Source organism: Parabacteroides sp. B2-S-102 (genome assembly GCF_023656665.1).
GTDB classification, from domain to species: Bacteria; Bacteroidota; Bacteroidia; order Bacteroidales; family Tannerellaceae; genus Parabacteroides; species Parabacteroides distasonis.
Genome location: NZ_JAMOKM010000028.1, coordinates 1 through 53,613, shown reverse-complemented (window position 1 = coordinate 53,613; position 53,613 = coordinate 1). Strand labels below are relative to the sequence as shown.

36 protein-coding genes are annotated in these 53,613 nt (G+C 46.9%); 14 read left to right on the top strand and 22 right to left on the bottom strand.

Annotated elements, in window-relative coordinates; all coding sequences use genetic code 11:
• Positions 1-242: 242 nt before the first annotated feature.
• From NBH07_RS21105 to NBH07_RS21095, 3 genes are read right to left on the bottom strand one after another with little or no spacing between them, the layout of a single operon-like run.
• Positions 243-1,847 (bottom strand): NAD(P)/FAD-dependent oxidoreductase, encoded by a 1,605-nt coding sequence (locus NBH07_RS21105; RefSeq protein WP_005858245.1) that lies wholly within the window; start codon positions 1,845-1,847, stop codon positions 243-245.
• Between the two features lie 13 nt (positions 1,848-1,860).
• Positions 1,861-3,231 (bottom strand): DNA repair protein RadA, encoded by a 1,371-nt coding sequence (gene radA, locus NBH07_RS21100; protein WP_156682771.1) that lies wholly within the window; start codon positions 3,229-3,231, stop codon positions 1,861-1,863.
• Positions 3,232-3,264: 33 nt separating this feature from the next.
• Positions 3,265-4,263, bottom strand: a complete 999-nt coding sequence (locus tag NBH07_RS21095) for an isoaspartyl peptidase/L-asparaginase family protein (RefSeq protein WP_156682770.1) — start codon at positions 4,261-4,263, stop codon at positions 3,265-3,267.
• A gap of 133 nt (positions 4,264-4,396) precedes the next feature.
• Between NBH07_RS21095 and NBH07_RS22525 the strand changes: the two genes are divergently transcribed.
• Positions 4,397-4,531: a hypothetical protein gene (locus NBH07_RS22525; RefSeq protein WP_005858250.1), complete on the top strand. Its 135-nt coding sequence runs from the start codon at positions 4,397-4,399 to the stop codon at positions 4,529-4,531.
• Between the two features lie 60 nt (positions 4,532-4,591).
• On the opposite strand, the gene NBH07_RS21090 is transcribed toward NBH07_RS22525, so the two are convergent.
• Positions 4,592-6,898 carry a GH92 family glycosyl hydrolase gene (locus NBH07_RS21090; RefSeq protein ID WP_156682769.1) on the bottom strand — a complete coding sequence of 769 codons (2,307 nt, stop codon included), beginning with the start codon at positions 6,896-6,898 and terminating at the stop codon, positions 4,592-4,594.
• Positions 6,899-7,016: 118 nt separating this feature from the next.
• Between NBH07_RS21090 and NBH07_RS21085 the strand changes: the two genes are divergently transcribed.
• Positions 7,017-7,889 carry an arginase family protein gene (locus tag NBH07_RS21085; protein ID WP_005858254.1) on the top strand — a complete coding sequence of 291 codons (873 nt, stop codon included), beginning with the start codon at positions 7,017-7,019 and terminating at the stop codon, positions 7,887-7,889.
• A 68-nt stretch (positions 7,890-7,957) separates the two neighbouring features.
• Here NBH07_RS21085 and tatC read toward each other — a convergent pair whose 3' ends face one another.
• Both tatC and NBH07_RS21075 read right to left on the bottom strand, forming a co-directional pair.
• Complete coding sequence (gene tatC, locus NBH07_RS21080) at positions 7,958-8,785, bottom strand: twin-arginine translocase subunit TatC (RefSeq protein ID WP_005858256.1); 828 nt, start codon at positions 8,783-8,785, stop codon at positions 7,958-7,960.
• Positions 8,786-8,791: 6 nt separating this feature from the next.
• Positions 8,792-8,986 (bottom strand): Sec-independent protein translocase subunit TatA/TatB, encoded by a 195-nt coding sequence (locus NBH07_RS21075; protein WP_005858259.1) that lies wholly within the window; start codon positions 8,984-8,986, stop codon positions 8,792-8,794.
• Between the two features lie 139 nt (positions 8,987-9,125).
• Between NBH07_RS21075 and fabD the strand changes: the two genes are divergently transcribed.
• Both fabD and NBH07_RS21065 read left to right on the top strand, forming a co-directional pair.
• Entirely contained in the window at positions 9,126-10,007 is an 882-nt protein-coding gene (fabD, locus tag NBH07_RS21070) for an ACP S-malonyltransferase (protein WP_005858261.1), read from the top strand.
• Between the two features lie 168 nt (positions 10,008-10,175).
• Complete coding sequence (locus NBH07_RS21065) at positions 10,176-10,982, top strand: alpha/beta hydrolase (RefSeq protein WP_005858263.1); 807 nt, start codon at positions 10,176-10,178, stop codon at positions 10,980-10,982.
• Between the two features lie 76 nt (positions 10,983-11,058).
• Here NBH07_RS21065 and NBH07_RS21060 read toward each other — a convergent pair whose 3' ends face one another.
• The 8 genes from NBH07_RS21060 to NBH07_RS21025 all read right to left on the bottom strand — a co-directional run bounded on the left by NBH07_RS21060 (position 11,059) and on the right by NBH07_RS21025 (position 25,180).
• Entirely contained in the window at positions 11,059-12,978 is a 1,920-nt protein-coding gene (locus NBH07_RS21060; RefSeq protein WP_044545814.1) for a SusD/RagB family nutrient-binding outer membrane lipoprotein, read from the bottom strand.
• Positions 12,979-13,019: 41 nt separating this feature from the next.
• Positions 13,020-16,187, bottom strand: coding sequence for a SusC/RagA family TonB-linked outer membrane protein (locus NBH07_RS21055; RefSeq protein WP_005866149.1), 3,168 nt, complete (start codon positions 16,185-16,187; stop codon positions 13,020-13,022).
• A 404-nt stretch (positions 16,188-16,591) separates the two neighbouring features.
• Entirely contained in the window at positions 16,592-18,523 is a 1,932-nt protein-coding gene (locus NBH07_RS21050) for a SusD/RagB family nutrient-binding outer membrane lipoprotein (protein ID WP_156682768.1), read from the bottom strand.
• A 20-nt stretch (positions 18,524-18,543) separates the two neighbouring features.
• A complete protein-coding gene (locus NBH07_RS21045) occupies positions 18,544-21,714 on the bottom strand; it encodes a SusC/RagA family TonB-linked outer membrane protein (RefSeq protein ID WP_005866145.1) in 3,171 nt (1,056 codons plus the stop codon).
• 526 nt (positions 21,715-22,240) lie between these two features.
• The gene (locus tag NBH07_RS21040) at positions 22,241-23,245 is read right to left on the bottom strand and encodes a M28 family metallopeptidase (protein WP_039848584.1); all 1,005 of its coding nucleotides are present in this window, start codon (positions 23,243-23,245) and stop codon (positions 22,241-22,243) included.
• Positions 23,246-23,478: 233 nt separating this feature from the next.
• Complete coding sequence (locus NBH07_RS21035) at positions 23,479-23,640, bottom strand: hypothetical protein (RefSeq protein WP_005858277.1); 162 nt, start codon at positions 23,638-23,640, stop codon at positions 23,479-23,481.
• Between the two features lie 186 nt (positions 23,641-23,826).
• Entirely contained in the window at positions 23,827-24,369 is a 543-nt protein-coding gene (locus tag NBH07_RS21030; protein WP_005858279.1) for a beta-class carbonic anhydrase, read from the bottom strand.
• 34 nt (positions 24,370-24,403) lie between these two features.
• A complete protein-coding gene (locus NBH07_RS21025) occupies positions 24,404-25,180 on the bottom strand; it encodes a Cof-type HAD-IIB family hydrolase (protein WP_009017102.1) in 777 nt (258 codons plus the stop codon).
• 96 nt (positions 25,181-25,276) lie between these two features.
• Here NBH07_RS21025 and NBH07_RS21020 point away from each other — a divergent pair, with 96 nt between their 5' ends.
• Entirely contained in the window at positions 25,277-26,311 is a 1,035-nt protein-coding gene (locus tag NBH07_RS21020) for an aldo/keto reductase (protein WP_005858283.1), read from the top strand.
• A 147-nt stretch (positions 26,312-26,458) separates the two neighbouring features.
• A complete protein-coding gene (locus NBH07_RS21015; RefSeq protein WP_009017101.1) occupies positions 26,459-27,628 on the top strand; it encodes a porin in 1,170 nt (389 codons plus the stop codon).
• Positions 27,629-27,865: 237 nt separating this feature from the next.
• On the opposite strand, the gene NBH07_RS21010 is transcribed toward NBH07_RS21015, so the two are convergent.
• The 4 genes from NBH07_RS21010 to NBH07_RS20995 form a co-directional block, all read right to left on the bottom strand.
• A complete protein-coding gene (locus tag NBH07_RS21010) occupies positions 27,866-28,906 on the bottom strand; it encodes a hypothetical protein (RefSeq protein ID WP_009017100.1) in 1,041 nt (346 codons plus the stop codon).
• A 70-nt stretch (positions 28,907-28,976) separates the two neighbouring features.
• Positions 28,977-32,525, bottom strand: a complete 3,549-nt coding sequence (gene nifJ / locus NBH07_RS21005) for a pyruvate:ferredoxin (flavodoxin) oxidoreductase (RefSeq protein ID WP_009017099.1) — start codon at positions 32,523-32,525, stop codon at positions 28,977-28,979.
• A gap of 38 nt (positions 32,526-32,563) precedes the next feature.
• A complete protein-coding gene (locus tag NBH07_RS21000) occupies positions 32,564-33,742 on the bottom strand; it encodes an ATP-binding protein (RefSeq protein WP_009017098.1) in 1,179 nt (392 codons plus the stop codon).
• Positions 33,743-33,922: 180 nt separating this feature from the next.
• Positions 33,923-34,942 carry a branched-chain amino acid aminotransferase gene (locus NBH07_RS20995; RefSeq protein ID WP_005858291.1) on the bottom strand — a complete coding sequence of 340 codons (1,020 nt, stop codon included), beginning with the start codon at positions 34,940-34,942 and terminating at the stop codon, positions 33,923-33,925.
• Between the two features lie 540 nt (positions 34,943-35,482).
• Between NBH07_RS20995 and metF the strand changes: the two genes are divergently transcribed.
• Together metF and NBH07_RS20985 are read left to right on the top strand one after the other, a co-directional pair.
• Positions 35,483-36,436 carry a methylenetetrahydrofolate reductase [NAD(P)H] gene (metF, locus tag NBH07_RS20990; RefSeq protein WP_009017096.1) on the top strand — a complete coding sequence of 318 codons (954 nt, stop codon included), beginning with the start codon at positions 35,483-35,485 and terminating at the stop codon, positions 36,434-36,436.
• A gap of 254 nt (positions 36,437-36,690) precedes the next feature.
• On the top strand, positions 36,691-37,815 hold the full coding sequence (locus NBH07_RS20985) for a DNA polymerase III subunit (protein WP_009017095.1): 1,125 nt from the start codon (positions 36,691-36,693) through the stop codon (positions 37,813-37,815).
• A gap of 4 nt (positions 37,816-37,819) precedes the next feature.
• Here the strand turns inward: NBH07_RS20985 and NBH07_RS20980 are convergent, their stop codons facing one another.
• Positions 37,820-39,142: an MATE family efflux transporter gene (locus NBH07_RS20980; protein ID WP_044544719.1), complete on the bottom strand. Its 1,323-nt coding sequence runs from the start codon at positions 39,140-39,142 to the stop codon at positions 37,820-37,822.
• 108 nt (positions 39,143-39,250) lie between these two features.
• Between NBH07_RS20980 and NBH07_RS20975 the strand changes: the two genes are divergently transcribed.
• Both NBH07_RS20975 and NBH07_RS20970 read left to right on the top strand, forming a co-directional pair.
• Positions 39,251-40,249: a gliding motility protein GldB-related protein gene (locus NBH07_RS20975; protein WP_156682767.1), complete on the top strand. Its 999-nt coding sequence runs from the start codon at positions 39,251-39,253 to the stop codon at positions 40,247-40,249.
• Positions 40,250-40,430: 181 nt separating this feature from the next.
• Positions 40,431-42,002, top strand: a complete 1,572-nt coding sequence (locus NBH07_RS20970; protein WP_005866120.1) for a ClC family H(+)/Cl(-) exchange transporter — start codon at positions 40,431-40,433, stop codon at positions 42,000-42,002.
• Positions 42,003-42,083: 81 nt separating this feature from the next.
• Here NBH07_RS20970 and NBH07_RS20965 read toward each other — a convergent pair whose 3' ends face one another.
• Positions 42,084-43,367, bottom strand: coding sequence for a DcaP family trimeric outer membrane transporter (locus tag NBH07_RS20965; protein WP_005866118.1), 1,284 nt, complete (start codon positions 43,365-43,367; stop codon positions 42,084-42,086).
• A gap of 143 nt (positions 43,368-43,510) precedes the next feature.
• On the opposite strand from NBH07_RS20965, the gene NBH07_RS20960 reads away from it, so the two are divergent.
• The 4 genes from NBH07_RS20960 to NBH07_RS20945 all read left to right on the top strand — a co-directional run bounded on the left by NBH07_RS20960 (position 43,511) and on the right by NBH07_RS20945 (position 50,997).
• Positions 43,511-43,897 carry an HYC_CC_PP family protein gene (locus NBH07_RS20960; RefSeq protein WP_005858311.1) on the top strand — a complete coding sequence of 129 codons (387 nt, stop codon included), beginning with the start codon at positions 43,511-43,513 and terminating at the stop codon, positions 43,895-43,897.
• 237 nt (positions 43,898-44,134) lie between these two features.
• Positions 44,135-47,881: an efflux RND transporter permease subunit gene (locus NBH07_RS20955; RefSeq protein WP_156682766.1), complete on the top strand. Its 3,747-nt coding sequence runs from the start codon at positions 44,135-44,137 to the stop codon at positions 47,879-47,881.
• A 19-nt stretch (positions 47,882-47,900) separates the two neighbouring features.
• On the top strand, positions 47,901-49,367 hold the full coding sequence (locus NBH07_RS20950) for a TolC family protein (protein WP_250833589.1): 1,467 nt from the start codon (positions 47,901-47,903) through the stop codon (positions 49,365-49,367).
• A gap of 4 nt (positions 49,368-49,371) precedes the next feature.
• A complete protein-coding gene (locus tag NBH07_RS20945) occupies positions 49,372-50,997 on the top strand; it encodes an efflux RND transporter periplasmic adaptor subunit (RefSeq protein ID WP_009017090.1) in 1,626 nt (541 codons plus the stop codon).
• Between the two features lie 162 nt (positions 50,998-51,159).
• Here NBH07_RS20945 and NBH07_RS20940 read toward each other — a convergent pair whose 3' ends face one another.
• Positions 51,160-52,605 (bottom strand): endo-1,6-beta-glucanase, encoded by a 1,446-nt coding sequence (locus NBH07_RS20940; RefSeq protein WP_009017089.1) that lies wholly within the window; start codon positions 52,603-52,605, stop codon positions 51,160-51,162.
• Between the two features lie 26 nt (positions 52,606-52,631).
• Positions 52,632-53,450 carry an alpha/beta hydrolase gene (locus tag NBH07_RS20935; RefSeq protein WP_005858317.1) on the bottom strand — a complete coding sequence of 273 codons (819 nt, stop codon included), beginning with the start codon at positions 53,448-53,450 and terminating at the stop codon, positions 52,632-52,634.
• Positions 53,451-53,613: the final 163 nt, after the last annotated feature.

Below are 53,613 nucleotides of genomic sequence, written 5' to 3'. Positions count from 1 at the left end.
CTATAGAACCCGCACATCTTTGGGTTGAATTGATGTAACAATAAATCATAGAACGATAAAATGAATAAACGACATTATGAACATACGTTACCCAATATACGAGGGAGTTTATCGAATACTTACACTGTACGTTAATTCCGGCTCTTCCGCAGCAGACTTCTTTCCCGTACAACCCGCATTCAAACACATAAGAACTCCCAGACAAAGGGATATTCCTATTTTCATACCACTTTTCATTTTTCTTATTTATTGGATTCTAAATTATACACTCCTTCCGCACAACGTTCCCCGTCGATGGCAGCGGATACGATTCCTCCCGCATACCCCGCTCCCTCACCGCAAGGGAAAAGACCTTTTACCGTGACGTGTTGATAGGTATCCCGATCACGGACGATACGAACCGGAGCGGATGTACGGGTCTCTACGCCGATCATGGTTGCCTCGTTGGTCAAGAAGCCTCTAGAGACCTTACCGAAATAACGGAAACCTTCCCGCAGGCGACTGGTCACGAATTCCGGCATCCAAAAATGCAACGGAGAGGCCAGCAGACCCGGCGTATACGAGGAAACCGGTAAATCGAAAGAGTTCTTCTTCCGCATGAAATCATCCATGCGCTGGGCGGGAGCCGTTTGCTTCATGCCTCCATTCAACCAACAGACCTCTTCCAGACGTTCCTGAAAGGCCATCAACGCTAATGGGGAGTCCGCATCCACCTTCTCGCCATTCCGAAGATAAAGCTCCTCCTGCCCTACCAGTTCGGAATAATCTTCCGGACGGATCTCTACCACCATCCCTGAGTTAGACCAGCGGGAACCCCGGTTAGAAGGCGACATTCCATTTACCACGACCTGCTTAGGTCCGCTCGCCGCAGGAACTACGAAACCTCCCGGACACATACAGAAGGAATAGACGCCCCGGTTATTCGCTTGCGTCACAAAACTATACTCTGCCGCAGGAAGATATTTCCCACGACCTTCTTTCCGATGATACTGGATTTGGTCGATCAATTCCTGAGGATGTTCCAGACGAACACCGACTGCGATCCCTTTCGCCTCGATCTGGATCTGGCGTTCGTATAAATAGTTATAGACATCACGGGCGGAATGGCCGGTAGCTAAGATAACAGGCCCGTAAAAGCTCTTTCCCGTATTCGTCTCGATGCCGATCACCTCGTTCTCTTTCATGATAAAAGCATCCATACGGGTCTCGAAATGTACCTCACCTCCGCATCGCTTGATTTGCTCCCGGATATTCTCGATCACACGGGGGAGCTTATCGGTTCCGATATGCGGATGGGCATCCGCCAAGATAGAGGGACTTGCCCCAAACTGGCAAAAGATATTCAGTATCTTATCTACCGAGCCTCTTTTCTTGCTACGGGTATACAGCTTTCCATCAGAATAAGCGCCGGCACCGCCCTCACCAAAACTATAATTTGATTCTCCGTTCACCTTATGCTCACGACTGATCAAGGCGATATCTTTCTTGCGTTCCCGCACGTCCTTACCTCGCTCGACGATGATGGGGCGCAAACCTAACTCTATCAAGCGCAAGGCGGCGAACAGACCTCCCGGACCGGCTCCTACGACGATCACAGGTTTCCCTGCCGAGACATCTTTATACTCTATCAATTGATATTCCGGCTCGCTAGGCATCTCGTTCATGAAAACACGCAGTTTCACGTTGACAAATATCGTTCGCTGGCGTGCGTCTATCGAACGTTTCAATACACGTACGGCCCGGATATTTTTCGGAGCCTCACCCGTCTCACGGGCTACTACTTGCCTTAGCGATTGCTCATTAACAGCCTCTTCCGGCAATATCCTGAGTTGTAATTCTTTTATCATTGTTTATTATATATTAACCGAATAGTTGCCGAAAGGCTTCCTCCACTTTCTTTACCTGTACGATTTGAATCTTGCTCTTCGCCGTATCGAAACCTTTTAGATTATTATGCGGAATGATAATCCGGGAGAAACCCAGCTTCTCCGCCTCCAAGATACGTTGCTCAATACGGTTGACCGGACGGATCTCTCCGGACAAGCCCACCTCGCCAGCCATACAAACACCCGGCTCGATGCTGATATCCAAGCTAGAGGAAAGGATGGAGCTGATTACCGCCAAATCGATAGCCGGATCATTCACTTTCAAACCTCCGGCGATATTCAGGAAAACATCTTTCTGGATCAACTTAAAACCCGCCCTTTTCTCCAATACCGCCAATAACATATTCATTCGGCGTAAATCGAATCCGGTGGCGCTACGTTGCGGCGTACCGTAAACCGCCGAGCTGACCAAGGCTTGCGTCTCGATCAAGAAAGGACGTACCCCCTCGATAGCGGCGGCGATGGCGACACCGCTCAGTCCCTCATGATTCTGGGTTAATAATAACTCGGATGGATTGCTGACCTCACGAAGCCCGTTCTGGCGCATCTCGTAAATCCCTAGTTCCGCCGTACTGCCAAAACGGTTCTTGATGCTCCGCAGGATACGATACATATAATGCTGATCGCCCTCAAACTGCAACACCGTATCCACGATATGCTCCAATACCTTCGGACCGGCGATACTGCCTTCCTTATTGATATGGCCGATCAATAAGACCGGGACACCGCTTTCCTTGGCGTATTTCAAGATAGCGGCGCTACACTCGCGTACTTGGGAAACACTGCCGGGGGAAGATTCCACGATTTCCGTAAAGATGGTTTGTATGGAATCTATGATCATCAAGTCCGGCTGGATATTGGCCGCTTGCGTAAAAATCTGTTCCAGATGTGTCTCGCATAGGATGAAACAGTTCGGATTATCATGCGATAATCTGTCCGCCCGGAGTTTCAACTGGCGACTGCTCTCCTCGCCCGAGACATATAGGGTTTTCACGCCTGTCAAGCCCAACACTGTTTGCAAGACCAAGGTGGATTTTCCGATTCCCGGCTCTCCCCCGATCAAGACCAAAGAGCCTTTCACCAAGCCTCCGCCGAGAACCCTGTTTAATTCATCATCTTTTAAATCGATACGGGCCTCCTCTTCCGTCGTTATATCACGCAATAACACCGGACGGATCTTATTGCCCTCCATAATACCGGGAACCGGCCGCTTCACGGCAGGCTCCTTTGTTACAATCTCCTCTACATAGGTGTTCCACTCCCCACAATTCGGGCATTTACCCAGCCATTTCGGGGAATCAGCGCCACAGTTAGAGCAGACATATACCGTTTTTGTTTTCGCCATTCTATCCTGAATTTGGCGTAAAGATACAAAAAACTACTTTTCCCCTACCACAACGATCTTCTTTCCGATACCGCAGCCCTTCTTAATTTCCGGACGACCTTTCTCCTTATACAAGAATCCGCGGAACATACCGCCACTGTTATAAGGCATGGCGATATTTCCTAGTTTATCCACGGCGATCAAGCCGCCGTTGCCGGCGTTCGTATTCAATTCCATATGGATGATATAATCCGCCGCTTTCTCTACGCTTTCCTTAAGGTATTTATAGCGGGCACACACATCGAACGCTACCGCATGACGGATAAAATACTCGCCATGCCCCGTACAGGAGACGGCGCAACTGTTATTATCCGCATACGTTCCCGCCCCGATCACGGGCGAATCACCGATACGCCCCCAACGTTTCTTGAACATACCGCCGGTACTGGTCCCGGCCGTTAAGTTTCCTTGCTTATCCAGAACGACACAGCCTACCGTACCGTTCTTCTTACTTTCTTGCTTTAACTTCTCGATCCACTCCATCGTCTTGGGCGTAGCGAAATACATATTGTCTTCTACCATTTCCAAGCCTTGTTCCTTGGCGAACTCCTCAGCACCGGCTCCGCTCAGCATGACATGCGGAGATTTTGTCTTTACGGCATAGGCGGCATTGATCGGATGCTTCACGTGTTTTAAGCCAGCTACAGCGCCTGCGCTTAAATCCTTGCCTTCCATGATGGAAGCGTCCAACTCAAAAGTTCCCTCCGCCGTACAGGTAGCACCAATTCCGGCGTTAAACAACGGATTTCCCTCGAAGTAATTGATTACGGCCATCACCGCTTCCGGCCCCTCGCCTCCCGCAGAAAGGACCTTATCTCCAATCATTAAAGCGGAGTCCAATGCGGCGTAATATTGAGCCGACTTAACCGGATCTTCCTCCAATCCGGCCATCGCCCCCGCACCACCATGTACCACGATTACATACTCCCGGTCTTGCGCAAAAGCAATGGATGACACCATCAAAGCCGTCAAGGCTATCATTTGTTTTAACATGCTATTATATTTAATCATTTATACAATGCTCAAAAATAGAACAAATATCTGAATTATCTTAGAGACATAGACTTATTTCCCGATTTTTATCCGTACATTTACCTCGAACGGTAATCTCTTAAATAATAACATTATGGAAGAATACATCGATTCTATCATAAGAGTGGGAAAGATATTGATCGGAAGCATAATGGTCGTGTTCGTACTCTGGTACATCGTAAAGGATATTGTCAAGGCTTATGGGAAAGATTCGCATGAACCGGATTAAAAAAAGTGCCGTGGCGATATGACCACGGCACTTCTCTTCATTATATCATAGAGAGCTATTTCATTCGTTCGTATACCATACCGGTCCCGGCTGGCTGCCCATGACGAACTCCAATGTCGCCCCGCTCATGATTTGCTCGTGGGTGATATAACTCTTATCATAAGGTTGTCCGTTCAGCTTCACGGATTGGATATAAATATTCTCCGCAGAGACCTCGGGAGCCAAAACCGTAAAGATCTTGCCATTGCCTACATGCATCTTCACCTCCGGGAACAACGGGGAACCGATCTCATATTGGCCGCTGATCGGATCAACCGGATAGAATCCCATGGCGCTGAACACAAACCAAGCGGACATCTGCCCACAGTCCTCATTACCGCAAATACCGTCCGGAGCATTCAGATACAAGTCATGTAATACCTGAGCCACGTATTTCTGGGTCTTCCAAGGCTGGCCGACCTTATTATATAAGTAGATCACATGATGGCTCGGCTCATTTCCATGCGCATATTGACCAATCATACCTGTACTAAAGATAGGCAATTCCTCATCCGATTTGGGGACATAGGTAAACATACTATCCAATTTCTCGGCGAAACGTTCCTTACTTCCTACCAATCCGATCAAACCGTCCAGATCTTGCGGCACGGACCAGAAATATTGCCAACCATTGCTCTCGCAAATATCTTCCGTATAATCATCGGGGCTGAAATTAGCGGCAAAGTTTCCTTTCTCATCACGAGGCTGCATAAAGGAAGTTGCCGGATTGTACACATTATGATAATTCTGTGAACGTTTAAAGAATTCGTCGGCGATCTCTTTCTTACCCATCTTCTCAGCCATCTTAGCGATGCAATAATCATCGTAGGCATACTCCAAGGTCTTCGATAAAGACCAGTTCTCCCATTTTTTCGGATCGCTATAAGCCGGTACGTAGCCCAACTTCTTATAATCGCCGATACCCCGATAGTCATCCCGGTTGGCTGTCGCTATACAAGCCTCCAGCGCTTTCTCGGCATTGAAATCACCGATACCTTTCAGATAAGCGTCTACGATAACGGGCACCGCATGATAACCGATCATCATATTCGTTTCCCAGCCATAAAGGTTCCATAAAGGCAAAGCCCCGTTCTGCTCATAGAACTTCAAGAAACCCTTGATCATATCATTCGCCCGTTCCGGCTCCGTATACGTAAACAACGGATGGGAGGCACGGTAGGTATCCCATAAAGAGAAAGTAGAGTAATTCGTCCATCCGTCCGCTTTATGGATTTGCTGATCCGGACCGTAATAAGAACCATCCACGTCGCTATAGATCGTCGGGGCGATCATGGAATGATACAAGGCCGTATAGAATTTCACCATATCGTCCGTATTCCGGCTCTTCACCTCAATCTTGGAAAGCTGTCGGTTCCAATTCGCGCTAGCCTGCGCTTGATAGTAATCGAAATCATCCTTCGGGGTTTCCGCACGCAAATTCTTTCCCGCTCCCTCCATGCTGACACCAGAGATTCCGGTCGTGACAAGGATTTCCTCATCCTTCTTCGTATTGAAATCGAAACGGGCCACATAGGCCGTACCGATCCAACCTTTTTCCTTGGTCACGATAGAAGTCGTATCCATATGACAAGCCACGAAAGGCTTAGAGAAACGGGTCTCGAAATAAACATGCTGCAAGGGAGACCAGCCTTGGGATAGGCGGTATCCACGGATCGTCGTAGAGTCTACCACCTCGATCTTGGAATCCAAGGTAAAGTCCCAATTCATCGCCTTCTTCAAGTTCAAGAATACCGAAGCCTCGGCCTCCGGGAAGGTATACCGCTGGATACCGCAACGCTCGGTAGCCGTAAGCTCCACGTTAATGTTATAATCCTTCAGCAATACCCGGTAATATCCTGCGGAAGCCGCCTCGTCATTATGCGAGAACGTGGAATAGATTCCTAACGGCGCCGGGGCCTCTTTATAAGGACGGGTCACGGGCATAAAAGAGATATCGTATAAATCGCCTGCCCCCGTACCGGAAAGGTGCGTATGGCTAAAGCCGGCGATCGTCGTATCCGGATAGAAATACCCCGAGATGCGATCCCAACCCGGCAAACCGTTATCCGGGCTCAATTGTACCATACCAAAAGGAACTTGGGCTCCCGGGTAGGTATTGCCGGTAAAATCCGTACCGATCATGGGGTTCACATACTGCGAGTAATCCGCCTCCTGTTTCTTTTCAGGCGTGCAGGCCACGAGTGCCAGCAAAGAGACCGCCAATATAGACATGTGCTTCATGTTATGCAATTCGTTTTGAGTTTGAGCAAACATACATAAATTATTTCGAAAGAGAAACAGTTTACGGGGAAAACTTTCTATTTTCATCAGGGTGAAAATCTTTTTTCATTATGATGAGAATCTATTTTCATCAAGGAGAAAATCTTTTTTCATCAAGACGAGAATTCGGTGGAATCCTTTAACTTTGTACAAAAACTACGATAACATGGAAGATAAAACATCGACACTTCGTTTGATCTATCCCCAATGGCAAGGTGGGATCGTGAATCATTGGATGCCCGACCTTCCTGCGGACGACGCTTCCAGAGGGTATTACCTAGGAGCTCAATTACTCAATATCCTCGCTCCCCCAAGTCCCCAGAAAACCGTGGAAGTACCCATCTCACTAGATATAAACGATAGAGAAACGGATCTAGGGATCAGCGCCCGCAAGGTTATTCTGAAACAAACAAAAGCAGCCCTCGAATTACTGCACGAAAACGCTCCAGAAAAGATTGTCACCTTAGGGGGCGAATGTTCGGTAAGTGTCGTACCCTTCACCTATCTGGCTGCTAAATATCCGGATGATATAGCCATTGTCTGGATAGACGCACATCCGGATATAAACTTGCCGTATGACGAGTATAAGGGATATCATGCGATGGCCCTTACGGCCTGTCTAGGGATGGGTGATGAAGAGATTCTTCAATTATTACCGGGAAAGTTCAAGGTCTCGAATACCTTAATCGTAGGTTTACGCTCGTGGGATGAGGGCATGAAAGAACGGCAGAAGAACTTAGGTATAAAAGGTTTATCACCAGAGGAGGTGGCGAAGGATAGTTCCTCCATCCTCAAGTGGTTAAAAGGGACGGGCGCATCCAAAGTTGTCGTTCACTTCGATATGGACGTAATCGATCCGGCGGATATGATAGCGGGAGTCGGCGTAGAGCCTAACGGGATGAAAATAGACGAGGTCGTACGTGTTATCAACAATATAGCATCCAAGTATGATCTGGTAGGTCTTACGGTAGCCGAGCCGATGCCTCGTATAGCCATCAAGCTAAGGAATATGCTGGACCGGTTACCTTTATTGAAATAATAAAAAAAGACGTAGCCCTTAAACAGAGTTACGTCTTTTTTATATTACATTATTATAACTTTCGGGATTTATTCCTCATTATTATCTTCCTCATTCTCCTCGTCTTCTTCCTTTGGGGCTTTTTTCACGAAGAACGCACTCAACTCATACAAACCGTAGAGCGGTAAGAATACGATACTTAACGTAAACGGATCACTACTTGGAGTGATGAACGCCGCACCAACTAACAAGCCGACAACAGCATGCCGTCTGTATTTATGAAAGAACGAGCGGTTTAGCAGCCCTATCTGAGATAATAGCCAAGATACCAATGGCATCTCAAATACGATTCCCATCACGAATATCAACATCAAGAAGTTATCCATGTAAGAATCAAGGGATACCTGTTCCGTAATGGCGGCACTCAACTCGTAAGTCGCCAAGAAACGTAGTGTCATCGGGAACACCAAGAAATAACCCACTGAGCATCCGATAAAGAACATTATCGTTCCGAACAAGAATACCCAACGTACATTTTTCTTCTCATTTTCGTAAAGAGCCGGACTTACGAACTTCCAGATCTCCCACATCAAATAGGGGAAAGTCAATAATAACGCCAACCAGAAAGAACTTGTCATATGCGTGAAGAACTGGGAAGCCAGCTTGATATTGACAATGTTCACATGGAAAGTATCATTACAAAAGTCCGGGAGAAAAGAAAAATGAGAACTAATCTTACACATTTCCCGATAGACGATGAAATCGGAGCTACACGGGGCCATCACGACATTATCGAACAGCCACGGCATTACCGAGAACCCGGCTATAGCAAAAACAAAGAGCGCTAAAATAGAACGAAATAAAGTCCAACGAAGTTCTTCTAGGTGATCCCAGAATGACATTTCTTCTTGTTGCATCTTCCTTTACTTCTTTTCCGTATCGTCTAATTTGATATCGTCTTCCAATCCTTTTACACCGTCCTTGAAATTCTTCACGCCCTTACCGATACCTTTCATCAGCTCAGGAATTTTCTTACCACCGAAAAGCAATAACACAACAATGGCGATGATCACGATCTCGCCTGTACCTAAGTTTCCTAAAAATAGTAATTCATTCATGATATTATAATATTAGTCATTAATATTCTCGTTTCTATGGGGGCAAAGATACAATTTGTAATGAATAGTAGCCTCATTATTCCAAATTTATTACCTTTGCACCGTCTTAAAAAACTGAAATTAGAAAAAAATTAGAAAGATGAAAGCGTACGTATTTCCCGGTCAGGGGGCACAGTTCGTAGGTATGGGCAAAGACCTCTACGATAATAATCCTCTTGCTAAAGAGATGTTTGAGAAGGCTAACGAGATCCTTGGTTTCCGTATCACGGATTTAATGTTTGCCGGAACAGACGAGGATCTGAGACAAACCAAAGTTACTCAACCAGCGATCTTCTTACACTCTGTCATTCTCGCGAAAACATTAGGTGATCAATTCCAACCGGATATGACCGCAGGTCACTCATTAGGAGAATTCTCTGCCTTGGTAGCTGCCGGAGCATTGTCTTTCGAGGACGGCTTGGTATTAGTTTCCAAACGTGCCATGGCTATGCAAAAGGCTTGCGAGGCAACTCCCTCTACAATGGCCGCCGTATTAGCCTTGCCGGATGCGACGGTTGAGGAAATTTGCGCGAGCATCAAGGACGAGGTAGTGGTTTGCGCTAACTATAATTGCCCGGGCCAATTGGTAATCTCCGGCTCTATCCCCGGTATCGATCAGGCTTGCGAGAAGTTATTGGCCGCAGGCGCTAAGCGTGCCTTGAAGTTGAAAGTAGGTGGAGCGTTCCATTCTCCATTGATGGAACCAGCTCGTACTGAGTTGGCTGCCGCTATCGAGGCTACGACGATCAATAAACCTTCTTGCCCGGTTTACCAGAACGTAAGCACGAAAGCCGAGACTTGCCCGGAAACAATTAAGACTAACTTGATCGCACAGTTAACCGCCCCGGTACGTTGGACCCAAAGCGTACAGAACATGATCGCCGACGGTGCCACTCATTTCATCGAGTTAGGCCCGGGTGCCGTTCTTCAGGGATTAGTTAAAAAGATCAATAAGGAAATGACTACGGAAGGTATGCAATAATTTATCTTTCAATGTAATAGGATAAAAGTCCGAAAAGGATGGAGGGTGATTTTCCTCGTCTTTTCCGGACTTTTTTATATACGATGATGATTCGAAAAGATCTTGAATGCTAAACTAATCAAAGGCCAACGTTGTTTTATACTATAAACACAATTCAGAATATAGAAAATGGAAACAATACAACAGAAAAATAGGATTATCCTACTTTGGCCGGATGGAGCGCCCACTAGTAATGGATTGGCCGGCGTAGAATTGGAAGATGCCCCGAATGCCATATCCAATATATCGAACCCTTCCCTATTGGTTTATCCGGCGACGAAGCCGAATGGCAAGGCGATCTTGATGTGTCCGGGTGGCGGACTTTCCAAGATTTCGATCGGACATGAGGGGCGTGATATGGCCGCATGGTTTAACGCGCAAGGTATTACTTATGCCGTATTGAAATACCGGATGCCGAACGGACATAGGGAAGTTCCTCTGGACGATGTTCGCCAAGGTCTCCGCATCCTCCATAATTACTCGGAAGAGTGGAAGATTACGAAGGTCGGTGTCATGGGTGCCTCCATTGGCGGTTATATCGCCGGGCATGCCGCAATATTCGGGGTAGACGACGCACGTCCAGATTTCCAAATACTCCTTTATCCGGTTATCAGTATGCTACCTCATTTAACGCACCTTAAATCGAGGGAACGGCTATTAGGAGCGAATCCCACGCATGAGGAAGAGGAAGCTTTCTCTCTGGAATTGCACGTAAACGCACTGACACCTCCCGCCTTTATAGCGTTGGCTTCGGATGACGAGGCGGTTAGCCCGGAGAATAGCGTGCTTTATTATCTCGCTTTGCTAAAAAACAAGGTGTCCGCCTCCTTACATATTTACCCAAAAGGCGGCCATAGTTTTGGGTTCCGGGACAACTTCGTATACAAACGTCAATGGACTGACGAACTGGAGAAATGGCTAAGCACGATTGAGTAAATCTCAAAAAAACGGTGCCACACAAATAAATGCGTGACACCGAAAAAGTATATATAAAACAGACCAAGCAGGTTCGCTATTTAGCGTTCCACCAAAGTGGAGTAGTCGTCAAGTCCGGGCCGCCCAAAAGCTGGAGAGCTTGCGCATAACCCACTTGATTATTCGTTTGGATATTCGCCGGATAACGATAACGTTTCGGGTAGAAATCCCAACGGCATTCCTTAGAGGTAGCGACCGTCAAAGGAACTTGATTCAATGGGTTGTAATCCTTCTCTACCGCTTGGTTCTCGAAGAAAGGAAGACCTAAACGACGATGATCGCTCCAAGCCTCTTCCGGCAACCAAGGAACTTGCGCTATATATTTCTGGGTGATAATCTTCGTCAGAGCATCATTATTATAAGCGCCATTCCGGTAGATCGAGTTATGGGGATATTCATACGTACGGCTTTTTACCTCCTTCGTATATGGGTCCGTATAACGGATCGTATACGATTTCGCCTCTGTCGTATGGTCGAAAGCGACGGAAGTACCTACACGGTTGTATTTCTGAGACGATAGGTAATCACCGACTTGGCTCAATAAGCCATGATACTCAAAACTAGCCGTAACACCAGACTCATAATTGGATTTAGCCGTTCCCGGAACTTTCCAGCCTTTCACCGCAGCCTCCGCCAATAAGAAGTAACTTTCCCACGGGCCGAAGAAAACACGCTTATTGGTGCTCATTCGATATTGTTTCGATATAGAGGGATAATTATAATTCTTACCTGTCAGCTCACTTACCAGACCGGCTTTCACGTCCCATTCTCCGGCGACCCAAGTGCCCCACGTATATTTCGGATCGATCGTCAACATATTCTGGGTATTATCCGCCGGATTCTTCAAGTGAACCGGCTTCACCTCGCTGGCCGCACCGATATAATCGGAATAAACCACACCATCATCCCAGCCCACTACACTAAACAACTTCGGGGCACGGGGATCTACATATTGAGGTATACCGTCGAAATAGAAACCGGCGCACGGATCATTCGTCGTCAGCGGGAAGTGCTGGTTCAAATATAAACCTTGATAATCGTATGGATTCTTCAAATGGCTTTTTAAGGAGTCCGGCAACGGAAATTCCTGTCCACCCAAACCAACTACCAAGTTCTTAAACGTCACGGACATCGCCTGCCCATTCCAAGGACGAGACATCACGCTCGTCAGCTCATCCCAACCCTCTTTCTCCTGCACGGAAGCGATATCGGTTGGCTCGGAAATAAATGTCTTAGAGGCGGCATCCTCAAATTCCGCTTTCGCTAAGGCAGGATCGACAGCTGAGATACGCATCGCCAAACGCATACGCAAGGAGTTGGCGTACTTCTTCCATTTCGCAACATTTCCCGCATAGAAAGCATCCTCGTTAGCCATAGCGGACATATCCAAGGAGGGGTCTAACGCAGACTCAGCTTCCCGTAATTCTTTCAATATAAATTGATAGATAGCCTCTACACTATCGTACTCAGCCGGTACACCGGAGAAAGCGGCTAACGCTGGGATCGGCCCGAAACCGTCAGCTACTTCCGAGTTCAAGTAAGCACGCCAGATGCGGGACATCTGGATCACGTTCTTATAATAAGGATAAGTATCCGCCTCGCCATTGGCAACCATCTGCTCTCCTAACTGGATCGCTTTGGTCACTTGGTTCAGCCAACCCACGGCGTAATCGTTACTCAAGTAGGTAGTACTATAATCATTGTTATCCGTACCGATCGTAAAACCACTTCCCCTATTGAAACGGGAAGCACGGTCCCAGTACAAGATAAAGATACGCTCGGCTATCTCTGGGTTCATCTGGTCTCCCATGATAGAGGCATTCAGGAACCATTGGGGTTTCACCTTATCCTCTCCCACAAGATTCGGGTCCTCATTGATCTCCTGAAAGTCATTACAGGAAGAAAGAAGAGCAGCCACCGATACCAGTCCGGTAAAAAGTATATTTCTTGTTTTCATCTTCATCATTTTTATCGTAATTCAAATTATCATGTATTCCATTAGAATCCCACGGTTACGTTAAACGTATAGGAACGACTGGTCGGCGCGGCTCCATTCTCGAATCCGGTAGCGTTGGTATTCGTGGCGGCAACGGACTCGGGGTCGATACCCGGCAAGTTATAATGGATCATCCAAACATTGTTACAAGTAGCGGATAGACGTACACGCTGGAAAGGCGTTTTCTTCAACATCTGTCGATTGAACTCGTAGCCAAAGGTGATATTACGCAAACGGACATTGGTGGCGCTATAGGTATAAACCTCTGGTAAACCATAATTTCCGGTAGACCCAATACGCTCCCAATAGTTCTGGGGAGTGACGGCGACCGTATTCTCCGCATAACCACTGCCCTGTTGAACCACGGTATTCGGTACCACGAATTCGGCACGATCACCATTCACCACTGTTCCGGCGGCGTTACCCCGGGTATACAGGTTGGAGGCTGTCGCCGAATAGATGCTACCACCGATACGGAAGTCTATCAAGAAGCTCAGGTTAAAACCTTTATAAGAGAAATTATTGGTCCAACCCATCATCCAATCCGGACTCTGGTTTCCTACTTTCGACTTCTCGGTAGAGATCAAAGGCAAACCATCATCACCTACGACGATCTTTCCATAGTGAGGACTATTCTCATCGGTCACACGCATAAAGGTCTGCCCGTAGATCTCACCATAATAACCACCTACCGGAGCTACGATCTGGATAGCGTCGAACGTCTTTATATCATATAGATTCACGCCCTCGTATAATTCTTTGATCTTATTCCGGTTCAAGGAGAACTGCGCCGTAGAGCTCCAGCTCAATCCGGCGGGATTGTCTAGAATCGTACCGTTCAAGGAGATCTCCAAACCCTCGTTCTGAATGTTACCCGCATTAATCTTACGGGAAGCATAGCCGGAGAACGGGTCCATCGGTAAATCCAGTAACTGGCGGGTAGCGTTGGACTTATACCAAGCGGCATCCAAGCCTAACCGGTTATTAAAGAAACGGATATCGAAACCGGCCTCCCATGATTTAATCAACTCACTACGTACGTCCGAGTCGTAAAGTACCTTACCCGGTTTCGCCGTCGTATTCCCGTTGGGGTCCTTGCCTACAGAGTAGAAGTTATATAATTGATACGGGTCCAAGTCGTTACCTACCTCAGCGAAGGAGGCACGTACCTTAGCGAAAGAGAACCAATCCGGCATGCTTCCGCCAATCTTCGGCAACATATCGGAGATCACCGCGGAGAAGCTGACAGACGGATAGAAATAAGAGCGGTTGGCTTTCGACATCGTAGACGACCAATCGTTACGTGCCGTAACATCCAAGAACAGATAACCATCCCAGTTCAACTGCAACGACCCGTACAAGGAATTCATACGACGGCGGATCAACTCGGAAGTGACTGTTGGCTTATTCACGCCATTATTCAGCGAGAACAAGTTCGGCACCAACAACTCTCCGGCAGAAGCGTTCATCTTATTACGCTGCTGGAGCATCAAGTTACCACCGAAAGTAACGAAGCCTCCCAGCCGATCGATCAAGTTATCCTTCCGGGCCGTAGCCAAGAAACTGAAGTTATTCTCATAGAAGGTCTCCGATCCCTCGGTATACAGACCTCTCGGACTGGTATTACCACCGGCATATACTTTCTCGCTCTTCGTCGTGGTATAATAATCCGTACCACCTCTCAACTCAATATCGAACCAATCGGTCGGGGCATATTTCAAGGAGATATTTCCTAACAAACGGTTACGGGTATCCTCGTTCTGGCGATAACGGGTCACCCAATAAGGGTTCTCCTGCGGATTCTTGGAGGCGTCATACCAAATCATATTGCCTTGCTCATCCACGTCATCCTCAAACTCACGGATATTCAAGGAACGAGGCAGGTTATAGATCGTATTGAAAGCGTTCGAGGGATTCACGCCCTGAATCGGGCGGTTATGTGCGTTTTGATTGATATAATTCACCTTGGCATCTACTTTCCACTTTTCCGCCTCATCCAAGAAAGTGGTGGCACGCAAGGTAATATTCGTCTTGTTTAGTTTTGAGCGTGGGGTGATGCTAGCATCGTCGGAACGGTTTACGGAGGCGAATACCGCCGTCCCCTTTATGTTCTGCTGGAAGCTGACACCCTCGTTAAAGGAGGTTCCGGTGCGGAAAAAAGCGTCGATATTATCATAAGTATGCAGGGGGATTTGATTGCCTCTCCAATCGGTTACCATTTGTCCCGTGGCTTTCGGTCCCCAGCTAAGGCGGGATTGGTTATCGTAAACGCCCACGGAGCCTTGTCCGAAGTCGTTCTGTAAATCAGGTTTCAGGAAAATCGTCTCGGCGGTGATACCGGCGTTGATCGTAATACCGAGTCCCTCGTTCTTACGTCCGGACTTGGTAGTGATCAAGATCACACCGTTACCGGCACGTGAGCCATAAAGGGCGGCGGCGGAAGCACCCTTCAATACCGTCATGGACTCGATATCTTCCGGGTTGATATCCGAAAGGCCGTTACCCATGTCCGCTCCGGAGTTACCCCATACATCATCCACGCCACCGGTGAAGTTATCCATCGGGGTACCGTCTACGACGATCAAGGGCTGGTTGCTACCCGTCAATGAGTTATTACCACGAAGTACGATCTTAGAGGACCCTCCTACGCCATTGCTTGAACGGACGATCTGCAAACCGGAAACCTTACCGGAAAGGGAGTTCGCCAAATTCGGCTCACGGGAGGCCAAGAGGTCGTCCCCTTTCAACTCCTGCATGGCATAGCCCAAGGCTTTCTTATCTCGTTTCATACCCAAGGCAGTCACCACCACCTCATCGAGTTTCTGGGTATCTTCCACGAGTTTAACCGTAATCTCGGACTGGCCGGTATATGGGATGTCTTGCGAGGTATAACCGATAAACGATATCTGTATGATATCCCCTTTCTTCACGTTATCCAAAGTAAAATGCCCGTCCAAGTCGGTCATAGTACCATTGGTAGTTCCTTTCACGATTACGGACGCCCCGGTAACGGGTCCTAAGGCATCCTCAACTATTCCCGACACCTTTGCGTTTTGCTGGGAAATGTCAACCTTCGGAATCCCGGGCATAGGCGTGGCGTATAAGTTTCCCGAGAACCCAAGCGCCCCTACCAACAGGATTAAGCTGACTGGTCTGAATCTTTTCAACATAACTACTGTTTTTTGTTTATTTTGATAGACAATGTTTTAGTTTTTGCGTCAACGAATGTCATTTATCCTGTATAAACATAAAAAGGGCAGATATGTTTTGAGTTTAACATATACAAGAGTAACCGGAGAGAGATGAGTATCACTCCGGTATCTCAGTAAACCAGGAAGGTCGTGAGTTTAGTGACAAGTGATTTTAGGAATGGACAATATATATACTGCGTTGCCCCAATAATATATACTGCGTTGGTCAAGTAAGATATACTACGTTTATTAGAATGCCCATCATAAGCACCTTTCGACCGCAGTCGGCAGGGGCTTACGATGGGCATTGTTAGATGCTTATAATAGCGGTCGGCACAAATACACAAAAACAGGGGCTTTTGACACACCCTCTTTCATATAAATCAATGTTTAGCCCACCATAGCGGAGTAGAAATTAAATCAGCTCCACCCAATAGCTCAACAGCTTTCATATAACTATCCTTACTATTGATTTCCATATTCGCTGGATAGCGCAGACGTTCTTGATAGAATTCCCACTTACATTCCTTACAGTTAGCACGAGTAAGAGGCAACTCGTTACTAGAAACGTTATAATCTATCTCAACAGCTTGATTCTCAAAGAAAGGCAAACCTAAACGACGATGATCAGACCATGCCTCTAAAGGTAACCAAGGAACCTGTGCCAAGTATTTTTGCGAGATTATCTTTGTCAGCTTATCATTATTGACCGTACCATTCTTATAAATAGAATTTTTCGGATAAGTATAAGTAGTAGTCTTTTTCTCACCAGTATAACCATCTACATATTCAGCCGTATAAGACTTTGCTTCCGCCGTATGATCAAAAGCGACAGAAGTACCTACACGGTTATATTCCGTAGAACTCAAATAATCATTTAAGAACTCAGATACACCGTGATATTCAAAGCTAGCTGCTATACCAGCCTCATAATGAGATTTCGCACTACCAGACACGTTCCAACCATACAACGCAGCTTCAGCCAATAAGAACTCCGTCTCCCACGGCCCAAACCATACACGCTTATTCGTACTTTCACGATATATCTTGGATAAAGAAGGATAAGTCTTACTTGCTCCTGTCAATTCGCTGGTTAGCGCTGAGTATTTATCCCATTTTCCAGCAACCCAAGTATTCCAAGTATATTTCACGTTCAACTCCAAATATGTCTTATTGTTATCCTCAACATTTCCAGTAGCAGGATCCGCTAAACGAGCCTTATCAGCCAAACCGATATTAGAGAAATAAACAGTACCATCATCATATCCCGGAATATGAAACAACTTAGTAGCACGAGGATCAATCTTTGAAGGAAGAGCATCAAAGAAATAGCCTGCAGCCGGATCATTCGTAGAAACCGGTAAGTGTTTTTCTAATCGAAGGCCTAGATAATTACGAGCATCTTTCAATACCACATCCTCTTTTATCGCCGCAGGAACTTGGAAATCGATTCCTCCTAGGCCAATCATCATATTATTAATGGTGACCGAAATGGGTTGGGCATTCCAAGGACGAGACATCACACCATCAAGATCAGTCCAACCGCCTTTTTCTTGCACCTGAGCAATTTCATCTTGCGTAGTAATAAAATTATTCGTCGAAGCGGCATCCTCAAAAGCAGCCTTTGCTTTAGCTTGATCTACAGCAGATAAACGCATAGCGTAGCGCAAGCGTAATGAGTTCGCATACTTTATCCATTTAGAGGCATCACCATCATAGAAAGCATCCGTTTTCTCTGATGTAATAGCGCTCATATCCGCATTTACATCTATCTTGCCAGCGGCATCTTTCAATTCAGAAATAATAAAATCATAAATATCTTCTATACTCTTATATTCTACGATACCATCAAAAGCGTTTGCCGGAGGCACAGGACCAAAGTTATCAGCCAATTCAGAGATGACATAAGCCCGCCAAATACGAGACATCTGTAGCAAATTGTTCTCATAAGGATACTCCGGATTGGCGGCACGTTCCGTACCAATTTTCACGGCCATATTAACATTGTTCAGCCATCCCACTCCATAATCAACGCCAAAGTAGTCCGTATTATAATCATTATAATTCGCACCTGTAGCTAAACCACTACGACGTTCAAAACGAGCCGCACTTTTCCATTGATACACGAACACACGCTCTGCGATATGCGGGTTCTGCTGTGCCCCCTTGATTGATTTATTCAGTAGATAAGATACTTTGATCGCACTTTCATCTACGGCATTCGGGTCTTTATTTATTTCCTCAAAGTCGTTACATGCAGTAAATAAAACGGCTAATGAAGCTAACCCTATTATTGTTCTTTTTAATGTTTTCATACTTAAAATCATCTTTCTTATTAGAAACCAACTGTTACATTAAATGTGAAAGAGCGAGAAGTCGGAGCTGCCCCATTCTCAAAACCAGTAGCATTGGAATTTGTAGCCGAAATAGATTCCGGATCAATACCTTCCAAATGATTTACAATCATCCAAACGTTATTCGCCACGAATGATACACGTACTTTCTGTAATGGGGTTTTCTCTAACCATTTTTTCTCAAAATCATAACCAACGGTAATATTACGTAGACGAATATTAGTAGCATCATATAAAAATGCCTCACCCACACCGATATTACCTCCGGCAGCACGTCCCCAGTACAATTCAGGAGTAACAGCATTAGAATTTGCCGTATAACCACCATTTCCATCAGAAGTCACTGAATTCGGAACTACAAATTCCTCACGGGTTCCATTTATAACGGTACCTGCGGCATTACCTGCCTTGTACAAATTAGCAGTGGTCGCTGAGTAAATATTTCCACCAATACGAGCATCAATCAAAAAGCTCAAAGAAATATTTTTATAAGAGAACGAGTTAGTCCATCCCAACATACAATCAGGCTGTTGATTCCCCAGATAATAATCATCTGAAGTAACTAATGGTAAACCTTGAGCATCTACAATAATTTTACCAGCATGTTCCCCACTTTCAACACGTTGGAATTTTTTACCATAAATATCGCCATAATAACTACCCGTACGGGCTACAATCTTTAAATCATCAAAAGTCTTGATGCCATATTCATTTACTCCTTCATACAAATCTATGATTTTATTTTTATTGAAGGAAGCATTCAATGTTGTTTCCCAATTTAAGCCTCTAGGATTCTGCAAAATAGTACCATAAAGCATTAATTCCACACCTGAATTTTGAATATTACCTGCATTGATCTTACGTTTGGAATAACCAGAAAATGGATCCATTGCCAAATCTAGCAATTGGCGGGTAGCATTAGATTTGTACCAAGCCGCATCAATACCTAATCGATTATTGAAAAACTTCAAATCAATACCGGCTTCCCAAGATTTAATCAACTCTGAACGTACAGAAGAATCATATAAAGTAGTTCCTAGAGCTGCAGTTGGGTTACCATTTGGATCTTTATCAACCTTGAATACAGTATACAATTGATATGGATCAAGGTCATTACCTACTTCCGCATAAGAAGCACGAACCTTAGCGAAACTCATCCATTCCGGCATTGTACCGCCAACCTTTTCCACCATATCTGAAATAACACCAGATAAGCTAACCGAAGGATAAAAATAAGATTGGTTTTCTTTACTCATAGTGGAAGACCAGTCATTACGAGCCGTAATATCCATAAACAGCCAGCCATCCCAGTTCATTTGCAAAGAACCGTAAATAGAATTCATCTTGCGCTGTACATCTTCAGATGTATGCGTCATATTATTCTTGTCAGCGGCATTAGACATCGCAAATAGATTCGGGATCAATAAATCACCCGTACCAGCCTCTAATTTCTTACGGCGTTGCATCATCAAGTTTCCACCCACGGTCACAAAACCACCAAACTTGCTAAAAAGGTTATCTTTCTTAAAGGTAGTCAAGAAACTATAGTTGTTCTCATAAAAAGTCTCCGACTTCTCAGAGTAACGCCCTTTCGGATTCACATTACCACCAGAATATACCTTATTTGTAGTCGTAGTCGTATAATAGTCCGTACCGCCTTTTAGCTCGAGGTTCCACCAGTCCGTTATCTTATAAGAAAGAGAAATTGTACCTAACAAACGATTACGAGAGTCTTGATTTGTTCTATAATCTTTAATCCAATACGGATTTTCTTGGGGAGTACTCTCGGTATCCCACCAAATCATATTTCCATTTTCGTCCAAACAGTTCTCCAGATCCCTAATATCCAGCGATCGTGGTAAATTATAGATCGTACTAAAGGCATTCGATTGGTTAATACCTTGGATTGGACGATTCTTTGCGTTATTATTTAAATAGTTGGCTTTTGCATCTAATTTCCATCTTTTATCCGGACCGAACTCGCTTGTTCCACGCAAAGTAAGAGACGTTTTATTTAATGATGCACCCGGAACGATGCCCTTATCATCAGAGCGATTAATTGAGGCGAATACCGCCGTCCCATCATAGCTCTGCTGAAAAGATACACCTTCATTGAATGAAGTTCCTTTCTGGAAATAAGCATCTATATTATCATAAGTATACATCTGGACTTTCTGCCCATCCCAGCGATCAATTGTTACGGAACCATCGGCAACAGGCCCCCAGCTTGAACGGTCTTTCACATTATATATGCCATTTGTACCCTGACCATACGTATTCTGTAATTCTGGTTTCAAAAACATGCTTTCCACTGTAACTCCGGCATTTACAGTAATACCTAATCCACTTTGCTTTTTACCCGATTTCGTCGTAATCAAAATTACGCCATTACCTGCACGAGAACCATATAACGCGGCGGCTGAAGCTCCTTTCAACACGTTCATGGATTCGATATCTTCCGGGTTGATATCTGACAAACCATTACCCATATCCACGCCGCTATTACCCCAAGCATCATCAACTCCTCCAGTAAAGTTATCCATTGGAATACCATCGACAACAATCAACGGCTGATTAGATCCAGTTAATGAATTATTACCACGCAATACAATTTTTGAAGAACCGCCAGGGCCACTACTAGAACGAACTACCTGCAAACCCGATACTTTACCAGATAACGCATTCGCAATATTACTTTCCCGTGCATTTACAAGTTCGTCTCCTTTCAATTCTTGCGTAGCATATCCCAACGCTTTCTTCTCACGCTTGATACCCAAGGCCGTAACCACGACCTCATCCAATTTCTGGGTGTCTTCCGCTAATTTGATAACGCCTACCGGCTTACCGGTATACGTAAGCTCCATGGTGGAGTAACCAATGAATGAGATTTGGATTACATCACCATTCTTGACGCCATCCAAGGTGAAATTACCGTCCATATCGGTAATCGTTCCATTAGACGTTCCTTTCACGACAACAGACGCTCCGGTCACTGGGCCGAAATCATCTTCCACTGTACCTGTTACTTTCCCGTTTTGCTGGGAGATAGAGGTACCTTGCTCAACAGGTGCGATGTTGGCATACATGCTTCCCGAGAAGCATAACGCACCCGCACATAGAATTAAGCTGACAGGTTTAAAGTTTTTCAACATAACTGATGGTTTTATTGATAAATAATTAGACAATGTCTTGGCGAAACATTTGTCTTTTAAAATTATTCACATACATACACTCACTCCTGAGTTCTAGCGTAATTAAGTTCAAATAAAAAATGGGCTAACTATCGGAGTCCTACATGAACTTTTCTTAAGTAGAAGTTGTTTTATTTAGTTGGCGCCAAAATACCTAGCACATTTTATATCGGAGGCAAAGATATGAAATATTCATTACATTGTGTTATTATAATTAAATAAATCCTCCCTTATTTTTTATGTTTTACAATATAAAATTAGAAATATAAACGATTTTAAGTTAAAATCGACTTGAGTTCATGTAGAACTAAGTATCTGCGGTAAGATATGAAATTACAGTAATTCAAGCGTTTTTTCAGAATATAAAAGCAAGCCAGCTTCATCGGCAAAGTAAGTTAATTAAAATGCCAAAGTAAGTTAACTTACTTCGCCGATGAAGTTAACTTACTTTTATTAGATATCTTCTATTGAAAAAGACGTATAATCTCTAAAAATCTTTCTCATTCGCCATATACCACATATTAAGGAACGAGGCCTTCGTGATATTCACCACCTTGTCCCAATTAATCCGGTCGGCATGGTCGCTCGGTTGATGGTAATCCGGATGCCCGTCGGTATGATACCAGATAATAGGGATACCTATCTTTGCGAAGGAACCGTTATCACTCCCTCCTACCGGGTTATCCCACGGACGATAATCCGGTGCCAGATTCAAGTTGTATTTCTTGATATCGTTCTTCAGCCAATCGCCGAAAGCAGGGTGCGCCTCTGTGTAGAAATAAACCACATGGGTAGGCTTCGCCTCGTTATTGTTACGGCCGATCATATCGAAATTCAAATATCCTTTCACGTTCTTTATCTCTGGAAAAGACTGAACGAAGGCTTTCGATCCGAGAAGCCCTTTCTCCTCACCGTCCCAGAAAGCGAATATAACGGTTCGCTCCGGTTGCTGGCCCGTGGCAAGGAAAGCCCTCGCTATCTGCAAAACGGCAGAGACTCCGGAGGCGTTATCGTCCGCCCCGTTATAGACCTGGTCGCCATCCAGCATCGGGTCGATACCCAGATGGTCATAGTGAGCGCCGACGATCACGATCTCACTCGGGTTCTTGCCCTCTATCTTACCCAAGATATTATTCAAGGAAAGTTTCTGGAAAACACCGGTTTGCTTGATAGCCGCTATGGAATCCGGCTGCACCTGCCAGCGGGCCCCTCTCTTCTGGCGTTCCATATGGTAAGCCTCAAACGGATGGTAATAAGAGTCTCCTACAGGGTCGATACCCAATGATTTCAGGTTCGCCACGATATAATCGCCCGCTATACGGCCTCCACGGAAACCGGCCTCACGGCCCTCCAGATCATCATCGGCCAAGAAACCGATATGCGCCTCGGCGGTCGATCTATTTATCACGTCCAAACCTTTCTTCTCCGGACTTTCCGCCCAAAGAGCCGTACTTAATGCCAGCGACATTAAGAGTAATCCTGCTTTTTTCATCGTTTTTGTGTTCAAATGATTATTGTTTTAGCTTTTTCATCCACAAATATAAGTAATTTCCCTGATACGCGAAGGAGGAGGAAAGGAAAGGGCACAAAAAAAAGGCTCACCCGGCCGTATCGCCAAAGGTAATCCTCATTTCCTATCTCTCACCATTCCGTTTTGAACGGAGGTAAGAGATGACATCTAATTTATTTCTTACTTTAATTCTTTACTTAAAAAGACGCGGTCTTTTAGTTCTTATCCGCATCTACACTCATTTCGCTCATAAGGCGACGGATCTCAGCGTTTAATCGCTGACTCATGGCACCATTGCCAGCTGACTGGTAACGATCTGCTTGATAACGCAACATCGCTAAAGCACGAAGGCTTTTCTCATTTTCTCTCATCATCATAATCTTTTTGTTTTACGCTTCCCACGCTTGGAAAGCCAGTTAATAAATAATCCTAAAACGATCTTTCTTTCTTAATTCGTTACAAAGATAACCATTTTATCCGAAACAATGTTGTAGAACATAATAAAATATTTCATTTTTTCGATTATTTATGACTTATGCAAATAAGTCTAAATACGCCGGGGATTACTCCACCGGCGTTAATTCGCCTGTAACAGAGTCTATTACAAACCCTCTTACCGTTATATCCGACGGAATCAGCGGATGATTCCGAATTTGCTCCACGGTCTCGTGCACGGAAGCCTCGGAGGTCTCGAATCCCCGCAACCACGACTCGAAGTTTATACCGCAATATCGGATCATATCTATTCGTTCCTGCGGGATTCCCCGCTCTTTCATCTTTTCGATCATCTCGGAGCTATTCATGTGCTTGGCTCCGCAATCGGTATGCCCGATTATCATTACCTCTACAACCCCAAGCTCGTAAATCGCCACCATCAAGCTCCGGATAACGCTTCCGAAGGGGTGGGATATGATCGCCCCTGCGTTCTTTATAATTTTCACGTCTCCATTCTTGATGCCCAAGGAGGCGGGTAGCAACTCGGTCAGCCGGGTATCCATGCAAGACACGATGGCGATCTTCTTATCGGGATATTTATTCGTGATATACTTCTCATACCCCTTGTTCTTTACGAACTCACGATTATAGCTTACCAATTCATCAATCATAGCGTTTGTGATTTAGCGTTATTAAACTGTTTATTCATATAACATCGAAATGTCTTAAAGCGTTCATGACACCATCGTCATCTACGGAGTCGGTCACGTAATCCGCCGCCTCTTTCACCTCGTCGCCGGCGTTACCCATGGCTACCCCGATCCCGGCGTGGCGAAGCATGGCCATATCGTTGCCTCCATCGCCAAAAGCCATCGTCTCGTGGAGCGAGATCCCGTAATGCTCGATGATCTTATCGATCCCTACCGCCTTACTGCTCCCCCGCGGCACGACATCCGCAAATAACGGGTTCCAGCGAGTAGCCTCGCAATGCGGCAAGACGGACATGATACGTTCTTCATGGCCGGGAGAGAAAAAGGCTATCAGCTGGTATACTTCCTTACCCCCGTTGCCACGCAAAGGACGCAAGGGAGGATGAGGGAAGTCTAGCATGTCGTAAAGCTGTCGCACAGAATCATCCACGTAGTTCTGGTAAATCCCATCTTCCTCCACCAAGGCGCACGGGAACGCCTCCTCATTCTCTTGATAGCGGATCAACGCCTCTATATCCCCCGCCGGGATATTATGTTTATAGATAACCTTATCTTTTCCGGCCAAGCAATATCCTCCGTTCAAGGTAACATAGCCATCGAACTCTTGCGTCCCGAGGTTATTGATAGATTGCAACTGGCGGCCGGTAGCGATGAAAACCTTGATTCCCTTTTCTCGCAACAGGTCCAAGGCCCGGACCGTGGAGTCCGGTAGTTTATGCGTCTTGAAACTTACCAACGTACCGTCAATGTCAAAAAATACTGCCTTAATCATACTTATACCTATTATCTTCTTTTAATGACAAAGATACACTTTATTTGTTACATTTGTATTTTCATTTCCTTCATCAAATAATAGATATAGTTTTTTATGGAATACAGACAACTAGGAGGTTCCGGATTATACGTTCCGGCACTTTGTTTAGGTACGGCTACTTTTGGTGGCACGAATGGTTTTGAAGGTTGGGGACATACCAAGGTGGAAGAGGCTACCCGTATGGTCAATCTTTGCTTGGACGCCGGGGTGAATCTATTCGATACGGCGGATGTCTACTCCAACGGTCTTTCCGAGGAAATCTTGGGAAAGGCGATCCACGGATTGAGGAATCGCCTCTTGATCTCCACGAAGGCGACTTTCAACCTCAGCCCGGAGAGCCGTAACGCCATCGGTTCTTCCCGTTTCCATCTGATACAGGCGTGCGAGGCGAGCCTGAGACGATTGAACACGGATCATATCGACATTTACCATATGCACGGTTTCGATGCGAATACCCCGGTAGAGGAGACACTCCGAGCCTTGGACGACTTGGTGACGAGCGGGAAGGTCCGTTATATCGCTTGCTCGAACTTCTCCGGCTGGCACTTAATGAAGTCGCTTTCCGTATCGGAGCGGTATGGATGGAGCCGGTACGTGGCCCAACAGGTTTATTACTCCTTGCTGAACCGGGAGTTCGAGTGGGAACTGATGCCGCTAGGCATCGACCAGAAGGTGGGCGCCATTATCTGGAGCCCCTTATCCGCCGGACGTCTGGGCGGGAAGTACCGCCGGAATAACCCGATCCCGACGGACGGGCGTGTCGCTCGCGGAGGAAGCCCGATACCTGACGAGGCTACTTCTTACGAACGCCTGTACGACATCGTGGAGGTATTGGAACAGGTAGCCGAGGAGACCGGGCATAGCGTAGCCCAATGCGCCTTGAACTGGTTATTGCAACGGCCTACAGTAAGCAGCCTTATCATAGGTGCCCGCACGGAAGAGCAGCTAAGGCAGAACCTAGAGGCCGTAGGCTGGAGCCTCAGCCCGGAGCAGGTGAAGCGCCTCGATATGGCAAGCCAGACGACCCCGATCTACCCGTATTGGCATCAAGCGCAGTTCCCGGAATTGAATTCTCAATTGAGGTTCTAGACGGAGGCTAGAGAAAGCGTATACACCTCGGGATGCGGATAGCACGAAAGTCCGCATCCCCTAAACACCCATTTTCATCCCCTTAAACGTATCTTGGTTAAGACGTTTTTTATACTTTTGTAGGCTGTTACCAACTAAATCTATCGTATGAGGAAACATTTTCTACTTTTCTTGCTTTGTCTAGCCACGAACGCCAGCCTGACGGCCCAAGAGACCCTTCGGGAGAATAACGGGGAACCTACACTCGTGGAACGATTATCGAACGGAGAGATCAAGATCAATAGCGCCGAGATGAACTTCCAGCTTTTCACCTCGGCCAACGCTGAGTTTGTCGGAAAGGAGCTAGACGGTATGAACTTCAAGCTGAACCGTGTCCGGCTGGAGATCAAGGGGGATGTAGGCAAGTGGCTGGGGTATCATTACCGGCAGTCGTTCAACAAATACTCCGATCCCTATTCGCTCGACAACCTCTCCTCCTCGCTCGAGCTGGCTTACGTGAACCTAAAGGCACGGCATAATCTCAATTTCACGATCGGCAAGCAGTTCGTTAATTTCGGGGGATACGAGTATTACGTCAATTCCATCCGGGTACGAGAGTTTAGCGAGTTCAATAATTTACTGACCGCCTACCAAGCCGGTATCTCGGGCAACTGGCAAGTCAACCCGGACCACGAGCTTTGTTTCCAGATCGTGAATAACCGCAACGGTAACGATGAGGACATCTACCCTACCGGACTTCCCGAGGGTACCGCCAAGGCCAAGATACCCTTTATGTACACGGTCAACTGGAATAGCTATTATCTGGACAAGACCTTGCAACTGCGTTACGCCACCGCCGTCGGGCAGCAGACCCGCAAGCGCTACTCCTACTATTTCACCTGTGGCAATACCTATGAGAAAGGCCCGTTGCTAACGTACCTCGACGTTATGTACACCCGCCAAGGGATCGACCAGCATGGGGTCGTCAGCCGTCTGCCCGGAACGCCTCATACCGCCATGAACACCGAATACCTATCGATTATCGGCGACGTGGATTACCGTGTCCACCCCCAATGGAACGTTTACGTGAAAGGGGCGTACGAGACCGCCCGGGTGTACAAGGGCAACGGCGATTTCCGGAAAGGGATGTACCGCCGTTCGTGGAACGCGCAGAGTAGCGTGGAATTCTTCCCCTTCAAGCAACTCGACCTTTTCGTATTCGTCCTATACACCTACCGGGGCGTTATCCTAGAGAAAGCCGCCACGCGAATGGGAGCCATAGAGCCGGATACACACCGCATATCGCTGGGGCTGGTCTATTCGATCCCGGTCTTCTGACAAACCGCGCATACGATAGTATAAGCTTGTAGATACATTCGTGCATAATTGCAGAACGTTCATGCAAACGTGTAGATACGGTAGCGCAGGCTTACACATACGATAGTGCAGGTCAGTACTGCCTTATGTATAGCTCTACGTCACTATATGTGTAAGCCTATGCTAGTATACGTGTAAAATTCCCATCCACCCCATAAAAAAGCGGTGCCTTCCGTTTCCGGAGACACCGTCTTTATTTTAACTATTTACACGAAATTTCCAAGACAAAAAAGCCAACTTCAAAAATCGTCCCGTTATTTTATAGGTAGTATTTATATCAACACAAAATTTAGGAGCCTCCTTCCTGTTTTGACATTTATTAAACAGACAGCATATTGATTCACTAATTTCACCATTCCTATTATAAAACAGATAATAAAACATCTGTAATAACGAATAATGGGAATATTGTGACGATTCTTTTCTACATTCTTCCACAAACTCATTTAAAATCTCCAATGTTAATATTATACCGATTTTTTTAAGAAACACCACATATTCTTCTAATACTTTAAAATAAAAACAATTCTCATAAGTGTCATTCTCTCTAATATAAGAATCTATTTTTCTTCCCATATTTAAATATTCCCTAAAAACCAGCAATAAATCATCAGTTCTATATCTTATTTCACCATCTTCAGACTCATACTGTCTGTCTTTAAAAAAATTATTCTGCCACTCTTGTATAACCTTTTTTGCTATAATTTCATCTTCAACATTAACATATTGCTTAAATACTACTGATTGAAAAAAACGATAATTTCTTTTAGGATAGAAGGAGTAACGAAATATATCAGCATCTGTAATTATACAAAAGTTATCTATAACGAAGTTCTGAATTCTTATTACATCAACGACATTATTATTAATAACAGGATGAGACTCTTTTGATTCTATAAATTGATTGGAACTATCATTATAAGCTTGATACCATCTATTTGTATGGATATAACATCTTTCTATATTATTGTATTTCATCAATAACCCTATCGGATATTTCACTTTTTCTCTCTTAGCTTGAAATACACATCTATCATTTGATAGATCATAAATAATTTCGAACATCCTATTTTTATGATTATAAAAACAAGCTCCTGTATGAATTCCATATAGAACGCTACTATTGGGTTCTGGCCAATTTAGCACTAAATCCGACACATGAATTGATTCATTTAACACATCTAAAAAATCAAATTCATTATCATTATAAAGTCTATTTATACTTTCAAAAAAAGACATATCGTTCTATAACAAAAAGGGTGTGGCTTTTAAATATTACCACACCCCCATATTTTCACTTCTGTTCTTATTATTCTACATCCCAATTCTCGGCAGCCATACGTTTGTAGCTACGCAGACGCCATTTAGCGTTCTCCTCGGCGGCGGCAAACAACTCAGCGGCCTCAGCCGGATATTGTTTAGCTACGGAAGCGAAACGAACCTCACCCTTCAAGAAGTCTTGGAACTTGCTCCAATCCGGCTCCTTGCTATCCAAGGTGAACGGATTCTTGCCCTCTGCCTCCAAAGCCGGGTTGTAACGCCACAAGTGCCAGTAACCGCATGCTACGGCTTCTTTCTCCTCAGCTTGCGACTTACCCATACCCTTCTTCAAACCGTGGTTGATACAAGGAGCGTAGGCGATGATCAATGAAGGACCGTCGTAAGCCTCGGCCTCGCGGATCGCCTTCAATGTCTGGGCTTGGTCGGCACCCATAGCGATCTGAGCCACATATACGTAACCGTAAGTAGTAGCCATCAAGCCAAGGTCTTTCTTACGTACCCTCTTACCGGAAGCGGCGAACTTAGCGATAGCGCCCACCGGAGTAGCCTTCGAGGACTGACCACCCGTGTTAGAGTAAACCTCCGTATCCAATACCAAGATATTTACGTTCTTGCCGGAAGCGATCACGTGATCCAAACCACCGTAACCGATATCGTAAGAAGCGCCGTCACCACCGATAATCCATTGAGAACGTTTTACCAAGAAGTGAGACAATTCCTTGATCTGAGCGCAAACCGGACAACCCTCCTTGATGCCTTGCTCAACGAATGCCATGATTTGCGGAGCCAATTCCTTCGTCTTCTCGGCGTCGTTCTGGTTAGCGATCCAAGCGGCAGCTATTTCCTTGGCCTCAGCCGGAGCATGCTCGCCCACAGTGATCTGTTGCAACAAGCCTTCCAAACGTTTACGCATCTTCTCGTTCGCCAATTCCATACCCAAGCCGAACTCGCAGAAGTCCTCGAACAAAGAGTTTGCCCAAGCAGGACCTTGACCCTTCTCGTTCGTAGTATAAGGAGTGGAAGGAACAGAACCGGAGTAGATAGAAGAACATCCGGTAGCGTTAGCCACCATCTCGCGGTCGCCGAACAACTGGGTGATCAACTTCACGTACGGAGTCTCGCCACAACCGGAGCAAGCGCCTGAGAATTCAAACAACGGAGTAGCGAACTGTGAGTTCTTCACGTTAGACTTGATGTCTACCAAGTTTTGCTTAGAAGAAACGTTAGCCACGCAGTAGTTCCAGTTATCGGCCTCAGCCAACTGGCCTTCCAGCGGAACCATAGACAAAGCCTTGTTGCCCTTGAATCCCGGACAGATATCGGCGCAGTTACCGCAACCCAGACAGTCGAGAACGTCTACCTGCATACGGAACTTCATACCCTTCATAGCGGCCGGAGCCTTCACGTCCAACATAGCGAAGCTAGCGCCCTTCTGCTCCTCATCGTTCAATACGAACGGACGGATAGAAGCGTGAGGACAAACGTAAGCACATTGGTTACACTGGATACAGTTCGCCTCATTCCAAACCGGAACGAAAGCGGCCACGCCACGTTTCTCGTATTTAGCGGTTCCTTGCGCCCAAGTACCATCCTCGATGCCCTTGAACGCGGAAACCTTCAATAAGTCGCCATCCTGAGCGTTGATCGGACGAACTACCTCGTTGATGAAAGCGGGATCGTTGTTTACGACAGCCTCATCATCCGGAAGGTTAGCCCAAGCGGGATCAACCGTCAATTGGTTGTACTCGCCACCACGGTCTACAGCCGCGTAGTTCTTGTTAACCACGTCCTCGCCCTTCTTACCGTAAGACTTAACGATGAATTTCTTCATCTGCTCGATAGCCAAGTCTACAGGGATAACACCCGTGATACGGAAGAAAGCGGACTGGAGGATCGTATTGGTACGGTTACCTAAACCGATCTCCAAGGCGATCTGTGTAGCGTTGATATAATATACAGTGATATTCTTCTGAGCGAAGTAACGTTTTACCTTATTAGGCAAGTGCTTAGCCAACTCCTCGGCGCCCCAAACGGTATTCAACAAGAAGGTACCGTTCTCACGCAAACCACGAGTCACGTCGTACATGCGCAAATAAGCCTGAACGTGGCAAGCCACGAAGTTCGGGGTATTCACCAAATAAGTAGAACGGATCGGATGATCACCGAAACGCAGGTGAGAACAAGTGAAACCGCCGGATTTCTTAGAGTCGTAAGAGAAATAAGCCTGACAGTATTTATCCGTGTTATCACCGATAATCTTCACCGAGTTCTTGTTAGCGCCTACCGTACCGTCGGCACCCAAACCGTAGAACTTAGCCTCGAACATACCCTCACCGCCCAAGGCGATCTCTTCCTTCTGAGGCAGAGAAGTGAAAGTAACGTCATCCACGATACCGATCGTGAACTGGTTCTTCGGCATCGGCAACGCCAAGTTCTCGAATACGGACAGGATCTGAGCCGGAGTCGTATCCTTAGAACCCAGACCATAACGGCCACCTACGATAACCGGAGCATCCTCCTGACCATAGAAGCAGTCTTTTACGTCCAGATACAACGGCTCACCGTTAGCACCCGGCTCTTTCGTGCGATCCAATACGGCGATACGCTTAGCGGTCTTAGGCACGGCAGCCAAGAAATGCTTAGCGGAGAACGGACGATACAAGTGAACGGATACCAAACCTACCTTCTCGCCCTTAGCGATCAAGTGATCGATAGCCTCACGAGCGGCCTCCGTAACAGAACCCATGGCGATGATCACACGCTCAGCGTCCTCAGCTCCGTAATAATCGAACAAACCGTATTTACGGCCTGTGATCTTGGATACCTCGTTCATATATTCTTCTACGATAGCGGGAACTGCCTCGTAGTACGTGTTGGAAGATTCTCTGTGTTGGAAGAAATGATCCGGGTTCTCGGCCATACCGCGAGCGACCGGTCTCTCCGGGTTCAAGGCACGGGCACGGAACTCAGCCAAGGCCTTCTGGTCGATAAGCGGAGCCAAGTCCTCATTCTCCAAAGCCTCGATCTTCTGGATCTCGTGAGAGGTACGGAAACCGTCGAAGAAGTTCACGAACGGCACACGAGACTTGATCGTAGCCAAGTGAGCGACACCGGCCAAGTCCATAACCTCCTGTACGGAACCCTCGGCCAACATGGCGAAACCTGTCTGACGGGCAGACATCACGTCTTGATGGTCACCGAAGATACACAACGCATGAGAAGCCAATGTACGAGCGGATACGTGGAAAACGCAAGGAAGCAATTCACCGGCGATCTTGTACATATTAGGGATCATAAGCAACAAACCTTGAGAAGCAGTGTAGGTTGTTGTCAAGGCACCAGCTTGCAATGAACCGTGAACAGCACCTGCGGCACCACCCTCTGATTGCATTTCCTGTACCATTACAGTCTCGCCGAAAATATTCTTACGTCCGGCTGCAGCCCATTCATCTACATATTCAGCCATTGTAGACGACGGAGTGATGGGGTAAATCGCGGCTACCTCGCTGAACATATACGAGATATGAGCAGCGGCCTGATTACCATCACAGGTTAAAAATTTCTTCTGTTTTGTCATAGACCTATAAAACTATTAGTATTAAAAAAGATTCTTACTTAATATAGAAAACCGAACAACCAAAGCGGGATCATGTTCCCCTCCCCGATCTCGGTCTTATCGACAGCATAGTACATATCCGGATTGTTCTTCACTTTCATGCTTTCCTCGATCCGGAAATTATACATCGTATTCACCAGAAAGTGGGCGTTCTTGTTTCCTTCATTCAGCTTATTGTCTTTCAATAGTTGGTTATAAAAGAACGACTCACGCACCGCCCCGGCATTTACCTCCATCGGACGGATGGGGTACATCAGGTTCGAGTTATACATATATACCTTGGAGGGTTTCTTCGGAAAGGATTCGCCCACCGGATACAGCATATTCATCAAACGGGCATCCGTCAAATACTTGATATAGTTCATCACGGTGGCCCGGGATGTCTCGATATCCTTGCTCAACTGACTCACGTTTGGGGTACAAGGAGCGCTCGTAGCCAATAAGTAGAGTAGTTTGCGTAGCTTTGGCAGGTAGCTTTGTTCGATTTGTTTTATGTATAACACGTCCACCTCTAGCATCATGTTCATGGTCTTCAGCAGGTTCTCGGAGAAGTTGCGCTTTTCCAAGAAGAACGGATAGAAACCATGATGGAGATAATCTTGGAAATAAGCCATCGGCCTTACGACCGAGCAAATACGTTTGGCGATTTCCTGATGATTCTCTAATACCTCATCGAACGTGTACGCGGGAAACTGGTTCCCCGACATCAAGTTCAAGAACTCACGGAACGAGAACCCCCTGAGGTTATACGATACCACCTTGCCGGACAGGTCCGGATTCTCCTCTTTCAGACGCATCACCGACGAACCGGAGAAAACGATCTTCAAGTCCTCGAAATTATCATAGCAATACCGCAACTCTCTCGACCAGTTGGAATACTTAAATACTTGGTCTATCAACAACACCTTTCCGCCTTTAGCCCGAAACTCGGCGGCGAAATCAACGAGTGTACGCTCCGTAAAATAGAAATGATTTAAATTAATGTATAAGCATTCCTTATTATCGGCACCAAAATATTCACGGGCATAGTCTAACAAGAAAGTGGTCTTTCCGACTCCTCGCGAACCTTTAACACCGATCAACCGATCCTCCCAATTGATCTCATCCATCAATCCCCTTCGTACCGGAGAATACAGATGCTCTACCAGATATTTATGTGTTTTAAAGAATGCTTCCACCTACATAATTGGTAATTGAAAATTTGGAATTACCGATGCAAAGATAAACATCTTTTCTCATTTGCAATGCGGAGATTGCAATTTTATTGCAAAAAGTAAAGTTCAAACTAACAATTGCCTATCAACGTATTCTGTCTCGTAAAGACGGAGCGCACTCCAGTCCTTACGAAACAAAAGATATTATTCAATGATCGAGATCCATCCGTAAGTATCCGGCTCGTCACCATACTGGATGGCACGTAGCTTATGATATAGTTTCTCGCAAACAGGACCCGGTTTGCCATCTTTGGCGATAACAAAAGATTTGTTCTCATCCAAATCGTCGATTTGTGAGATCGGGGCGATAACCGCGGCGGTACCACACTCGGCAGCCTCGTCGAACGTAGCGATCTCCTCGAAAGGAACCGGACGACGCTCTACCGTCAAGCCCATATCCTCGGCCAATTGCTGCAAGCTCTTGTTCGTGATCGAAGGCAAGATCGAGTGGGATTGCGGAGTGATATAGCTATTGCCACGGATTCCGAAGAAGTTAGCCGGACCGCACTCATCCAGATATTTCTTTTCTTTCGGATCCAGATACAATACGGCGGCGTATCCCTTGGAATGAGCGATCTCGCCAGCTACCAAGCTAGCGGCATAGTTACCACCGACCTTGATCGTACCTGTCCCGTTAGGAGCCGCACGGTCATACTCACGAAGCACGCACACCTTCGAGGGCTGGAATCCACCCTTGAAATACGGACCTACCGGAGTGACAAATATCATAAACATATATTCGGGAGCCGGCTTCACACCCACCTGAGCGCCCAAGCCGATCATCAGCGGACGAATATATAAAGCGGCACCGCTCTCATAAGGAGGAACAAAACGCTCGTTCAATTTCACGACCTTACGTACAGCTTCCTCGAACATCTCTACAGGCAACTCAGCCATCTTGATACCCCGGCTGGAAGATTGCATACGTTTAGCGTTCTCATCCATACGGAATACACGGATCTTACCGTCTTTTCCACGGAAGGCCTTCAAACCCTCGAAAGACTCTTGTCCGTAATGCAAGCAAGTAGCGGCCATGTGAATATTGATAATCTCGGATGAAGAAACTTCCAACTCACCCCATTTGCCGTCACGATAGTAGCATCTTACATTGTAGTCTGTCTTGATATAACCAAATCCCAGCTCAGACCAATTTAAATTTTCCATATCTATACAATTTGCTGTAATTAGTTTAAAATTAACAAATTACACTGTTAATAATATCGCTCAAAAGCAAAAACGCCCATAGCCGTCGCTATGGGAGATTTTGTGTACCGCAAATATACGCTAATTTATATATAGTTCGGCCTATAAACTAAAAAAAGCAAACGGAAGGCCACGGCTTTTTCATTTAACATTTCGTTAAAGTGGGGTTTCTTGTAAATTTTAACATGCGCTTTTGTTTTCGGTGGAAGGATTCCGGAAAACACGTACGACCTTTCCGGAAAACACGTACGACTTTTTCCAAAAACATGTACGTGTTTTCGCAGAAAGATTATCCTGTTTTTTAATTACTGATTATCAGATTCTTATACACAATTTTCTCTCGTAAACTTATTGTGCGGAATTTCACTTGAGATTCATGCATTCCGGCCTGCCGAAACGGATGGGTAAATGAAAGAGCCGTGGCATGGATATATACAAATAGCGGATTAAAATCTATGTTACCAAGATTTTTGCTACATTCGCGTCAAAAATAATTAAAATATGAAAGTCATTGATCTGATAAGGGATAGTAAGAGTACCGCTTTTTCTTTCGAGATATTACCGCCGCTGAAAGGTAACAGTATCCAGAAGGTGTATAATGTAATTGACAAGTTGAAGGAATTCGACCCTAAATACATAAATATCACCTCCCACCATAGCGAGTTCGTCTATAAAACCTTACCAGACGGAAGTTTCCAGAAAGTAAACATCCGTAAACGTCCGGGCTCCGTAGCGATCGCTTCGGCTATCCAGAATAAATACGGTATTCCTGCCGTACCCCATATTATATGTAAAGGCTTTACGAAAGACGAGACGGAATACGCTTTGATCGATTTGAACTTCCTTGGCGTAAACAACCTCTTAATATTAAGGGGAGATATAAAGACCTTAGAGGCCTCCCAGCAAAACCCGGAGTTATACCACGATCATGCGACTGATTTACAGCAGCAGGTAAATCATTTCAACGAAGGTATCGCGTTAGACGGTTCCAAGATAGACGGTATAGAGACTCCCTTCTCGTACGGCATGGCTTGCTATCCGGAGAAACACGAGGAAGCACCCAATATGGAATCTGATATCTATTACTTAAAGGAGAAAGTAAAAAATGGCGCTGAATATCTGGTAACCCAGATGTTCTTCGATAATGAAAAATATTATGCGTTCGTGGATCGTTGCCGTGCGGAAGGTATCACGGTTCCCATCATCCCCGGTATCAAACCGATCGTTTTCAAGAACCAATTAACGGTTCTTCCGAAGATATTCCGTGCGGATATCCCGGAGCCTTTCGCGACAGAATTACGTAAATGTAAAGATGATGCGGAAGCGAAAGAGGTGGGTGTGGAATGGTGTATACAGCAGTGCAAGGATCTGATCGCTCATGGTGTACCGAGCTTACATTTCTACACAATGATGGCCTCGGATAGCGTTTACAAAATAGCGAAAGAAATTTATTGAAATACAATAGGGGTTTTTGTACGCTGAGTTGTCTAATAGAAGTACACGATTGAACAATCATGTGCTAAGTATGGTTATTTTTAAAATTCTAAGGTAATGAAATACATATTCTTTATTGGACTTGACTTGGTATTGTATCCGTTCTTAGTTTTACTCTACATATGTCAATTGATATTTACAAAACCTCGCGCTTTTTGATATCTGAATACTTTTCCGTAACTTCGTTCATTATTCTATAGAAAAGGAAATATCTCATGTATTTTAAAGATATCATCGGGCAAGAGGAAGTGAAGGAACGGTTGAGACAATCGGCTCGGACGGGGATCGTACCCCATGCACAGTTATTCACAGAGCAAGGGGGAGCCGGGGCGTTTCCGCTGGCTTTGGCTTACGCCCGTTATCTGAATTGTACGAACCGGACGGACACGGACGCTTGTGGACGTTGCCCGTCATGCCTCAAATATGACGAATTGGCACATCCCGATTTACATTTTGTATTCCCGATCGTAGCCAAGAAAGAGAAAAAGAAAGAGGTCTGCGATGATTATCTCAGTGAATGGCGTGGGTTCCTCAAAGAACATCCCTATTTCAATATGGATGAATGGCTGGATTATATCGAGGCCGGAAACTCACAAGCCATCATCTATTCCAAGGAAAGCGACGAGATTATCCATAAACTGAGCCTAAAGATTTATGAGGCGGAATATCGTATCTTGATGGTTTGGTTGCCGGAGAAACTGCATCCTACTTGTGCCAATAAGCTTCTGAAAATCATAGAGGAGCCTCCTATGAGAACGGTTATCCTTATGGTATCCGAGACTCCGGATCTTATCCTCGGGACCATCCAATCCCGTGCGCAACGCATCCACATCCGTCCCATTGAGACCGATGCGATCATGAATGCCATGGTATCCCGTTTCGGGCTTTCGCCCGACGACGCTAAACACGTCGCTCACCTCTCCTCCGGAAGTTTTATCAAGGCGATGGAGGCGATTAGCTTGGGCGAGGAAAATAAATTCTTTCTGGAGCAATTCAAGGCCATGATGCGAAACTCATGGGCACGAAACGTAAAAGGCATGAAAGCGATGGCAGACGTCATGGCAGGGATCGGACGGGAGCGACAGAAGAACTTCCTCTCCTATTGCCAGCATTTGATCCGGGAGAACTTCATGTACCGGTTCCAATCACCCGAACTTAATTATATGAATCTAGACGAGGCAAGCTTCTCAGTTAAGTTCTCACCTTTCGTGAACGAACGAAACGTGATCGATTTGATGGAAGAATTGGCGAAAGCGGAACGCCATATCACACAGAACGTGAATGCCAAGATGGTCTTTTTTGATTTATCCTTACGAATTACCGTACTAATCAAAAGATAAGTCTTCAGATTTTCTTGTTACGCCAATTTCCTTTCCACAGATAGAAGAAAGAAGAAAGGATCATGATATTATATACATACTCCGTAGTCCAGCAAACCGCCACGTCCGCACGCAACCATACAGCGACATACAATATATATAATACGTACACGAATATGCTAGCCATATCGATTTCCAGCGCACGTCGGGTATTGCCTGTTCCCGATACGCTAAAGAAATAAATAAAACCGGGAACGGCAAAGAGATAAGAGGACAGCATCACCCACAGCGAGGGGATCGAGCTAGCGATCAAATCCGGGTTATCCGTATAAATACGCAATACGGTAGACGGGAACATCGCAATCAAGATACCGATCGGTAGCACGAACGCATAGCATAGCCCGATCATCCTCCGGCTAAGCGGAAGTACCCGGTCCGACTCCCCGGCGCCGATCAAGTTACTAACCAGCGAGCTGTTCGTGGAGGCGAAAGCATTCACGAACATAAACAGGAACGAGGAGATGCTACGTACCACATTCGTAATCGCCAACGGCCGCTCACCCAGATGCTCCATAGCGATAAAGAAGATAAACCATCCCCCAAAAGCGATCCCATGCTGGATCATCACCCAGATAGAGACACTCAGTATTTGTCCCAGCATCCTAAAATCCACTCTCGTAAAACGAAACAGACCATATTTTTTATAATCTATCTTCTTCCAAGTATAAATCACGAAGAACAATACGGAAACAGCTTCCGAGATCGAGGAAGCGATAGCGGCACCCGCTATCCCCAAAGCGGGGAACCCGAACTTACCGAATATCAAGATATAGTTCAAGACCACGTTGGTAAGCACCATCACCACCGAATTGGCCGTCAAGATCTTCGTATTCGTCGTACTCACGTAAAACGCACGGAACATCACCGCTATAAAAGAGAAGAAGAACCCGTACACCCGCCAGTCCAGATAGCTCATCGTCGCTCGATACACCTCTTCCGAACCGATCATCCGGTGGAGCAGATGGGGCGTAAGCAGATTAGAGGCCGTAAACAACACCGCCGCCAGCAAAAAAAGGAATAGCCCGCCTTGCGTGAAAACCTCGCCGATCCGTTTATACTCCCCCTCACCGTTACGACGTGCCATCAGCACCTGAGCGCCTACACTGAAACCAAAGCCCAGCATATAAATCACAAGATAATAGACTCCTGCCAAGGCGGAGGCACCTAGCTCGACCTCGCCGACACGTCCCAGATAAGCGGTATCCGTCAATCCGATCATATGCTCCATGAGCAAGCTGATTAATACCGGATACGTGATCTTTAGAATTTGTTTGTTCGTATATCGCATGATGAATCTTAAATAAAAGGGAGGCAAAGGTAGTAATAAGATGCCAGTCACACAATATTACCCCATGCGATCCGTTTCTTATCATATTACATTATTATACGAAGAGATATGGTTACAAAACTCATCATGGCCTGTATTTTGTCCGCTACGCTATTGAGCTGCAACGGGCAAAACACAAATACGATCAACTACGCTACCGTCGAACCCCTGCATATCAATCGTTTTGACAAGGATTTATTCCGGCTGATCGATACGGAAGATACCACCTTGCAACCCGAACTAATCAAACAATACCCGGAAATGCTGGATATCATCGGGAAAGGCATATTAAACCTGCAAACCATCGAGACTCCCGGCTTCTTCGAGAAAATGCGGAATTATTACTCGGAGCCTACCTTGAAAGGCTTGTATCGTGACGCTATCACCCAATATGATTCCGTGGAGGATATCGAGAAATCCTTGGGATACGGATTCGCCTATCTAAAGGAGAATTTCCCCTCGATGCAGATCCCTGCTATCTATATGCATGTATCCGGTTTCAACCAGAACGTATTGGTAGGCGATAGCCTGCTTTCCCTTTCCATCGATAAGTACATGGGAAAGGACTATCCCTTGTATCAAGATTTCTTCTATGACTCCCAGAAATTGAAAATGCAACGTGGACTCGTAGTCCCGGATTATCTGGCGGGGTGGCTCATGTCCGAATATCCTTTCGCGGGAAAAGAGAACGTATTGCTGGACCGGATGATTTACGAGGGAAAAATCAAATACCTGCTCTCGCAAGCCCTAGGCGTTACCGATGCCGCCGAGCTAATGGGATACACCGAACAGGCCTACAACTGGTGCAAGGACAACGAAGGAACAATCTGGAAAGCAATCATCGAGCGTAAGCATCTTTATACCCCGGATCAACTGACAACTTCCCAGTATTTCGAGGATACCCCGGCCATTTTCCCCGAGAACGACGCTCCCGGGAATATCGGGACTTGGATAGGCTGGCAGATCATCAACCAGTACATGAAGGAGACGGGATCTACCCCGGAGGCGTTGATGCAAAACAACGACGCCCAAGAAATCCTAACCGCCTCAAAGTACAAACCCCTATAAACAGGAAAACCGCCCTATTCTCACGAACAAGACGGATAACCTAATCTAACTTAATTCTAATACCATGAAAAACACTATATCTTAATAACAAGGCTTTTTAAAAAAGGTTCAATGGAATGAGATTTTAAACCTCTTATTTACCTCGGTTGTTGTAACAGGAAACGAAAACAAGGTGAGTCCGATGGATAATGATCTCTTAGATATAACAAAATTGAGGCGCTGGCGGATCTGGAAATTGAAACTTATTGACGCCAGACTTTATTTTGTAAGCATTTTCGTGGGATTGCTGACCGGGTTGGTAGCGGTACCTTATCACTATCTGCTCCAGCAGTTATTCAATAGCCGGAAACTTTTTTTCGACGGTCATTACCCTTGGTATTTCCATGTCTTGTTCTTCTTCACGCTATGGGGTATATTGCTTTGCGTGAATTGGATGGTCAAGAAGATGCCGCTGATTACCGGTGGGGGCATTCCCCAGACACGGGCGGTTATCAATGGCAGGATCACTTATAAGAACCCGTTGACACAATTAATCGCCAAGTTCACGGGAGGGATATTAGCAATCAGCGCCGGCCTGTCCCTTGGTCGTGAGGGGCCGTGCGTACAGATCGGATCTTACGTGGGGAATATCATTTCCAAATGGGGACACGTATTGGCTGGAGAGCGCAAGCAACTTTTGGCCGCCGGCGCAGGTGCCGGATTGGCCGCCGCTTTCGCCGCTCCCCTCGCTTCCTCACTTTTGGTGATCGAGTCCATCGAACGGTTCGACGCTCCCAAGACCGCCATTACCACCTTGCTGGCAGGAGTCGTGGCGGGAGGTGTAGCGAGCTTGATTTTCCCCTTCAACCCCTACTCGCAGATTAGCGCTATTGCCCCGCAGGCTACTTTTATAGATCAACTGAAGTTGTTCTTATTTCTGGCCGTGGTTATTTCCGTCTTCGGGAAAATTTACTCAATGTTTACCCTTTGGTGCAAGGATTTCTTTACCAGACTGAAGCATCCTCCTTATATGAAGATGTTGTACCTGCTTATCATAGCGTATACGATCTCATTGACGGAGATCGACTTGACAGGAGGAGGCGAGCAATTCCTTATCATGCAAGCGATGCATGGATATCACCCCGTTTTATGGATAGCGGCGATGATGCTCATCCACTTGATATTCACGTCTCTCTCTTTCTCCTCCGGACTGCCGGGAGGGAATTTCATCCCTACACTAGTTACCGGGGGATTGTTCGGGCAGATCATCGCCTTATTATTGGTGAAGTATGGTTTCATTGAAACGGAGAGCATCAGCTATATCATGTTAATCAGCATGGTAGGTTTCTTGGTGGCGGTAGTCCGGACACCGCTGACGGGTATCGTCTTGATTACGGAGATAACCGGGCATCTGGATGTATTCTACCCCTCTATCATTGTCGGCGGGCTTACGTATTACTTCACGGAAATGCTACAGATAAAACCTTTTAACGTGGTTCTCTACGACGAGATGATCTCGACTCCAGCCTTCCGTACCGAAGGGCGTTCCAGCCTGTTCGTAGAGATCATGACAGGTGCCTATTTCGACGGGAAGGAGGTAGATCACCTCACCCTCCCCCAACGTTGTATCATCAAGACTATTCACCGGGATCGCAAGGACTTGGCTCCCGCCGGACAGACCCTTATCCCCGGTGATCAAGTAGAGATCGAGATCGATTCGCAGGATATCGAGAAGCTGTATGAGCCGCTGATTAGCATGGCGAACATCTATTAATCGCAGACCTGCCAATCGCCTCGAAAAGAAATGCCACACCAAGAATCCCCCGGTGTGGCACATCAACAAAACGCTACATTATCAGAAGTTATATTGAGCGGAAACATTAAGTCGGTTGGCGTGGCGGGTCATATCGTTGAAATCGGTACGCCAGCCTCTCAAGTACTCGGCGCCGACTTGCAGATTAGCGTTCACGTTCCAGAAAATGTTGGCTACCAAGTATTGACCGTAGCGATATTGATCCGACGGGGTAACCGGGTAATCATTCTCGCTGTATAAACGAGTCTGGCTATAGGTGCTGGAGACGAATACCTTCGGCGTGATATTATACTGCAAGCCAGCGTACCAACCCATCATCGGAAGCACTTGCATCTTGCCTTTGGCCTCGGGATCCGGAACCAGATCCACGTCCAGATTACTGATATCATTCAAGAACTGGCTGATCCCCCGGCCGTAAGTAGCCTGACCGTAGAAGTTCAGCTTGCTCGTCACATTGAACGTAGAGGCGGCAAACACGCCCCATCCGGCCTTAGACTCGGCCCGTTGCGCCACCAAGTTCTCGTACGTCATATTACGTACGATACCAGCTACACGGATATGGCTGCTCTTATTCCAAGCGTATTGGATATAGGCAGGGAAGTTCGGCATACGTTGGTTACTGATATTCACGCTTTGGTTCGTGATGCCATCCACCACTGGCATCTCGATACCTACACCCGCTTTCCATCCCTTACCGAAAGCACGCTCATAGCGTAACAGGGTGGCACGGCTGAAAACCTGTCCGGCAGGCCCCGCATAATCGATCGAGGGCGGAAGGGCGGCCAGATCCATGAAGGTACTATAATCGTAACCCATCGTGAAACCAAGGAAAGACACATAGGCGTTCTGGAGCTCGAAGACCTTGCTGCCTCCCCGGAAGTTACCCGCCGTATACACGACGAAATCCCCGAGGTGTTTGGTACGACCCACTAATTTCAAGAATATCGTACTGGTAGTAGCGTCCATCTGGAACTGGTTACGGACGTAGTTCTGCCCACCATTCGGGATCATGGACGGATAGAAATCGACATCATCCGAGATCCCGCCGAAATCATACTCCGCCGTAGCCTTCACGTAACCGCCGATACCCAAGGCGAAACGTCCCTTACGATCGGTCAATACGAAGCGGGGGGCTTTCGGGTCGTGGAAACGAGGGCTCTGCGTCTCATTCATTATCCTCACGATTTCATCACCTGCCTTGTCTTGGCTGACAAGGACTATCGAATTTGGCACGTCATCCTCGATGACCACCTTTTGAGCCTTAGCGGGAGCCGATAAGAATCCCATACCTAGCAGTAATACTGCTCCTTGTACAAATAGTCTCATAAATGTGTTTTGTTTAGATTAATTACCTACCTTGAACAAGGCTATAAAGAAAAGGTTCTGATTTTAACAACCCTACGAGCACTTTTTCCACCCTATTGCCCGTTCAAAAAATATTCATATATTTGCGGAATATATTACTTGGGATGAGAAGATTTTTATTGTTCATACTCGCTGTTCTTTACCTCGGGGTTTCCTCCGGGTTTGCGCTGAATTACCATTATTGTATGGGTAAGTTGGCGGAGGTGAGTTTGCAGTATCTTGACACTTGCCCCAGTTGCGGTGAGGCGGGCACGTCCCATAAGTGCTGCTCTACCGAGACGGAATATGTTAAGTTATCCGTCGATCAGGATGTGGCGAATACGCTCGTGCAATTGTCCGCTCCTGTCGCTGTAGTTTTGTTGTTCGATCTACTCGACTCCTATAAGATCGCCGGGCGAGACGAGACAACACGTTCCAATCCCTTTATTAATCCACCCAAGGAGAATAGCGCTATCCCGTTATTCGTCCATCATTGTACTTTTTTGATTTAGCGTATAGGCTTCCTTTTTAAAAGGCGATTTACGTCTGTTTACGCACGAGTACCGGCGTAATCTATTGCGAGTACTGGAGTAATCCACCGCAAGTACTGGAGTAATCCATTGCAAATACTGGAGTAATCCATTGCGAGTACTGGCGTAAAGCATCACGAGTACTCATGTGATCGCTTGCCTTCAAAGACGAACAAATAAGCGTTCTCATATGTTTTCAAATCATAAAAGCTCATTCAAATGTTAAATAGAATCATTCGTTACTTCCTTGAGAACAGGGTGGTAACCTTACTTTTACTAGTGCTGATTATCGTATGGGGCATCTCCACGTCCCCCTTCAATTGGCACGGGGGGATCATTCCCCGGAATCCGATTCCGGTAGACGCCATCCCCGATATCGGCGATAACCAGCAGATTGTGGCCACGGAATGGATGGGCCGCTCGCCGAAGGATATACAAGACCAGATCACCTATCCGCTGACCACCTCTCTTTTAGGTATCCCGGGAGTGAAGACGATCCGTAGTTCCTCCATGTTCGGGATGTCCTTCATATACATTATCTTCGATGACGATATAGAGTTCTACTGGAGCCGTTCCCGTATATTGGAGAAGCTGAACTCCCTGCCTCCGGGAACCTTGCCGGAAGGCGTACAGCCTACCTTGGGACCGGACGCTACCGCCCTCGGGCAGATCTATTGGTATACGCTGGAAGGACGGGACCCCAAGACCGGTAAACCTACCGGAGGCTGGAACGCCGAGGAGTTGCGTACGATACAGGATTTCTACGTCAAGTACACCTTATCCTCCGCCGAGGGGGTATCCGAGGTTGCCTCGGCGGGCGGTTTCGTGAAGGAGTACCAGATCGAGTTGAACCCGGATGCCATGTACGCCTTCAACGTCTCCGTGATGGATATCATGAGCGCCATCAAGAAGAGCAACCTCGATATCGGCGCCGAGACAATGGAGATCAATAAGGTGGAGTACCTGATCCGGGGCTTGGGGTATATCAAGAATGTAAAGGATATAGAGAATGCCGTCGTCACCGTGCGGGAAGGCGTACCGGTTCGCATATCGGACGTGGCGTTCGTGAATATCGGCCCCGGAACCCGACGGGGAGGGCTGGACAAGGAGGGTGTGGAGGCCGTGGGCGGAGTGGTCGTAGCCCGCTATGGCTCCAACCCCTTGGAGGTTATCAATAACGTAAAGGCGAAGATCAAGGAGATGGAGCCGGGATTGCCCCAAAAGGTACTGGCAGACGGGACGGTCTCCAAGGTAACCGTCGTGCCGTTCTACGACCGTACGGGGCTTATCAAGGAGACGATCGGGACGTTGGAGACCGCCCTTTCCCACGAAATATTGATCTGCGTGATCGTTATCATCGTGCTGGTGCTCAATCTGAGGGCCTCTATCGTTATCGCCAGCATGCTACCGATAGCGGTGCTCGCCACGTTCATCATCATGCGTTATACGGGGGTAGCGGCTAATATCGTGGCTTTATCGGGTATAGCGATCGCCATTGGCGTGATGGTGGATGTAGGGGTCGTCTTCGTGGAAAGTATCATCCGTTACCGGGAGATGCCCGAGAACAGGCATATACAGGGGGGAAAGGCGTTTGTCAACCTTATTTATAAGGCGGTAAGCGAGGTGTCCGGGGCAATCAGCACAGCGATGATCACGACGATCGTCAGCTTCCTCCCCGTCTTCACCATGGAGGCGCAGGAAGGGAAGATGTTCTCGCCTTTGGCCTATACCAAGACGTATGCTTTGGCTTCCGCCTTCGTGCTGGGATTGATCTTGCTTCCTTCCCTATCGTATTGGTTGTTCTCGATAAAGATCCATTCAAGGCTGATACGGAAAATACTGAATTACCTGTTGATCGTGGCCGGAATCGCCTTACTTATTATTTATGGAAGTATTCCGGCTATCGGGCTAACGGCAGTCGGGGTGAATAATCTATTGTCCGGTTATTGGAAGAAGCCTCAAATGAGCACTTATATCAATATCGGTATCACCCTCTTTGTCACGATCTATTACCTATCCGAGGAATGGTTGCCGATGGGGCCGCAAAAAGGGATGCTCGCCAATATATTGTTCGTGGCGGGTTGCGTAGCCATCATCCTAAGCATCCTGTGGCTGCTCGTTATTTATTATGAGAGGATATTGCGCTGGTGCTTGGATAACCGCTGGAAATTCATGTTGATTCCGGGAGCTACCATCGTATTCGGTTTCTGGATATGGAGAGGCATCGGACAGGAGTTTATGCCTAGCCTGAACGAAGGTTCTTTCCTACTGATGCCGACTAGCATGCCGCATTCCGGTATCGAGCAAAACCTTGATTATATAGAGGCGCTCGACAAACGGCTGGCCTCTATCCCCGAGGTGGAGACCGCCATCGGTAAATGGGGCCGTGTAAACTCCGCCCTCGATCCAGCGCCGGTACAGATGTTCGAGAATACGATCAACTACCGTCCGGAATATATCCTGAATGAGGACGGGAAAAGGGAACGTTTCAAGGTAAACCGGCAAGGGGAGTATCTCCTAAAAGATGGAGGCGTATATAACCCCAAAGACGGTTTCCGGCTGATTCCCTCAGACAGCCTGATCCCAGACGCTAAAGGCGATTACTTCCGCCAATGGCGACCGGAGATCAAGAACACGAACGATATCTGGCAACAGATCGTGAACGTCACCCATCTTCCGGGATTGACTTCCGCCCCGAAGCTGCAGCCTATCGAGGCCCGTCTCGTCATGTTATCCACCGGTATGCGTGCCCCGATGGGTATCAAGGTGTATGGCCCGGATCTGGAGACGATCGAGAAAGCCGGAAAGGCGATCGAGAAGGCATTGAAAGAGGTACCCTCCGTTATCCCCTCTTCCGTATTTTACGACCGTGCGGTAGGCGCCCCTTATCTGGAGATCGAACTGAACCGTGAGAATATGGCCCGTTACGGCGTAAACGTGGAGGACTTGCAAGAGATATTAAGTGCCGCTGTCGGTGGCATGGTACTGACCCGCACCGTGGAAGGCAGGGAACGTTTCCCGGTGCGCCTACGCTACACTCGTGAGCTTCGAGATAATCCGGAGGCGCTAGGTATGATCCTCGTACCGACCGCCACTGGGGCGCAAGTCCCGCTTAAAGAGCTAGCCGATATCAACTATACCCGTGGAGCGCAGATGATCCAAAGCGAGAACACTTTCTTGGTAGGCTACGTCATCTTCGACAAACTGGCGGGGAAGGCGGAAGTGGATGTCGTGAAAGAGGCTTCCCGCATCCTTGAGCAACAGATAAAGGAGGGCGAGTTGAACCTTGATCCCGGCGTATCCTATAAGTTCGCCGGCAATTACGAGCAGCAGGAGCGTGCCACCAGCCGGCTGATGATCGTCGTTCCCCTCGCCTTGTTGATCGTCCTGCTGGTTCTATACTTTCAATTCAAGACGGTCACTGCCTCACTGATCCATTTCTCCGGGGTGTTCGTGGCCTTCGCCGGAGGTTTTATCTTGCTATGGCTTTACGGACAGGATTGGTTCATGAACTTCTCCATCGCCGGAGAGAATATGCGGGATCTTTTCCAGATGCACACGATCAATCTGAGCGTGGCAGTCTGGGTCGGTTTCATCGCCTTGTTCGGTGTGGCTACGGATGATGGGGTATTGATGGGAACCTACATCCATCATGTATTCCTCGAGCGAGACCCCCGCACCAAGCACGATATCCGGGAAGCGGTAGTAGCCGCCGGACTGAAACGGGTACGCCCAGCGGCCATGACTACAGCCACTACCCTGATCGCTTTACTCCCCGTACTTACCTCTACCGGTAAGGGGGCGGATATCATGGTACCGATGGCTATCCCTACGTTCGGAGGAATGCTGATCCAGAGTATGACCATGTTTGTCGTTCCCGTCCTGCAATGCTGGTGGCGGGAGAACGCTATAAAGAAAGAACAAAAGAATAAAATTCAAGAGGAGGTAACGACTTATGAGATATAAAAGAATCAGATCAATCATCATGGCAGGTGTACTGGGGATGCTAAACATCCTTTTCGCTTACTCCCAGCCGGCCGATAGTTTAGGCTATTATCTGGAACTGGCGGCACGTAACAATCCGCAGATCAACGCCGACTTCTCCCTGTATAAGGCATCTTTGGAGAAAGTCCCGCAAGCCGGAGCCTATCCGGACCCGGAACTGGAGATCGGTTTCTTCCTGAAACCGATGGAGATCTTGTCCGGAAAGCAAATAGCGGATTTCACCTTGATGCAAATGTTCCCTTGGTTCGGTACCCGGAAGGCGGCCCGCAACGAGGCGACCGAGATGGCCCGGATGGCTTACGAACAATTCCGTAACAGTCGCAACAACCTGTATTACGAGGTGAAGAGTCAATGGTACCAGCTTTGCAATATCAGCGAGCAATATAAAAATACGCAGGCGAACCTTCGTCTGCTAGACCAGTTGGAACAGTTGGCATTGAACCGCTTCTCCGCTCCGTCGGCGAAGGCGGGCGGTTCCTCCGTCCTACCCTCCCCCGTATCTTCTGCTCCATCGACTCCTCCCGCCGTATCCGGTGGAGGTATGTCGGGTATGGGAGGCAGTAGCATGGGAAGCCCTACGGTACAAAGCACGGGAGCATCCGGTAGTACGATGTCCGGAATGTCCGGCAATAGCCCTATGGGTGGAGGCTCTATGGGAAGTGGCAACTCTATGGGCGGAATGTCGGACGTATTGCGAATCCAGATGGAGAAGGTAGAACTGGAGAATACGCTAGCCTCCTTGTTATCGCAACGGAAAACGGCCGAGGCTGCTTTTAATACGTTGCTCAATCAGTCGCTAGCTACCCCGATTTCCGTCCCCGACTCGTTGGAACGGCTTCCTCTCTCATGGAGTGACTCGATGGCTCTCGACAGCGTCATCTCCAACAACCCCATGCTTACCATGCTGGAGGCGGAAGGAAACGCTTACCGGGCCAAGGCGGAGATGGACAAGAAAATGAGTTACCCCATGCTAGGTATCGGCCTCCAGTATTCCTTGATCGGGAAGAAACCAGAGGATATGTCTATGGGCTCTATGTCCGGTATGAACGGAAAGGATATGTTCATGCCCATGCTAAAGATCAGCCTTCCTATCTTCCGTAAGAAATATAACGCACAGCAACGGGAAAGCAAGCATTATTGGAAATCCAGCGAGTTGAAGTACGAGAACACGATGAACCAACTGCAAGCCGAGTATATCCGTATTACCCAGCAATTGGAAGATGCCGCACGGAAAATCGATTTGTACCAGAAACAATACGATCTATCGTTGGCCACCTACCAACTGATCGTCCGGGAATTCTCGACAGGAAGAACGACCTTGACCGACGTGATCCAAGTGGAGCGACAAATGTTGGACTATCACTTAAAGAAAAGCGAAGCGATAGCGGAATATAATACCCAAATCGCCGGAATCGAGAAATTAATATCCACCTCTGTAAACGAATAAGAAAATGAAAAATATAAATGAAACCGTAAAATCCAAGTACCTGATATATATCCTGTTCCTAGCGGGCGGCCTCTTGTTGGGCTGGCTCCTGTTCCATAACTCCGATACCGACAGCCATGCGTCACAAGCGAGCGAGACCGGCACGGAAGTTCACAACCCTACGCATGGCCACGACCTCCAACAGAACGAGGCCGGCGAGTGGACTTGTTCCATGCATCCCCAAATTCGCCAAGACAAGCCGGGTAAATGCCCTATCTGCGCCATGGATTTGATCCCCGTACGTAAGAGCTCCTTCTCGGACGAGGCCATCGATCCCAACGCCATTCAGCTTTCGGAAGAAGCAGCAGCCTTAGCGGACGTACAAACCTCCAAGGTATCCCGCCAGAATCCGGTCAAGCAAGTCCGTTTATACGGCAAGATCGTACCGGACGAGCGTAGCCTGCAATCTCAAACAGCCCATGTAAGCGGACGCATCGAGAGCTTGAACGTTGATTTCACAGGTGAGACGGTGCGTGCCGGACAAACCCTCGCTACCCTCTACTCCCCCGAGCTTTTCACCGCCCAGCAAGAATTGTTGGAAGCGATCCGCATGGGACAACCTCAATTGATACAGGCCGCCCGTGAAAAACTATATTTATGGAAGATGACAGACGCCCAGATCGCCGCTATCGAGAAATCCGGCTCTATCTCCCCGGTTGTAGAGATCAAGTCGAACACGAGCGGTATCGTCCTGTCCAAGCGGGTAAGCCAAGGTGATTATGTATCCCAAGGAGCTATCCTTTTCGACGTGGCGAACCTCACGAAGGTATGGGCCTTGTTCGACGCTTTCGAGGTGGATCTCCCTTTCCTTAGCAAAGGTGATCCGGTGGAATTTACCCTGCAAGCGCTACCCGGCAAGAAGTTCTCGGGTAAGATCTCTTTCATCGACCCGATCTTGAACACGACGACCCGTACCGCCAAGGTCCGTGTAGAGGTACCGAACGCCTCTTTGGAGCTCAAGCCCGAGATGTACGCCACGGCAAACGTAAGCGCCCCGCTCCGCAACTATAAGAACGAGATCGTCGTACCGCAAACCGCTGTGCTCTGGACGGGTAAACGTGCTATCGTGTACGTAAAGCAACCGGATACGAATACCCCCGCTTTCTTGATGCGTGAGGTGGAGCTAGGCCCTTCCCTTGGTAACTCTTATGTTATCTTGAATGGCTTGCGAGAAGGTGAGGAAATCGTAACCAACGGAGTCTTCGCCATAGACGCCAGCGCACAGCTGGAGGGAAAAACTTCCATGATGAATAACGGCGACGAGCCCGCCAAGCCTATGATTGGGCATGAGGGGCATATGATGCATGCGCAAAGCGCCACGGGGGTAGCCTCCGAGCATGCCATGTTCGGTGTCAAAGGCTCTTGCGATATGTGCAAGGAACGTATCGAGAAAGCGGCCAAAGGAGTAAATGGTGTGTTATCCGCTCATTGGGACAAAGATACCCAGATGATCCATCTCCAGTACGATCCCCAAAAGACCTCCCCAAAAGCGATCAGCAAGGCGATCGCTAAAGTAGGCCATGACACGGATATGGATAAGGCGGATAAAGCCGTATATGATAAGCTACCGGCTTGTTGCCACTATAGATAAAGTATTGGACATTCGGGGGTGTGTCAAAAGTGTGAACATGGCACGCAGATAACGCTGATTGAGCAGATGACCGCAGATTTATGATATGAAAATCAATATATTATCTGCGTAAATCTGCTAAATCTGCGTGCCATAATACCAACTTTTAACACACCCTCCTTATTAGTAAAGATTCCAACGAAAAGAAGCGACTGCTTTAGCGGGAACCTCGTAGGTAAACGAACGTTCGCCGCTGTTTACCGTTATATTTTTAGTCCCGTCCGTATTATTTAGTAATACGAGCGCTTCCGTTCCATCTAAATTCTCGAAGGCGGAATACATAATCCCATCAGCCGTATACCCTTTAGAGCCGATCCGTACTGCCCCCGGTTTCACCACAGAGGATAAATGACCGATAATATAATAATGAGAATTCCGGGTAATCGTCTTATAATCCGAGCGATCGATATCCACGGCACCATAACAAGTCTGGCAACCACCCTCTCGGTTCGGTCCCCGCTCGTTGTCCAGCATCAAGTTCCATACGATAACTGCCTTACACCAGTTATTCACCGTACCCAAGGCCGTCTCCTCCATATCTTCCATCAAGCGTTTCTCTAAGTTACGTCCATCATTCCACATGCCGATAGAAGTTTCCGTAAATATTAATTCTTTATCGGGGAACTTGCCGTTTACGTTATTCAACTCCTCCCGGTCGCCCCCGTAATTATGGTAAGCGGCACCTGTCAGGAAAGAAGCGGCATTCTCATCCTCGTAGATTTTCATCGGATAGCCTTGCTGCTCCAACATATTATCGTAATTGTAATTATGGTCGAAAGCGTAGATCTTCGTCTTGAGGCCAGTCTCTTTCAGTTTAGGGCCTAGAGCGTCACGCACGAAAGAGAGTTGCTCCTCCCATCCCATAAATAAGGAAGCGGAATTTCCTCGGTTCAAAGGTTCGTTTTGGGGAGTTATCGCCTCGATAGGAATCCCCTCGGCCTCCATCGCCTGTATCCATTTCACGAAATAGGTAGCGTAATCTTGATAATAAGCGGGATTCAACTGTCCGCTAGTCCACGACTCGAACGGGCGCAAATCCTTTAAGTTATCCACCTTCATCCATCTTGGACAAGTCCAAGGCGATCCCAAGATTTTTATAGAAGGGCTGATCGCCAAGATCTCCTTCAAGATCGGTATCACATACTCCTTCTCCTCGCTCTGCAAGGCGAAATTCTCGACACCCTTCGTGTCACAACAAGTATACTCACTTAAAGAAAAGTCCGAGCAGCCAATCGAGATACGGATATAGCTATACCCCATCCCCTCCGTATCAGAGAAAGTCTCTTTCAGGAAAGCTGTCCGATCCTCGGGAGCCATCCGCATCAAGTTATAGCAGGTAGAGCCTGTCACGGCGGCACCAAAGCCATCCATCGTCTGATAGCGCACCGAAGGGTCTATCGTTATCACGCAAGGCGAGGCGGCTTGTTTGTCCCCCAAGGCGATCTCACTTCTCACGAAATCTTTCGCACGATCGTTTGTCGTGACATACACCGTTACATTGTCCGAGATCTTCGCTCCAGAACATGCGTTCAAGCAAATCAAGACCATTAATAAAGAAAAGAGAACCATACGTATTAAATTAATAGTTAATCAAATTACCGGGTTTCTGAACCCTTCAAGATCATCCTCACGTGATTCTTTAAGATGTGAAAGGCGGGAGCGGCCATCGATCCATGATCATATCCGTCCAACTCATAGATATAAGTATTCTTATGTCCGGCCACTTTCATCATACGCCAAAAATAGGCGTTCTCCTCATAGCGGCCCAGCATCTCCATCTCCCGGTCGCCCGAGACGATAATCAATGGAGGAGCGTCAGGACGTACGTAAAACAAAGGGGCGAACTCGTCGATACTCGGTTGGGTATCTTTCATTCCCTTCGCCTGCCGATAAGCGAAATGGCTGATCGCATGACCGCTGAAAGGGATTAATGCGGCGATGGCATCAGCATCTATCCGATACTTAGTCAACCACTTCTTATCCAGTCCGACCATATTCGTTAAATAACCTCCGGCGGAATGACCTGAGACAAAGATTTTACGCCTATCCCCACCATACTTCTCAATCTCGTTGAATGTCCAAGCGACAGCGGCGGCGGCATCATCGATACAATCGCTCAACGTGGCTTTGGGTAGCAAGCGGTAATTTACGGCGATAACGGCTAATCCGCAGTTCTTCAATTCCTCCGGGATGAATTTGCTACCTCCCGACAAGCCGCCTCCGTGAAACCAGACTACCGTAGGGAAGTCTTTTGCGTTCTCGGGATAATAAAGATCCAATTTACAACGTTCCACCGCATATGGATCTTTCGATTGGGTATAAGAGATATCCCTGACTATTTTATAGTCTTGATCTTGCGCCGCAAGGATATTACAGATAAACAGACTAAATAGAAATAAATAGATTTTCTTCATGATATTAGATAATAGATTTAATACATCAAATTTAATATAAAAAAAGGAGTCACCCCTTACGGACTGACTCCTCTCCATCGGCTGTCGCCTTTCTCAAGACGGCGGCTACCTACTCTTCCACTGTTACGCAGTACCATCGGCGTGACGAGGCTTAACTTCTCTG

Coding starts and splice junctions, on each gene's coding strand:
- NBH07_RS21105 (WP_005858245.1), bottom strand. CDS start 1,847: ATGATAAAAGAATTACAACTCAGGATATTGCCGGAAGAGGCTGTTAAT.
- radA (WP_156682771.1), bottom strand. CDS start 3,231: ATGGCGAAAACAAAAACGGTATATGTCTGCTCTAACTGTGGCGCTGAT.
- NBH07_RS21095 (WP_156682770.1), bottom strand. CDS start 4,263: ATGTTAAAACAAATGATAGCCTTGACGGCTTTGATGGTGTCATCCATT.
- NBH07_RS22525 (WP_005858250.1), top strand. CDS start 4,397: ATGGAAGAATACATCGATTCTATCATAAGAGTGGGAAAGATATTGATC.
- NBH07_RS21090 (WP_156682769.1), bottom strand. CDS start 6,898: ATGAAAATAGAAAGTTTTCCCCGTAAACTGTTTCTCTTTCGAAATAAT.
- NBH07_RS21085 (WP_005858254.1), top strand. CDS start 7,017: ATGGAAGATAAAACATCGACACTTCGTTTGATCTATCCCCAATGGCAA.
- tatC (WP_005858256.1), bottom strand. CDS start 8,785: ATGCAACAAGAAGAAATGTCATTCTGGGATCACCTAGAAGAACTTCGT.
- NBH07_RS21075 (WP_005858259.1), bottom strand. CDS start 8,986: ATGAATGAATTACTATTTTTAGGAAACTTAGGTACAGGCGAGATCGTG.
- fabD (WP_005858261.1), top strand. CDS start 9,126: ATGAAAGCGTACGTATTTCCCGGTCAGGGGGCACAGTTCGTAGGTATG.
- NBH07_RS21065 (WP_005858263.1), top strand. CDS start 10,176: ATGGAAACAATACAACAGAAAAATAGGATTATCCTACTTTGGCCGGAT.
- NBH07_RS21060 (WP_044545814.1), bottom strand. CDS start 12,978: ATGAAAACAAGAAATATACTTTTTACCGGACTGGTATCGGTGGCTGCT.
- NBH07_RS21055 (WP_005866149.1), bottom strand. CDS start 16,187: ATGTTGAAAAGATTCAGACCAGTCAGCTTAATCCTGTTGGTAGGGGCG.
- NBH07_RS21050 (WP_156682768.1), bottom strand. CDS start 18,523: ATGAAAACATTAAAAAGAACAATAATAGGGTTAGCTTCATTAGCCGTT.
- NBH07_RS21045 (WP_005866145.1), bottom strand. CDS start 21,714: ATGTTGAAAAACTTTAAACCTGTCAGCTTAATTCTATGTGCGGGTGCG.
- NBH07_RS21040 (WP_039848584.1), bottom strand. CDS start 23,245: ATGAAAAAAGCAGGATTACTCTTAATGTCGCTGGCATTAAGTACGGCT.
- NBH07_RS21035 (WP_005858277.1), bottom strand. CDS start 23,640: ATGATGATGAGAGAAAATGAGAAAAGCCTTCGTGCTTTAGCGATGTTG.
- NBH07_RS21030 (WP_005858279.1), bottom strand. CDS start 24,369: ATGATTGATGAATTGGTAAGCTATAATCGTGAGTTCGTAAAGAACAAG.
- NBH07_RS21025 (WP_009017102.1), bottom strand. CDS start 25,180: ATGATTAAGGCAGTATTTTTTGACATTGACGGTACGTTGGTAAGTTTC.
- NBH07_RS21020 (WP_005858283.1), top strand. CDS start 25,277: ATGGAATACAGACAACTAGGAGGTTCCGGATTATACGTTCCGGCACTT.
- NBH07_RS21015 (WP_009017101.1), top strand. CDS start 26,459: ATGAGGAAACATTTTCTACTTTTCTTGCTTTGTCTAGCCACGAACGCC.
- NBH07_RS21010 (WP_009017100.1), bottom strand. CDS start 28,906: ATGTCTTTTTTTGAAAGTATAAATAGACTTTATAATGATAATGAATTT.
- nifJ (WP_009017099.1), bottom strand. CDS start 32,525: ATGACAAAACAGAAGAAATTTTTAACCTGTGATGGTAATCAGGCCGCT.
- NBH07_RS20995 (WP_005858291.1), bottom strand. CDS start 34,942: ATGGAAAATTTAAATTGGTCTGAGCTGGGATTTGGTTATATCAAGACA.
- metF (WP_009017096.1), top strand. CDS start 35,483: ATGAAAGTCATTGATCTGATAAGGGATAGTAAGAGTACCGCTTTTTCT.
- NBH07_RS20985 (WP_009017095.1), top strand. CDS start 36,691: ATGTATTTTAAAGATATCATCGGGCAAGAGGAAGTGAAGGAACGGTTG.
- NBH07_RS20980 (WP_044544719.1), bottom strand. CDS start 39,142: ATGCGATATACGAACAAACAAATTCTAAAGATCACGTATCCGGTATTA.
- NBH07_RS20975 (WP_156682767.1), top strand. CDS start 39,251: ATGGTTACAAAACTCATCATGGCCTGTATTTTGTCCGCTACGCTATTG.
- NBH07_RS20970 (WP_005866120.1), top strand. CDS start 40,431: ATGGATAATGATCTCTTAGATATAACAAAATTGAGGCGCTGGCGGATC.
- NBH07_RS20965 (WP_005866118.1), bottom strand. CDS start 43,367: ATGAGACTATTTGTACAAGGAGCAGTATTACTGCTAGGTATGGGATTC.
- NBH07_RS20960 (WP_005858311.1), top strand. CDS start 43,511: ATGAGAAGATTTTTATTGTTCATACTCGCTGTTCTTTACCTCGGGGTT.
- NBH07_RS20955 (WP_156682766.1), top strand. CDS start 44,135: ATGTTAAATAGAATCATTCGTTACTTCCTTGAGAACAGGGTGGTAACC.
- NBH07_RS20950 (WP_250833589.1), top strand. CDS start 47,901: ATGGCAGGTGTACTGGGGATGCTAAACATCCTTTTCGCTTACTCCCAG.
- NBH07_RS20945 (WP_009017090.1), top strand. CDS start 49,372: ATGAAAAATATAAATGAAACCGTAAAATCCAAGTACCTGATATATATC.
- NBH07_RS20940 (WP_009017089.1), bottom strand. CDS start 52,605: ATGGTTCTCTTTTCTTTATTAATGGTCTTGATTTGCTTGAACGCATGT.
- NBH07_RS20935 (WP_005858317.1), bottom strand. CDS start 53,450: ATGAAGAAAATCTATTTATTTCTATTTAGTCTGTTTATCTGTAATATC.